This is a genomic window from Gemmatimonadaceae bacterium (assembly GCA_036273715.1).
Taxonomy (GTDB): domain Bacteria; phylum Gemmatimonadota; class Gemmatimonadetes; order Gemmatimonadales; family Gemmatimonadaceae; genus JADGGM01.
Genome location: DASUHB010000048.1, coordinates 1 through 57,671, shown reverse-complemented (window position 1 = coordinate 57,671; position 57,671 = coordinate 1). Strand labels below are relative to the sequence as shown.

Sequence of the window (57,671 nt, the reverse complement as noted above, 5' to 3'; positions counted from 1 at the left end):
GCGCGGCGATGGCTCCATCATGATCGTCGTCGCCACCGATGCACCGCTGTCGGATCGCAACCTCACACGACTCGCCGCGCGCGCCATGTCGGGACTCGCGCGCACGGGTTCCGACGAAGCGAACGGCTCCGGCGACTACGTGATCGCGTTCTCGACCGCCGAGCACGTGCGCCGGCACGTCAAGCTGCCCGAGGCCGGTGCCGCGCCCCAACCCCCGGCGCCGCGCCCAACGGAAGACCTCTCCAACGACGACATGTCGCCGCTCTTCGAAGCGGTGATCGAGGCAACCGAGGAAGCGATCTACGATTCCATGTTCATGGCCACCACGGTCACGAGCAACGGCCACACAGTGGACGCGATCCCGCTGGACAGCGTGCGCGCCATCCTCGTCAAGTACGGCGTCGCCCAACGCTGACCGCCTCCATCGCCACGAAAACGCCGCCGTTAGGACACTGGCCGCCGCCGCTTCGGCGCCGGAGCGACGACCATCCCCATCGGCTGTCCTGGTGCACCGCGCTCGAACAACCACTCGCGCGCCGAGAGATACGCCCGCCCACCGGCAGCCTTCACCGCTTTCTTGCCGTTCCACACCACCCACTGGCGTGCGCGCGGCGCGAGACGCACCGATGCAAGATCGGCGGCCTCCTCGGGCAGCGTCGCCCGGCGTATCGAGCAACGCCCCAGCACCAGACACCCCGCAACCGTACGCACGCTCGACACCGGTTCCGATGTGAACAGCGTGCGCAGACCTGCCTCGGCCGCCGTCATGGCAGCGATTCGGCGAAAATAGCCGCCGGGAACCGACGCAACCGTCACCGCGGCGCCGAGGATCTGCTCCAGCGCTTCGCGGCTGTCCGCCCATTCACGGAGCATGGATCGCCCGTCTAACGCAGAAAAGCGGAGCGGATGCGTGCACGAGTGGCTGCCGATCACGTGACCCGCCTCGTGCACGGCGCGGACTTGCGACGCGTCCAGAAATCCACGCGTACCGATCCGCGATGTGGTGATCAGGAAATGGCCCACCCAACCGAAATGCGCCAGGCACAGGCCCGTCGTCGAGAGCGCACTGGCGCCGCCGTCGTCGAACGTCAGGAACACGGGCGTCGTCCCCGCGGGCACCAGCGACAACGCGTCCGCCCGCGCCACATGGACGCGGCGCGAGGCGATCGCCCGCAGATGCGCCTCGAAACGTTGCACCGTCAGCTTGTAGCTCGCGGCCGCCGCGCCGGGGAAACCACTCGCGTCGAAGTCCCCGTCCGCAACGACGTCGTGATACTCCAGTCCGATGGCGCGCATTACGCCCTCCGCTGTTTCAAGCGTCGCTTGAGTTTCAGGTAGGCCGTGAGCCGCGGCTGTCCCCAGACAGCCGACGTTTTTCCGTTGGTCGGGATCGGCGTCGCGTCGCCCGTGACGATACGCCGGAGCAGATCCGTGATCTCCGCGAGGTTGTCCAGCAGCACGCGGCTCGAGATTTCGACGTACGACTCGCGGGCGGCGTCGAACGCGCAGCGGAAATAGCCGAAGATCGGACCGGTGTCGACGCCGCGATCGGCGCGCAATACCGTGAGGCCGACGCGGTCGAAATCGCCCGTCGCCATCGCCCAGAAGCAGCCATGGGCGTTGCGGTACTCGGGCGCGATCCCGTCATGGAAGATGAGCGTGCCGGCGTGCGGAATCTCGAAGATGCGCGGCTGCAGGATGTGCTTGCACAGTGCGACCACGGCGTCCGGCGCGCAGCGCCGGATGAACGCCTCGCACTCTGTTCCGTTAGGCCGCGAGGTGTCGAGGACGGGGATGTCGGCGGGCACCGCGGGCCATTCGCGCGTCAACGCATCCAGCGTCGCGCGCTCCCAGGCCGCATCGTGCGACGCCCGCTCGAGCCGGTAATAAACGCGGAAGGCGACGATGTCGAGCATCGCCATCGCGCCGCCGCGACGCCACTCGCGCTTGACGCGACGCCAGAACGTCCGCCGGGAATCGTGGACGCGGACGATGCCGCGCAGATCGCTGGTGGCGTGCAGCCACCGCGCGATGCCGACCGTATGCAGCGGCTCCTCCGCATGGCAGAGGAGGACCGTCGAGATGCGCTCGTCCACGATGCGCTCAGTACAATTGCTGGGGCTGGTGCCCAGCAAGTTGCATGCGCGCTGCTGGCTCCGCCAGACCGCCTAGCGTCCCGAGACGATCACCGCACCGTTCTTTGCGTCCAACGTCCACCGGGCCAAGCGCAGGTATCGTTGGACGTCGGGGTGGCCGATCGGAAACACCGTTTCGGTCTTCACCACGAACGTGCCCCGCTCCGTCACCAGCGTCGGGATGCGAAACCCGCCCGCATTTGGGGCGATGTCGCCGGAGCGGCGCAGGAGCATCCGTCCTGCCACCGGATCGAACGTCGGCGCCAGCGATGCGAGCACATCCAGACCGATCAGGGCGCCATCGCGGGCGTGCTGCAGCTCGAAGTGGACCGGCACGTTGGTCAGGGTAAACGCACCCAACCGGATAGCGAGCGCGACGCCCGCCACGTCATCGGCGCTTCGTGCGCCGCGCGAGGCGAACCGGCGCACCTCCCGGCGCTGCATCCACGACGGGTCGAGCACGAGGCCGTGCACACGGGCATCGATCGCCGCGAGCACCGAATCTGCGCCTAACCGAAGCACGACCTGACCGAGGAGGTGGCTGTCGCTCACGCGGTACGGCACCCACGCCGAATCGGGCCCCACTGCCGACGGCCGGTGATCACCCAACCACTCGGCCCGCGCGCGCTCGGCGTAGGGCAACGGCGATCCGGGCAGCGACGCGAGCGCCTGATAGTCGCCGAGCGCCTCGTACACCGGCGCGAGCGCGCGCGCGACCACGCCCGGGTCGCCGCCGAAGTACCGCGCCTCTTCCATCAACACCGCGCCGACACGCAGCGCGCCGCGCGCCGCCAGGTACTTGCCTAACGCAAGGCGCGCGGCCGGATCGTGCGAGTCCATCCGCACGGCGCGATAGTACAGCGATTCCGCCGAGAACACCCGGCCCGCAATGAGGAGCGTGTCGGCGTGCGCGATGAGCGCCGCCTCCTGCGCCGGCGCACGCCGTGCGCCCAACGAGAGGCACACCGCCGCCGCGATGCACGTGCCGATCCGGGAACGTCTCACGTACAGGGACGCGACGCTCGACGCTCCAGTAACGCCGTCAATGCCACACGCGATAGATCGCGTTCGCCAGGTCGTCGCTCACCAGCACCGAGCCATCCCGGTACACCATCACGTCCACCGGCCGACCCCAACGGCTGCCGTCAGCCCGCTGCCAGCCGGCGACGAAATCCTCGTACGATGCCGGCAGCCCGTTGGCGACGCGCACCCGCACGACTTTCGCGCCCGTCGGCACGTCCCGATCCCAGGACCCGTGGAACGCCACGAGCAGATCCCCGCGATACTCCGCCGGGAACTCGGTCGCTCCGGCGAGAAACGCCATGCCTAACGGCGCCGAGTGGGCCTGCATCTCGAGCGCGGCAGGAATCGTCGGCGCGCAGCGCGCCGCGTCGTTGTACTCCGGGTTGGGCACCGCCCGGCCGCTCTCCGAGTAGCAGTACGGCCATCCGTAGTCGCCGCCCGAGTGCAGGATGTTGATCTCCTCCGGCGGCAGGTTCTGATGGTCCGGCGGCAGATTGTCCCGCTCGTTCTGCGACACCCAGATGTCGTTGGTCACCGGATTCACCGCCATTCCCACCGCGTTGCGAAGACCGAACGCGAATCGCTGTCCGTGCTTGCCATCGGCGTCGAAGCGCATCACCGAGGCGCGCTCGGAGTCGGTCTCGACGCAGAGATTGCACGTCGAGCCGATCGAGACGTACATCATGCTGTCCGGTCCGAAGACGATCGTTCGCGTCCAGTGCCCGCCGCCACCCGAAATCCGCGCCAGCATTTCCGGCGCGTCTGTCGCGCGGCCGTCAGCGCCTAACCGAACCCGAACGATGCTGCCGGTGTTGGCGATGTAGAGGTATCCGCCGTGGAACGCGAGGCCGTGCGGACGGTCGAGGTCGCTCACCGCGGTCGCCACGCTGTCCGCGACCCCATCGCCGTTCACGTCCCACACGCGCACCACTTTCCCGGCGGCCGGCTCGCTCGCGTACACGGCGCCATCGGCGCCGGGCGCCATGAATCGCACGCCGGGCAGGTCGCGTGCGAAGTACCCGACCTGGAATCCCGCGGGGACCGTCAGCTGGCCCGCGAGCGCCTTGCTCGTGCTGTCCACCGGCGACGTCGGCGATGCCCCGCGCTCTTGCGTCGAACACGCCGTGACCGCCGCCAACACGATGCCAACGATGCACAGCCACCACCGCATGCTCCCTCCCGCACCGAGCTTCCGTTAGGACCCGCCCGCCGCGTACACGCCGTCGATCGCGCTCGACCCGGCCGGCATACGCTGGGCCCGGCTCTCCAATGCGTCCGCCTCGCCGCGCTCCACTTCTGCCGCCGCGTCGGCCGCGATCTCGGCGAGACGGGCGCGCGAGATACCCGAATCACACAAGTACTCCTCGTAGAGCGCGACCGGATCGCGCCTCCCCCACGACGAAAACAGCGAAGGCGGGAACGTGTGCCGCGCCTCCGCCTCGTCGTGGGTCGCGTGACCGCCCATCCGGAACGTCTCGGCCACGAGCAGCGCCGGCCCGTCGCCGTTCCGGCATCGCGACACGGCCAACGCCGCCGCCGCGTACGCGTCGAGCACGTTGTTCCCATCGAACACGCCGCCCCACATCCCGTACGCCCTGGGCCAATCGGCGAAGTTCCCGCGGCCCGCCGCGGCATGGTGCTGGTCGAGCCGCGTGCCTAACGCCACCTGGTTGTTCTGGATGATGAACACCACCGGCGCGCGCTGCACCGCCGCGAAGTTGAGCCCTTCGTGCGCGACACCCGCCTTGGTGCTGCCGTCGCCGATCCACGTCATCGCCACCGCATCCTGCCCGCGCAGCCGGAACGACAGCGCGATGCCCGTCACCACCGGCACGATGTCGCCCACGTGGCTGATCGGCGCCAGCACGCCCTTCGACAGATCACCGTAGTGCCCGTCGCGCCCGTGCGACGGTCCGTCCATCGTGCCCATGTACGCCCGCAGCGTGTCGGCGACCGACATGCCCAACTCCAGGCACGCGCCGCCATTCCGGATCATCGGCGCCGCCACGTCGCGTTGCGCGGCGCGCCCGGCATCGGCGCCGCGCCTGAGCGCGTGCACCGGGCCAATGGTCGCTGCCTCCTCACCGGTGCCTAACCACGCCTTGGAAATCACGCCCTGCCGCACCATCCGCTTGAGCGCGACATCCGTCAGCCGGTTGCGCACCAGTGCGCGATAGAGCGAGAGCCGGCTCTCTTCATCCAGCGCCGCCACCACTGCCGCGCGCGACGCGTCCCGCACAATGGTCTCGCGATACGCATCGACGTCCTCGTCGACGCGCGTCCACGCCGTGTACTCCGGCGGATCGAAGGCTGCAAAACGCTGCATATAATGAAGTTAGAGGCGGATGGCCGCGTCCGCCAACGGCCGAGGCAGCGTGGCGCCCAGCTCCGTCGAACCAGTCAGCCGTTTTCATGCCGCGCGACCATGTAGCCGGCGGCAATGCGCACTCGCCCGATAGTCAGCGCTCCCGAGCAGCCGACGCGAATGCCGAAGCGAACAGCGGCGCCGTCGCGTACCGGTCCCCCGGATCCCGGGCCAGGCTGCGCAGCAGGACCTTCTCCACGCCCGCCGAAAACCCGAGCTCGGGACGCATCGCCCGCAGCGGGGTAGGGTCGCCCTTGAGCCGCGCGATCATCATGTCCTGCTGCGTCTTGCCCGAGAACGGCAGCTGCCCCGTGAGCAGCTCGTACGTCATGAGACCGAGCGAGTAGATGTCGCTCCTCGCATCGAGGGCCTTGCCGCGCAATTGTTCGGGGCTCATGAACTCCGGCGTGCCCAATACGATCCCCGTCGCCGTCAGCTTGCGCACTTCGGCGCCCACGCGTCGTTCCTTGGCCAGCCCGAAATCCATCACGACCGCCCGCGTCGTCCCGTCGGGCCGCGGGCACAGCATCACGTTCTCCGGCTTCAGGTCCCGGTGCACGATGCCGAGCTCGTGGGCCACGTGCAGCCCCGCGGCAATCTCCGACACGAACTGGGTCACGACGCCTAACGCAAGCTGCCCTTCGCGGATCGCGCGGTCGCACAGCAGCTCGCCGTCCATGAACGGCATCACGACGTACACCATGCCGCCCGGGGCCCCGCCTAACCGAATGATGTGGCAGACGTTGGGGTGCGCCAGCTTGCCGCCCAGCTCGGCTTCGCGCCTGAGGCGCGCCATCGCGTTGTCGTCCCGGCTCAGCGCGGGCGACAACATCTTGATCGCCAGCCGGTCGCCGGTCTTCGTGTCCGTCGCCCGGTACACGAAGGACATCCCGCCCTCTCCCACCTTCTCCTCGATCCGGTACCGTCCGTCCAACGTCTGCCCAACGAGCGGCGCCGGTTCCGCCGCCGGCTCGCGAACGTCCGTCGCCGGCACCGCGCTCGCCGCCGAGGACGATCGCGATCGCCTGCTGTGGCGCGCCGCCCGCGCTTCCTCCGGATGCACCGGTTCGAAGACCCGCGCGTGCGACGGCGCCCGTCCCGGCGCCTCGGCCGGCTGCGCCGGCGGCGCGGGCGCCGCGGGCGGCGGCGAAATCGACACGCTTTCGAGGCGCGTTCCGTCGCGCGTGCAGAAGCGCGCCTCCTCCGGATAGGTCGCGCCGCACGTCGGACAGTACGTGCCCTGGCTCACGAGCACACCCGGTTGCGCCCTTGCGCCTTGGCGCGATACAACGCCTCGTCGGCGACGGCGATCAATTCTTCCGGCGAGTTCACGCGCGGCGATGGAACCGTCGCCACACCGATGCTCACGGTCACGCGCAACCAGCCGTACTCTCCTCCCGTCACCGGCGGCGTTTCTTCGACGCGCGCGCGAATGCGCTCGGCTAACGCAACGGCGCCCTCTTCGCCGGTCTCCGGCAGCACGACCACGAATTCCTCGCCGCCGAACCGCGCCACGACGTCCACCGCGCGCGCCTCCCGTTGCAGCACGCGTGACACACCGCGCAGCACCTCGTCGCCCACCACGTGGCCGTACGAATCGTTGATCGCCTTGAAGTGATCGAGGTCCACCATCAGCACCGAGAGATGCAACGCGTACCGGCGCGCGCGCTCGAGCTCCGACGTCAGGCGCTCCATGAGGGCGCGCCGGTTGTGCGTTTGCGTGAGCGGGTCGGTGAGCGCCAACACCTCGAAGCGCGCCTTGTCGGCGCGGGTGGACTCGATCATCTGCGCGCGGCGGATCGCCGCCACCGCCGCGCGCACCACGGTGTCGGCGAATTCGACGTCGGATGTCGCGAGCGGCGCTTCGTCCAACAACGTGCGCAGAAAGATCACACCCGCCTGCTCGCCATCCAGACGAAACGGCAAGGCGACCACCGACCGATACGGCACGAGCGTGCCGGCTGCGGCCCAGTCGAGGCGTACGTCGTTGTACAACGCGCTCGCATCCACATCTTCGATGAGCACCGGCTCGCCGGTCTCGAGCGCCGCGCGGATTTCCGGATACCGCTCGAGGCGGATCTCGAGGTGCGCCAGCCCGGGCGCCTCGTACGCCGCCGCCACGACGCCCACCTGGTCGCCCGGCCTGGCCAGCACCAGCGAGCAGTGCGAGATGTCCAACGCCCGCGCGACCCGCCTAACGAGAATGTGGTACAGCTCTTCCGACGAGAAGTCGCCGGTCACCTCGTGCAGGATGTCGACGATCTTGCGGCGGTTCTCCGCTTCGGCGCGCACGCGGTCCAGCTCGACTTCGGTGGACCGCAGCGCCGAGCGCGCGTGCAGCAGCTCTTGGCGCACGCGCAGCTGCATGCGGATGCGCGCGAGCAGCTCGCGCACGTGAAACGGCTTGCTCACGAAGTCCGTGGCGCCGAGGCTCAGCAGCCGCGCGGTGGCCTCATCGGTCGGCAGCGCCGAGACGACCAGCACCGGCATGTCGCGCCACCGCGGATCGGCGTTGATGCGGTGCAGGAGATCGTATCCATCCACGCCGCGCATCATGACGTCGAACATCATGAGGTCGGGCTCGTGCTCCGCGAGGGCCTCGAGGACGCGCTCACCGCCTAACGTAACGGTGACGTCGAATCCCTGCTCTTTGAGCAGCCACGAGATGGTGCGCGCGAGGACGTCGTCCTCGTCGGCGATCAGAATCCGCGGCCTATCCATCCGCCAGTAGCTCGCGGAGCCCCGACCACTCGATGTTGCCCCCGCTCAAGATGGCTACCGTCACGCCGCGCGCCTCCACGAGTCCCGCCTGTAGCGCCGCAACCGTGATCGCACCGCTCGGCTCCGCCACGATCTTGAGACGGTCGAGCAGGTAGCGCACCGCTTCGCGCATGGCCGCGTCGTCGACGAGCACCACGTCATCGATGAACGCCTGATGGTGCGCGAATGGAATCGCGCCGATCTCGACCGCCAGCAGGCCGTCCGCGAGGCCGGATGTCTTCGCGAGACGCACGGGCGCCCCGTGCTCGCGGGCCCGCGTGAGCTTCGGAGCCCCGCGGGGCTCGACGCCGATCACGCGGGCGCGCGGCGCCAGCGCCTTGATCGCCGTCGCGACGCCCGCGCTCAACCCGCCGCCGCCCACCGGCACGAGCACCGTCTCCACGTTAGGCACATCCTCGGCGATTTCGAGGCCGGTGGTGCCCTGGCCCGCGATGATGACGTGGTTGTCGTAAGGCGGCACCAGCGTCATCCCCTCCGCCGCCACGAGTTCCGCGGCGCGCGCCATGCGGTCCGCCGTCGTCGTGCCGGCCAGCTCGATCCGGGCGCCTAACCGTTGGGCGCCCGCGCGCTTCGCCGCCGTGACGGTGGTCGGCATCACCACCGTGGCCGGCACGCCGAACAGCCGCGCCGCCAACGCAACCGCCTGCGCGTGATTCCCTGAGGAGGGCGCGACCACGCCCCGCGCGCGCTGCTCTTCCGTAAGGCGGGACAGGAACGTGTACGCGCCGCGGAACTTGAACGCGCCGCCCCGCTGGAGCATCTCGGGCTTCACGAAGAGCTCGCCCGCTCCGAGCCCGATGGTCAGTGCCAGATCGTCGGCCGGCAACAACGGCGTTCGCACCGCCACGCCTCGCAGCACGCCCGCCGCGGCGCGAATGTCGGCGAGACTAACGAGACGCGTGCTGGTGGACGGCGCCGTCGACGTCATGATCGCACTCTCTATGAGAGACCCGGTCCCGCCGGAGGCACGAACGAGCCGCCTGTGCGGTGCGTGCTGCTACTGCTCTTCCTCCGGCGCGAGCGTCACCGGTTCATCGCCTTCATCGCCGCCGCCCTGCTCGTCGTCCTCGATCACCACACGCGCCACGTCGCACACCCGATCACCCTCGTCGAGGTTGACGAGCTTCACACCCTGCGTGTTGCGGCCGCTCACGCGAATACCCTTCACCGGCATTCGAATCACCACACCGTGCTTGGTGATCAGCATCAGTTCATCGTCCGGCAGCACTTCCTTGAGCGCAACCACGTCGCCGGTCTTGTCGGTGCGATTGAGCGTGATGATCCCTTTGCCGCCGCGCTTCTGCACGCGGTATTCGTCGATGGGCGAGCACTTGCCCATGCCCTTCTCGGTGACGACGAGCAGCGTTGCCTCGCGCTTGATCACCACCATCCCCTTCACGATGTCGCCCTCTCGCAACTCGACGCCTTTCACACCCGTCGTGTCACGGCCCATCTCGCGCACATCCTGTTCGTGGAACCGGATCGACAAGCCGTGCTGCGTGGCGAGCACGATGTCGTTGTTGCCGCTCGTCACCTGCACGTCGATCAACTGATCGTCGGGCTCGACCTTGATCGCCTTGATGCCCGTGGTCCGCGGATTCGCGTACTGCGACAGCGCCGTTTTCTTCACCGTCCCCTGCCGTGTCGCGAACAGCAGATACTGCGATTCGCTGAACTCTCGCACGGGTACCATGGCCGAGATCTTGGTGTCGGCCGAGACGTTGATCAGGTTGACCACCGCCTTGCCCTTCGCCGCACGGCCCGCCTGCGGGATCTCGTGCACCTTGAGCCAGTAGCAGCGCCCGTCGTCGGTGAAGAACAGGATGTAATCGTGCGTCGATGCGATGAAGAGATGCTCGATGAAGTCTTCGTCTTTGAGCGCCTGCCCGTTGTTCCCGCGTCCACCGCGCCGCTGCTTCTTGTACGTCGATACCGACGTGCGCTTGATGTAGCCGGAGTGCGACACGGTGACCACCATGTCCTCTTCGGCGATCAGGTCCTCGATCGTGAATTCGCCTTCGTCGCTCGTGATCTCGGTGCGCCGTTCGTCGCCGAATTTCGCGGCGATCTGTTGCAACTCGTCCGTGAGGATCTTCATGCGACGATCGCGCGACGCCAGAATGCCGCGGAACTCCTTGATCTGCGCGCGCACTTCGGTCAGCTCTTCCTCGAGCTTCTCGCGCTCCAGCCCGGTGAGCTTGGCGAGCCGCATGTTGAGGATCGCGTCCGCCTGCTTTTCCGACAGCTTGAACCGCCGCTGCAGCTGGCCGCTGGCCTGCGGAGTGTCCTCGGCCTTGCGAATGAGCTTGATCACCTCGTCGATGTTGTCGACGGCGATCTTGAGCCCCTCGAGGATGTGCTCCCGCTCGAGCGCCTTGTCGAGATCGTACTGCGTCCGCCTAACGATGACCTCGTGGCGGTGCGTGATGTAGTGCTCGAGCAGCTCCTTGAGCGGCATCACCTTCGGCACGAGCTGGCCAGTGTGCGCATCCGGCACGAGCGCCAGGTTGATGACGCCGAAGGTGGCCTGCATCTGCGAGTGCTTGTACAGCTGGTTGAGCACCACGCGCGGAATCGCATCGCGCTTGAGCTCGATCACGATGCGCATGCCGTCGCGGTCCGACTCGTCGCGCAGGTCGGACAAGCCCTCGACCTTCTTTTCGCTGTGCAGCGCCGCGATCTGCTCGACCAGCTTCGACTTGTTGACCTGATACGGAATTTCCGTGACTACGATTTGCGACTTGTTCGAGGACTCCTTCTCCTCGATCACCGCGCGCGCCCGCATCACGATCCGTCCGCGGCCCGTGTCCTGATAATCCCGGATGCCCTGGCGCCCGTAGATGTAGCCGCCCGTCGGAAAATCCGGGCCCTTGATCAGCTTGCGCACATCGCCCGGCGTCGCGTCCGGATTGTCGATCAGATGCACCACTGCGTTCACGACTTCCCGCAGGTTGTGCGGCGGAATGTTGGTCGCCATGCCGACCGCGATGCCCGACGACCCGTTCACCAACAAGTTGGGGAATCCGGCCGGCAGGACCTTCGGCTCCTGCAGCCGGTCGTCGAAGTTAGGCGCGAACTCGACCGTGTTCTTGTCGATATCCGACAGAAGGTCGGTCGCCAGCGGCATGAGGCGCGCTTCGGTGTACCGGTAGGCGGCCGCGCTGTCGCCGTCCACGGAGCCGAAATTCCCCTGGCCGTCTACCAGCGGATAGCGCAGGGAGAAGTCCTGCACCATGCGCACGAGCGCATCGTAGACGCTCACGTCGCCGTGCGGATGGTATTTGCCTAACACATCGCCGACCACCGTCGCCGATTTCTTGTACGGCCGCCCCGGCACGAGCCCCAGCTCGTTCATCGCGTACAACACCCGCCGGTGCACGGGCTTGAGTCCGTCGCGCACATCGGGCAGCGCGCGCGACACGATGACGCTCATCGAATAGTTGATGAACGACTCTTTGATCTCTTCGTCGATGAGCCGGGAAACGATGCGTTCGCGGTTGTTCGGGGCGGTCATGCGGGTACGGCGGAGGAGAACGATTGCGGGAAGGTCATGGCCCGAAATCTAATCCGCGCGGAGGCCGCGGACAACGGGCGACCGGCAATCTAAGCTCTTGCAGGTTCGCGGCTTACGAAGCAGGCTCATCCGCGATTCTACTGGACTAGCGTCGCGTCCGCTGCCGGCCGCCCTCGCCACCCATAACTTCGCGCACCGCGGCCGCGTCTTCCTCGCCTAACCCGGCCTCGACGGCGCGCGCGAACTGCTCCCGGATCACCGCCGTCGCCGGTAGAGCAAGCCCCTGCTCCGCCGCACTCGCCAACACCAGATCCAGATCCTTGAGCATGAGACGGGTGCTGAACTGCGCGTCGTACCGGCGCTCGAACAAGAGCGGCGATTTGTAGCCCACGAATGGAGACGCGAGCACGGAGCTCAGGAGCGTCTCGCGGAAGAGATCGAGTGGAAGACCCGACTTATCGGCCGCCGCGATCGCTTCGGCGAGCAGCTCGATCGTGCCGCCCACCAGCAGATTCATCACGAGTTTGAGCGCACTTGCCTGGCCGATCGCGCCGGCGCGGATAATCTGCTTGGCCATCACCAGCACGATGCCCGACACATCCGCCACCGCCGCCGCGTCCCCGCTCACGATGGCCACCAGCGTGCCCGATGTCGCCTGGCCGATGCTCCCCATGACCGGCGACTCGACGTACCGCGCGCCCGCCTTCCCGCACTGCTCGGCGAAGCGCACGGAGTCGGCCGGCCCAACGGTGGACGTATTGATGATCGTGCTGCCCTCGCGCGCGCCGGCCAACGCGCCGCGGCTTCCGCCTAACACAGCCGACACCGCCGCCGGGTCCGACACCATCACCACGATGACGCGCGCTCCCGCCGATGCGTCCCGCGGGCTGTCGGCCACGCGCGCGCCGCGCTTGATCAGCGCGTCCGCGCGACCCGGCGTGCGATTCCACGCCGTAACCAGATAGCCGGCATCGACGAGTCGGTGTGCCATGGGGTTGCCCATGGCGCCCAACCCGAGAAATGCGACCGGTGCCCCGGTATCCATGCCACCAACTTACCACGCCGCCGCCGGACAGCCAGGGAGCGTCCGTTAGTTGCGCGTCCCGCGCCGCACGTCGAAGATCGCGCTCCGCCGGCATCGGGGGCAGATGAGCCACTCGCGCCGCCGAGCATAACCGAGGCCGAACGACCCGCCGCCGATCGGCCGCTTGGTCATCGCCACGTGACAGCGCGGGCACAGTGGCGCGTCGCCCCGCACGAACGCATCGCGGATGCCGGCCTGTTCGGTCGCGTCGTACTGCGCCCGATCAGCCATCGTCAACGGGGAACGATGGCCGCGCTGCGCCATCCTCCTTCTGAGCCGAGTCATCCGGCGCCGACCGGAGCGGGCCCGATGTCGCCTCGATTTCTCCACGGGGTCCGGGATCGCGCTGAATCGCGGACTTGAGTCGCGACAATTCGAATCGCATGTGCATCGCCACCACCGCTCGCCCAACGGTGCCCCATGCAAGCGCGGCAAGGGGCGAACCGCCGTGCACCTCGTACGAACGCCGCACCAGCGTCTCCGCACCATCGGCGACGAAACTCCACCGCTCTTCGCCGCGCCACGGGCCATCGTAGGTGAACGCGACTTCGCGATCGCTCGTCGCCTCGATGACGTACTCGAAGCGCAGGCCGCCGAACAACTCGAGCGCGAAGTGATCGCCGGCGCCTAACACGGGACTCGACGTGTGCGGCACGAGACGGACGTCGGGCGCCATCCAGTCCTGCGCGCGCTTCACCGTGAGGAGCGCGCGCATCGCCTGCGCCGGCGTCGCCGGCACCACGACCAGCTCCTCGATGCGCGTCATATCGTGACCAGCAACGCGCGCACGGCATCCGGAATCGCAACGGTTCGGCGTGCGTCGTAATCGTACATCACCTGCACGGTGTGCCCCTCCGCGACGACGCGATTGTCGTCCGTCGCCCGAATCACGTACGACCACACCCAGGCCTTCGTTCGCACTTCACTCGTCGCGATCTCGATGTCGAGCGGTTGCCCGATCATCGCCTCGCTCACGTATCGGACCGTCGCTTCGGCCACGATGAACGGAAAATCCGCGTCGCCGTGCATCCGATCGACCCACGCGTGGTGCCGCGCCATCTCGAAGTATGTGAGATACACGGCGTTGTTGGCATGTCCTTTCGAATCGTAATCCGCGTATCGCGTTTCGAGCGGGAACCGCATGTCAATCGGCCCCGCCCACGCGCAGCACGATCTTGCCGAAATGGTCGGGCGACGCGAGCCGCTCGTACGCGGCGCGCCCATCCCCCAGGTCGAACACCGAGTCGATGACCGGCGACAGATGCCCGCGCTCGAACGCGCGCAGCATGGCGTCGAGCTCGCGATCGTTGCCCATCGTCGAGCCGAGGATGGACCACTGATTCCAGAAGAGCCGGCGGACATCGGTCTCGACCATCGGCCCGCTCGTCGCGCCGCAGGTGACGAGTCGCCCGCGCTTGCCTAACGCCATGAGCGACTGCGTCCACGTCGCCTCGCCCACCGTGTCCACGACGACGTCCGCGCCGCGCTTGTTCGTGCGCGCGCGCACTTCCCGCGCCACGTCCTGCGTGCGGTGGTTGAACGCGGCGTCAGCGCCTAACGCAAGCGCCTGCTCGAGCTTCGCGTCGCTGCTCGACGTGACCCACACGCGCGCACCGTGCAGCTTGGCAATCTGGAGCGCCGTGAGCGCCACGCCGCCGCCGATCCCCCAGATCAGCACGAGATCGCCCTCGTGCACGCCGGCGCGCGTCACCATCATTCGCCACGCCGTGAGCGCCGCCAACGGCAGCGCCGCCGCGACCTCCCACCGGACGCCGGACGCAATGCGCCGCACGTTGGGCGCCGGCACCACGAGATATTCCGCACACGTGCCCGGCACGTGCTCCCCCAGAATCTTGTACGACACGCACAACGACTGCTCGCCGTCGCGACAGTACTCGCACGTACGATCGCTGAGACCCGGCTGGATGAGCACCCGGTCGCCGACCACGACATCGTGCACGTCCGCGCCGACCGCATCCACGATCCCTGCACCGTCGGAGCCAACGACCCAGCCCGGCGTGATCGTGATGCCGGGCAGACCACCCAACACGAAGAGATCGAGCCGGTTGAGCGCCGCCGCGCGGATGCGTACGCGCACGTCGTTCTGCGTGCGCAACTCCGGTGTCGGAATCTCGCGCACTTCGAGACGGTCGAATCCCCCATGCGACGAGATGGTAAGTGCTCGCACGATGATGTCGTCGAGTTATATTTGGAGTTTGAATGCTACCGAGCGCTCGTGCGCGGAGCAACGCGCGGTACAATTCAGTTCTACCACACGTGTCAACGCTATGATTTCGATCAAGGTGCCGCCGCTCGGTGAATCGATCGTCGAAGCGACGGTCGCGCGCTGGGTCAAGCGCGAGGGCGACACGGTTGCGCAAGGTGATACCGTCGTCGAGCTCGAAACCGACAAAATCACCGTCGAAGTTCCGGCGCTCAAAGCCGGCACGCTCGTCAAGCGCCTCCACCAGGAAGGCGATGTCGTCAAAGTAGATGACGAGCTCGGCCAGATCGACGAGACGGCCACGGCATCAGCGCCGCGCGCCGGAGCAGCGTCGGCCGCAGTCGGTGCAGCATCGTCCGCGCCCGCTGCCACCGTAGCGCCGCCGGCGCCGCCACCACCGTCAGCGCCTGCGCCGACACGCGCCTCACCGGCCGCTCGTCGCGTCGCCGACAACGCCGGAATCGACCTGGCTGCCGTGTCGGGCAGCGGTCGCGGCGGCATGGTCACCAAGAGCGACGTGATCGAAGCACACGCCGACGGGGCACGCGCCCAACAGCCGCGCGCTGCAACCGCAGCTCCTGCGGCTCACGCGGCTCCGCCCGAGCCGGCACGGGCTCCGGCGCCGCGCCCAACGGCGTCGGCGCCCAGCGCCGAAGGCCGCGAGACGCGCGAACGCATGACGACGCGCCGCAAGCGCATCGCCGAAAATCTCGTGCAGGCACAGCACGCCACCGCACACCTCACGACCTTCAACGAAGTCGATATGTCGGGGGTCATGGGAGTCCGCGACCGCCTGAAGGAACGCATCGAGAAGCAGCACGGCGTCAAGCTGACGTTCATGCCGTTTTTCGCGCGCGCAGCGACGATGGCGCTCGCGGCCTATCCGGTTGTGAACGCGCAGATCGACGGCGACACCATCATCTACAGGCACTACGTGAACCTCGGCATCGCCGTCGCGTCGGATCAGGGACTCGTCGTCCCGGTGATCAAGGATGCCGATCGCATGGGGATGATCGAGTTCAGCCGCCAATTGTCGGCCGTTGCCGCGCGGGCGCGCGACGGTAAGCTCACCATGGATGACCTCACCGGCGGGACCTTCACGATTACTAACGGCGGCGTATTCGGCTCGCTGGTCTCGACGCCGATCCTGAACTATCCGCAGGTCGGCATCCTGGGCCTGCACAAAATTCAGGAACGCCCGGTCGCGGTGAACGGCGCCGTCGCGATCCGCCCGATGATGTACATCGCGCTGTCGTACGACCATCGCCTCGTCGATGGCCAGCAGGCCGTGCTCTTTCTCGTGCGCGTGAAGGAGCTGATGGAAGACCCGGCGGCCATGCTTGTCGATTAGGCGCGCGCGGCGCGCGGGAACATCGTCCGCGCGCTTCTCGTTTACTGGTTAGGCAATGGCAGATACGCTTTCTCCCGACGTCGTCGTCATCGGCGGCGGTCCAGGCGGCTACGTCGCCGCGATCCGCGCCGCGCAGCTCGGCCTGTCCACGGTGTGCGTCGAAATGGACGCCACTCTTGGCGGCACGTGCGTGAACGTCGGATGCATCCCGTCCAAGGCGCTCCTGCAATCGTCCGAGCACTTCGAGTTCACCCGCACGCATCTCGCAGACCACGGCGTGAAGGTCGGCGACGTGACGCTCGATCTTCCCACGATGCTCACGCGCAAGGATCGGGTCGTCTCCGCCAACACGCGCGGCATCGAGTATCTGTTCCGGAAAAACAACGTCACCTGGGCGAAGGGGCGCGGCGCGCTGCGCCCGGGAAACGTGGTCGAAGTGCGCGCGGCGGATGGCACGATCACGACCTATCGAGCGCGCGACGTCGTCATCGCGACGGGCAGCGTGCCCATCGCGCTGCCGTTTCTTCCGTTCGATGAAGACCGCGTGCTGTCGAACGTCGGGGCGCTGACGATGCCCGAGGTCCCGCGACATCTCATCGTGATCGGCGGCGGCGTGATCGGCCTCGAGCTCGGCTCGGTATGGCGCCGGTTAGGCGCAGAGGTCACGGTCATCGAGCTCTTGCCGTCGATTCTCGCCGGCACCGATGCCGACGTGGTGAAAGAAGCCGACAAGGTGTTTCGCGCGCAGGGACTCGCGATCCGCACCGGAACCAAGGTCACCGGCGCCACGCGCGACGGCGGCGCCATCCGCATCGAGATCGAATCCAACGGCGCCAGGGAAACGCTCACCGCAGACCGCGTGCTGGTCGCCGTTGGGCGCAAGCCATCGCTCACCGGGATCGACGCGGCAGCGCTCGGACTGGCCGTGGGCGCGCGCGGCGAGATCATCGTCGACAAGCAGATGCGCACGAACCTGCCGCACGTCTTTGCGATCGGCGACGTGGTGGGCGGCCTGCTGCTCGCGCACAAGGCGGAAGAGGAAGGCGTGGTGGCCGTGGAGACCATCGCCGGCCGGCGTACGGAGATGAACTATCGCCCGGTGCCGTCGATCGTGTACACGTGGCCGGAGATCGCGGCCATCGGCCTAACGGAACAGCAGGTGCAGGACAGCGGCCGCGAGTACTGCGTCGGCCGGTTCCCGTATTCGGCGAACGGACGCGCGCGCACGGCGGGCGAGACGACCGGGTTCGTCAAGCTGATCGCCGACGCGCGAACCGATCTGCTGCTCGGCGCGCACATGATCGGACCGACCGTGTCCGAGCTCGCCGCCGAGCTGGTGCTGGCCTTCGCCTACGATGCATCGGCCGAAGATGTCGCGACCACCATTCACGCGCATCCGACGCTGAGCGAAGCGACCAAGGAAGCCGCGTTAGGCGTCGAGGGTCACGCCATCCACATCTAGAGGCAGTTTGCTCGGTGCAGAAAAAAAAGGCGCACGCCCGAGAGCGTGCGCCTTTGTGTCGACCTTCGGTCGCGTCAGCGGCCTTTGGTCAACGCAGCCCCGATCGCCATGCCGACGGCCACGGCACCCGCCGTCGCCGCCATCGCCACCATCGGATTCACCGTCACTTGCTTTTTGTACCACGGAAGAGCGGCCGGCGCATTTTCCGGCAGCGCTTCCATGATCTGGCGGTACACGTGCACCGGCGTCTTCATCTCGCGCCGCACTTCGACTTCCTTCTCGATGCGCAGCCAGAACTCGACGTCGCGCGTGTTACCGTGGGCACGCGCCTCACTCTCCGGCACCTCGCCGTCGAGCCACTCGTTCAGGGTCGCAGTCCGGGTGTCGCCGGCTAACGGGACCTCGCGATCGGACAGCGGACGCGCCGCAGAAGTCTCACGCGTCTTTGGCGTGTCTTCGCTCCGGCGCTCTCGGGGATCAAGGTTATCAAGCATCAGGCGTATTTTTCCTCTAAAAGGACCTGGAGCGCCTCGCGTGCCCTGTGCACGCGCATCTTCAGTGCCCCGACAGTTGTTCCTAACAGATCCGCCATCTCTTCGTACGACCGGCCTTCGACGTGCTTCATGACGAACGCTTCGCGAAGCGACGGCGCCAATTGGGCCAATGCGCGATCCAGATCCGACCGCAGCTCGGTCCGGTCAAGGTCTTCTTCCGGCGTCGCAAACGCGGAGGGTTGATCATCCTCCTCGTAACTCAGATGCGTGCGGCGAATGTTCTTGAGCCAGTCCTTGCACCCGTTCGCCACGATCCGGAAAATCCAAGCATCGAAACGCCCATGCACCTCGGCCAGATGCTGGTACGCTTTTATGAATGACGCTTGAAGGATGTCTTCGGCGACATCCGGACTTCCCGTCATGCCGAGCGCGTGCCGATACAGCGGATCGCTGTAGCGTCTGATGAGCATTCCAAACGCGTTGCGATCACCAGCCAGCACGCGGCCGATCACTTCATGATCCGCTTCCTGCGAATCCGCGGCGCGAGGCGCTATCATCACTGAGGTCGTTTTCACGCCGCTAGTGTAACGCTTCATGCGCCCCCTGGACAGTCCTGACGAACCCGGGAGCGGTCGGACGAGGGTGGCCATGCTCACGGGACGAGCAGAATGGCCGAACGTAACGTCCCGAATGACTACCGAAGTCGCGCATGATAGAGAAGCTCCCGTAAGGCATCCACGCGGTAGCGTCGCTTCGCGTGATCGCTGTCGGCGCGGTACCGCCGGTATTCGCGCACGAACCGGCGGCTTCGCCCATCGATCGAGGCCGCATCCAGAATCCGCTGCACCGCGGCCTCACTGAGCAACCCTTCCGAGTTGTAGCTGAGCAGCACATGTCGGGCCCGCGTCGTCGCGAGCAAATCGCGCAGCGCGCGCTCGGCTCCTCTGGCCGAGCACCATGCGCTTCGTGTGGCGCCTGTTGCATCGCGCACCAGTCCCGTCTTACCGCGAACGACGGGCGCCTCTGAGAACCAGCCGCGCGCGATGATCTCTGGGATATGGTAGTAGCCGGCGTACTGGCGGCTGTTGTACGGCGGGTCGACGTAGAGCAGCTCGATCGGTCCGAGGCTCGATGCCACCGTCTGGGCGTCCTCCAGATGCGCAGTGGATCCGCGCGCACCTCGAAGCGGCAGTCGCGGCTCGAGATCCAGCGCTCGCTTCGCGTTGGGCTGCCACGACTTGATGTACGCCGCGTACACACCTGCGGTGTTGGCGACACGATCCGCCGCTTCGAGCAACGCGGCGAGGAGCATGTAGAAGGCGTCGTCGCCGATCAATCCTTCCTTATGCCACTCGTCCAGCCGCGCGCGAATCGCATCGATGCGCATCGCGTTTTCGTCGGTGAAATACATGCGGCCGCCCGCCGGCGCATAGTGCGCCGCAATGAATCCTCGTGCTGGCTCGAGCCACCGCGCGAGGTATTCGCACACGACCGGTACCGCACCGTGTCCCCGTCGCGTGACCGCCGCTCGAAACCGTTCCGAGCGCATGGCGCGACGAACGTCCGGATCGCCGGCGCGCAGCTCGGCAAAACTCGGCACCCGCTGCGACACGACGTACGCGCGCTGAAGGACGTACGAGTACGTCATGATGTCGCTCGACGCGACGCGCCAGCCGGCGGATTTGAGCGCGCGACCAACGACGGCTGTGCCCGCGCATGCATCGTGGGCCGCCCCCGGACCGATGCCGAGCGCGGCGACCGTCTCCAGGATGAACGGCAGGAGCCGCGTCTTGTTACCGATGTAGCGCACGATGCTCCGCGGAAGACGGCGCGTGCCCGAGCCGTGCGTTAGTCACTGGAACACGGCCCAACCGCGCGCGCGGATCTCGGCGCCGTGCTCATCCAGGCGCGGCGGAGGATAGCGGATGGTGCCCGGCACCGACGGGCCGACGCCGGTGAGGGGCGACGCCTGAGCCTCGCGCAGCGCCTCGAGCACGGTGAGCACCATGCCGCATGGCACACCGGCACGGTCGAGCGCGGCAGCCACGTCCGCGGCCGAGCGCTCCCTGACGCGTCCGGCCACGGCATCCACGACACGATCGCGCTGCTCGACGCGTCCGGCATTCGACGCGAGACTGGCATCGTTCGCCAGATCATCCAGTCCTAACGCACGGGCGCACGATCTCCACTGCGCGTCGTTGCCGACGGCGATCACGATGGGGCGGTCGCGGGCGTCGAAAAGCTCGTAGGGCACGAGATTCGGATGGGCATTGCCCCACCGCCCGGCGTCGTGCCCCGTCACCAGCGCGTTCTGCGCCACGTTCACGAGCGCCGCCGCTGCGCTCTGCGCGAGTGAGGTGATGACGTGCCGGCCCTCACCCGTACGCGCGACCGAGACTAACGCAGCCAGCGTAGAGATCGCCGCGTCTTTGCCGGCTATGACGTCGGCCAATGCGACGCCGACTTTCATCGGCCTCCCTCCGGGCTCGCCGGTAATGGCCATCCAGCCGCGCTCGGCTTGCACCACATAGTCGTAGCCTGGCCGGACACTGTCTGCACCGAATCCGGTAATGGTGCACCACACGAGTCGGGGGAACCGTGCGCGAATCGGTTCCGGATCGAGTCCGTATCGCCGGAGTGTGCCGGGGCGGAAGTTGTCGACCACGACGTCCGCGCCGGCAATGAGCTCTTCAATGAGTGCGCGATCGCGGTCGGTGCTCAAATCGGCCGCAATACTCTTCTTATTGCGATTGATGCTGAGGTAGTAGGCGCTCTCTCCGCGGTCGTCGAATGGCGGCCCCCACGTTCGAGTGTCGTCACCGACCTCGGGACGTTCGACCTTGATGACGTTTGCGCCGAGGTCGCCGAGCATCATTGTGCAAAGCGGGCCTGCGAGTACTCGGCTCAGGTCGAGGACGTTGGTATCGAGCAGTTGACGCGTTTCTGTCGCCATAAGAGCGCTATGCTGTGGTAGCGAAAATGCCTAGATGATCGTTCCGCATGGGGAACGCACGGCAACTGCGATCTTCCGAACCTGCGGTCAACGACTTGCGTAGCTACCGTGAAATCATATACTTACCGGCGCTTGACCAACGGTTGGGACGAGGATGTCGTAGCGCCCCTCATTGCGCCCGCGATCCGACCTTCGTTTGCCCGCGTCGTCACACACGCTGCGTCACTTACTGCCAGATAGGGAGCGCACTACTCGTATGGTGGACAAGCCGCCAGCCGCAGAAACGAAGGCCCCCGACCTCCCACCGGCAGCACCGCCGGCGCAGCCAGGTGTCCCGCGGCGAGCCCCCGGACACCGCAGCACCGACGCGCGCGACACTGTCGCCGAAATGGCGCTCAGGGCGCAAGAAATCAGTCAAGAGGCCGGCAGCAAGATCGCCCAGGCGATCAAGGATGTCATCAACGCTGCTGCCGGACTCGCCGGCTTCGCCATCGAAAGTGCGCGGGACATCGTGCAATACATGGTGCGGCGTGGCCAGATGACGCAGGAGGAGGCCGATCGGATCATCCGTGAGGTCGAGGAAGCGCACGGCAAGCGCAAGCCGGCCGCGAAGCAGGCCGCGTCGCCTCCTCCCATCGCGGCCGTGCCGGAGCCGCCGATCAAGAAAATCGCGCCGCCAGCGGCAGCCGAGAAAGCGCCCGTCGCGCCTCCGCCGGCTCCCAGGCCAGATCAGAAGGCGGCGAAGACTGCGCACGCAGCGCACACGGCAAGTCGGCCAGCCGGGAAAAAACACACGGCTGCGTCCCACCCGAAGACAAGCGCCAAAAAAGCGGCGAAGAAAAAGCGCTGAGTCATGACGCGCCGCGCGCAGAGATCCCGCGCGCGGTGGCAATCCAGTCGAGAAATCGCGCCATCGCGACTGTGTCGTCCAGCGAAAACTCGGCCGACGTATGCGTGTGAGCGTCGTGCCCCACCCGCACGGTGACCGCCGCAGGGATCTCCGCTCGCAGCCGCGCAAAGGCATCCTCGTCGGTGGCGTCGTCGCCGGCGTAGAGCACGGCGCCTGGACCGCCGCCGATGATCTCGTGCGTTAGGCTAATGGCGGCCGTGCCTTTGTTGATGTCGGCGTTGGGCCGGAGCTCCAGCACCTTCTTGCCCTCCAGCATGCGGAGTCCGTGGGCGTCAGCCGCCGCGCGCACGGCGTCGCGCAGCGGTGCGGCCACCGACGGCGCGGCGAGCCGAAAGTGCACGCTCACTGTCCACTGCTTGTCCTCCACGATCACGCCCGGCATCGACGCCACAACGGCCGCGATCGATTGCAGCGCCGCTTCGATCGCGCCGCGCGCGTCGCCTAACGCAGCGCCGGCCACCACGCGCCCATCGGGCCGCAGCACCTCGAACCCGTGGTTGCCGATGATCCACGCGCCGCGGACGCCGGCGATTCGCGTGACATCGGCCGCCGCGCGACCGGACACGAACGCGACGATCACATCCGGCTGCCCGGCCAACGCCGCGAGCAGTCGCCGCGTCTCGCCGGGCACGGCGGCATCCTGGGGACGCGGCGCGATCGGAGCCAGCGTGCCGTCTATGTCGAGCATGGACAGGAGCGGCGACCCGCTCAGCCGCGCGGCGACATCGGCGGCCACGGGAAGCAGCGGACGCGTCACGCCGCGCCGGTTTCCTGCGAACGCTCCGCGATGATGGCCTCCGTTCGGCTGAGCACGGCGGCCAGCCAATCGAAGATGGTTCGGCTGCGCAGTTGCGTTCGCATGCGGTGCATGCGGACGCGCCGCTCGCCATCGCCCATGTTCACGGCGCGGCGAATGCCTTCCACGAAGCCATCGATGTTGAACGGGTTGATGAGCACCGCGCCGTCGATCTCCTCGGCGGCCCCGGTGAATCGGCTCAGCACCAGCACGCCGCGCTCTTCGATCTGACAGGCCACGAATTCTTTCGCCACCAGGTTCATGCCGTCTTGCAGCGACGACACCAGGCACAAGTCCGCGGCGCGATACACACCGGCCAGCAGTTCGGCGCTCACGTTCTCGTGCACCAGCACGATCGGCGTCCACGTCCGCGTGCGGAAGCGCGCGTTGATCTCGAGCACGCCACGCACCATCTCCTCCTCGAGCGTGCGGTATGCCGAGATCTCCGACCGCGACGGCGTCGCCACGAGGAGGAACGTGAAGCGTTCTCGCATCTCGGGGTGTTGCTCCCAGAGCAGCCGCAGCGCGCGCAGACGCTCCGGTATGCCCTTGGTGTAGTCGACGCGGTCCACGCCCACGCCTAACCGGCAATCGTTCTTGGCGTATCGCGAGCGCAGCCGCTCGGCGAGCGCCGCATTCACCGGCGTGGCAGCCATTCGCTCGTAGCGGTCGACGTCGATGCTGATCGGATACACGCCGATCTCGACGTCACGCCCGTCGAATCGCACCGTGAACGTCTCGGCGTCGATCTCGGCCTCGGGGATGAACTCGGCCACGCAACCGAGGAAGTTGAGCGCATACCGCTCGGTGTGGAATTCGATCAGATCGTTGCCGAGCAGTCCGCGCAGGAGCGCTTCATCGACATCGACGGGCAGCAGGCGGAGAATGTCGGCTGGCGGAAACGGAATATGCCAGAACTGATGCAGCAGCTGCGGCTCGACGAGGTCGCGGATCATCGAAGCAGCGAGGCCGAAGTGATAGTCCTGGATCCAGACGACGGGCCTCTTGTCCGCGCGCCGAATTTCATCGGCCACGGCGTGCGCGAACTTCGCGTTCACGTGCTGATAGCGCTCCCAAAACTCGTCGCGATACGAGAAGTGCTGTACGAGCAGGTGACACAGTGGCCAGAGCGAGCTGTTGGCGAAGCCCAGGTAGAAGCCATCGACGTCGGCGGCGTCCAGGAAAACGCGGCGCAGCGTGTATGCGTTAGTCTGTGGGGGCACGCGCAAACGTCCGTGCGCATCGGCGGTATGTTCATCGGCGCTGCCGGAGCCCCATGCCACCCAGACGCCGTGGGTCGCTTGCATGGTTGGATCGAGCGCGGACACCAAGCCACCCGGCGGTTGCCGGACCTCGATCGCGCGTTCGCCGCTCGCGCCTTCGACGAACCGATGCTCGTACGGCTCCCGGTTCGAGAGCATGATGAGCGTCCGATCAACGAGGTATCGCGAGAGATCTGGCATCGGGCACCTGGCAGACGCACGAGAGGACAGGAAACTCTATCATGGCCATCATGCAACAGTCTGGCAATCGAGCGGCCAGGAACTAGTTTTCCATTTCCCACCGCCTCGAACCCCGCTACGTATGATGGAATATGCACTCGCTCCGACGGTTTAGCGCTCGTCGCTGTATGGGACGTCACGTTGCACGCCGGCTTTCGAGCTGAACCGTGCGTGAGGTGACAGCGCGCGCGCCGGTGCGCATCGACTTGGGTGGCGGTTGGACGGACGTCCCGCCGTACCCGCAAGAGGAAGGCGGCTGCGTCTGCAATCTCGCGATCGCGCGTTATGCGACCGCGCGCCTCGCGGATCGCGGCGTTGGGCTGCACGTGAATGCGCACGAGGAAGACCAGGCCTTACCGCTCGCGGCGCTGGAGCGGGCCGGCGTTTCACACGTGTCGCTCGATCTCCGTAACGATTTCCCGCGCGGCGCGGGGTTGGGTGGGTCGTCGGCGGCCGGGGTCGCGATTCAAGCCGCGCTCTCGTCGTGGCGCGGCGAGTCGCCCGAGGCAACCGCGCTCGCCGAGCGCAGCCGTGCGGTCGAGACGGAAGGGCTGCACGTGCCCGGCGGGAGCCAGGACCACTACGCTGCTGCGTTAGGCGGCGCGCTCGAGTTGCGTTTCGGCGCGGCAGTCGAGGCGCGGCGGATCGCGCTGCCGGCCGCGCGCCGGGCGGAAATCGAGCGGCGGTGCATCGTGGGGTTCACCGGCGAGTCGCGGCTCTCGGGGCGCACAATCACCGCGGTAATCGAGGCGTATCGCGCACGCGAGCCGCGCGTGACCGCGGCCCTGGCGCGGATGAAGGCGCTCGCCGCGCGGATGGCGCAGTCGCTGGAGCACGGGTCGATCGATGAGCTGTCGATGCTGGTCGACGAACACTGGCATTTTCAGCGCAGCCTGCACGCGCGCATTTCCACGCCGGGCATCGAGCGCGTCCTCGATGTGGCGCGCCGTGCGGGTGCCACCGGCGGCAAAGCGTTAGGCGCGTCGGGCGGCGGCAGCGTCCTGGTGATCGCTCCCGAAGCCGCGGTCGACGCGGTCCGCGCCGCCGTGGCATCTGTGGCCGTGCCGCTCCCGTTCACGATCGACCTGGACGGCGCGCGGCTCGTCGACATCGCGGTGCCCGCATGACGGTCGCGCCCGGCGACGCGGTGGCGCTCGCGAAGACGCTCGTGCGCGTCGATTCGCGCAACCCATCGCTCGTACCCGGCGCGCCGGGCGAAGGACCCGTCGCGCGCGCCCTCGCCGAAGTGTTACGCTCGTGGGGCATCGCCGCCGACGTCGTCGACGCCGGGCCTAACCGTCCGAACGTCGTTGCGCGCGTCGGGCGGGCCGGCGGACGCACGCTCATGTTCAACGGCCACCTCGATGTCGTCGGAACGGACGGCATGACGCACGAGCCGTTCGCGGCGAACGAACGCGATGGCTCCATCTGGGGCCGCGGATCGTCCGACATGAAGGGCGGCGTGGCCGCGATGTGCGCCGCGGCGGCGCGCGCCGCAGCGAACGGACTGGATTGCGAGATCGTTCTCACGGCCGTCGCCGATGAGGAGTTCGGCAGCTTCGGCACGCGTGCCCTGATCGCCGGCGGCGTGCGGGCCGATGCGGCGATCGTCACCGAGCCGACGCGCCTGGCCATCGCGCCGGCGCATCGCGGCTTCGTATGGACCACGGTCACGGTGCGCGGTCGGGCGGCGCACGGCAGCCGCTACGACGTGGGCATCGATGCGATTCGTCACGCGGGGCTGCTATTGGCCGAGCTCGATGCGCTCGAGTCGAGCGAGCTCGTGCGTCGTACCCACCCGCTGCTCGGCCGCGCATCGTGGCACGCGTCGACGATCGATGGCGGGTTAGGCATGTCGACGTATCCGGACCGCTGCACGCTGCGCATCGAACGGCGCACGCTGCCCGGGGAGACGCCGGAGCAGGCGGTGGAGGAAGTGCGTGACGCGTGCGCACGCGTGCGTGCGACGCATCCGTCGTTCGACGCCGTCGTTGCGTTAGACCTGGCACAGAATCCGAGCGACGTCGCCGTCGATGCGCCCGTCGTGCGGCGGCTCGGCCGCGCGCTGACGTCGATCGGCGAGCCAACGCGCGTCGAGGGACTGAGCGCCTGGACCGACGCGGCGTTGCTGAACGAGGCGGGCATCCCCGCCATTTGCTTCGGGCCGGGCGACATCGCTCGAGCGCATGCGGCCGCCGAGTGGATCGAGATCGACGAGATCGAGCGAGCGACGCGTGTGCTCACCACCCTCGCCGGCGCCTGGGCCCGCGACGAAGATGCGGTATGGCGTACTTGACGCCGGCGGACTACGATGCCCTCGAGCGCGCGATCGCAGACGCGACGCGTGTCGTGGTCATGCGGCGCGGCACCGAGTACGTGATCGTCCCGCGTCGGCTGCGCACCGAAGGCCGGCGCGAGGTGATCGAAGCGACCAATCCAACCACCGGCGAAGCGCTCGCATTTTCGCTGGACGACATCGACACGATCAACGTCGTTCGTTAGGACGGCGCCATCCGGATTTCACACCGAGGCTGCAATCTGTGCTCATCGCGATTTACGCGGACGAATCCTGCCTCGGGAACGGCCGCGAAGGCGACAACCCCGGCGGCGCCGGCGGGCTCATTGAGATGCCGTCGGCCGATGGCGGGGGACGCCAGCCAATCCGTCGCGACTACTGGCTGGCCGAGCCCGCGACGACCAACAACAGGATGGCGCTGCGGTCGGCGATCGAAGGCCTCAGACTCGTCGGGCTCGACGGGTCGGCACAGCACGTGGTTTTCACCAGCGACTCTCGCTACCTCGTCGACGGGATGACGTCGTGGGTCTACGACTGGGCCCGGCGCGGGTGGCGTCGAAAGACGGGAGCGATCGAAAATGTCGCGTTGTGGCGCGAGCTCGTGGACACGGCTCGCCGGCACCGCATCGAGTGGCGGTGGGTGCGCGGCCACGCCGGACATCCGCAGAACGAGTACGCGAACGTCCTCGCGACGCGCGCCGCGGCGCGCCAGCTGGGCTCGAACGGCATGATCGACTCGGAGTTCGACACGTGGCTCGCGTCGGAGCGGGAGCGAGGCCGGGTGACGATCGCGCCAGATCCGATGCCCGATCCCGCGACGTTCAAGCCGGCGCGACCGTTACCGGCCATCGAAACGGAAAGTCTCTTCTGAGGTCCATTCTCAGAGGAGACCCCAGTGCGGAAGGTCATGATATTATTGGTTCTTGGTGTCGCGTTGGGCTATTGGTGGGGATGGACGGACGCGCAAGTGAACCAGGACGATGTCGTCACGCGGCTGGTGAACCGTGCGGGCGGGAAGACGCGCTCATCCATCACGTCGAACGCGGACAAGACGATGGACAGTCTCGAACGACATTGACCCTTCCCACACCGTGTGACGGCGCCCGATGACCGCTCCGCGCTTCTCGTTACTCAGTGTATTGGTTCCCTGCTACAACGAAGAAGCAACCATCGAACGAACCGTCGACGCGGTGCTCGCCCAACGCAGGCGGCTCGAGTCGTTGGGCCTGGCCCTGCAGGTTGTGGCCGTGGATGATGCATCGGACGACGCGACGTACGACCGGTTGACGCGCAAGAGCGAAGTCGAAGGGGAACGGCTCGTCGTGGCCCGGCACGCCGAGAACCGGGGCAAAGGCGCCGCGATCCGCACCGCCCGACAGAACGCGACCGGCGACATCGCCATCATTCAGGACGCCGACCTCGAGTACGACCCGAGCGACATCCCGGCGATGATCAAGCCGATTCTCGATGGCCAGGCCGACGCGGTCGTCGGCACGCGGTTCGGCGGCGGCGGCGCGCACCGCGTGCTCTATTTCTGGCACCGGGTCGGCAACCAGGGCCTAACGCTACTGTCCAACATGTTCACGAACCTGAACCTGACGGACATGGAAGTCGGGTACAAGGCATTCACGATGGAAGCGTTCCGCCGGATGCATCTGACGAACTCGCGGTTCGGCATCGAGCCGGAAATCGTCGCCCGCCTGTCGCAGATGGGAGCGCGCGTGTACGAAGTCCCGATCAGCTACTACGGGCGCACGTACGCCGAAGGGAAGAAGATCACGTGGAAGGACGGTGTGGCCGCGCTCAACCACATCGCGCGCGCGCACCTCTCGTCGCGCGCACAGGAACGGCTGCCCGGCGTCCGCGCCTGAACGCGCCGCGCGGCGCGCTCTTCCGTTAGTACCGCACGAACGCCGGGCTAGTGTCTGCCGGCGACCGGCGCGGGCGATAGCGATACCAGGTGCGGTCGCCGAACCGCGCGCGCAGCTCGTCGTTGCGCACACCCAGATCGCGAACGAACACGACGTCGCCGCCGACGCGACCATCGGGTCCGACGTGATTCAAGGTGAGAAACGGCGGGTAGAGGCTCATGCCCACCGAGTCCGCCTGCGCTTGGGCGACGCACGGCGCCGGCAGCGCGGTTGCGCCGACGAAGCGGAGCGTCACGTCCGGCGTGACGTCGGCCCGCAGGCGCAGCTCCTGGCGCGCCGCGCGAGGCGTCGCCACCGCGAGGCGCGCCGCGAGGCCAACGGTGTCTGCCGGCGGGTGTCGCTCTTCCGCTTCGGTCGCCAGCTCGAGCGCACACGCGTCGGACGTGGCAAGCAGGTGCTCCGCATCGGCGCGCGACACGCCGATCGCCCACATGCGCGCCATGAGCCGCGCGCCCCATCCTTCGTGCACGAAGACTAACGCACGGCCGAGGTGGGCGTCGCGTGTCTGCGCCGCGAGATCGGCCTTCAGCTCCCACTGGCCATCGCGATACTCGGCGAGCCGCGCCGGAATCCCGACGGGACCGGCGAGCCCTGTGAGCGCCACGATCACGGCCAGGGGCATCACCGCGTAGGCCATCGTCCGCCCAACGGAGCCGGTACGCGCCGCGATCGCGCCGGGCGCGCGCGCCGCCAGCAGCACGAACGCGGGTACCGCCGTGTAGAGGAATCGCGGGCCGAGAAAATGTCCGTTGTGCCAATAGAGAGCGTACGCGATGAGCACGGTCAGGATGATGGCGGCGAGCAATGCATCCCAGGACGTCGGCCGGCGCAGCCACGCGAGCGCAACAATCGGTGCGAGCAGCGCAGGGATAGGCCACTCGAACAGGTACATGTCGAGCTTCATCAGATAGAGGGACGCGAGCACGAGCGCGCGGCGCGGGGTGTGTGCGTCGCCGAACGGACTCGCATGGAACCCGAGCCCGTGATTCGCGCCCCACATCACCGCGTAGCCGAATCGGAGCGGGGCGCCCGTGGTATGCGCGTTCGCCCACAGGAGCAGCGCCACGGGCACGATGCCGGCCACGCACTGCACGGCGATTTCCGGCCACCGCTGCTTCGCGCGGAAGAGCACACTCAATTGGTAGAGCCCGCACGCCACGGCCACCGCCAGCGCGTCGAGCGGGCGCACCGTCGCCATCGCGCCTAACGCAGCACCGATGATCGCCGCCTGGACGCAGGCCGCGCGGCGCGACGCCGCGCTCGCCCACGCCGGGAGCGCCGCCAGCGCCAGCGTGGCCATCGCCAGCGCCGGCACGTGATTCTGCTCGCTCGCGCCCATGAACAGGAAAAACGGCGCCGCCAGCAGCAGCAGCGTCGCGCCGCGGGCAAACGATTCGCCGTACGCGCGTTGGGCAAAGCGGTAGACGTTCCGGATCGTTAGCGCGATCAGCAGCGGATTCACCAGCCAGACAGCGCCTAACGCAAGACCGGCCGCCAGCACGAGCGGACCGCCGATGGGAAACTGCGAATACCATCGGCCGCCGGCATCGATCACGTTCATCGCCGAGAAGAACGCCGGGTCCGCCTCGGTGGGGATCGACAGGTGGCCCGCCAGCAGCATCCGCGCGTGCCAGAGCTGCGCCATCTCGTCGATCGACTGCGGCTGGCGGTTGAAGCAGTACCACGCCGCGCCGGCGGCCAGAAGAAAGCCGGCCACGCACACAAGCGACAGAAACACACGCGACGACGGCGCCATCACGATTGCGCACACGCGCGCACCGATGCGCTCGGCACCTTCGCCCAGCACCCGCGCGATCACGTAGGCCGCAACGAACACGCAGGCTCCGGCGAACGTCCAGAGCCACACCACGTCCGACCACCACGGCAGCGAGCCGGCCGCGAGCAAATTCGCGACCGGCACCAAGCCGAACAGCACGAGAATCGACGCGGTGGTGCGCGCGATCAGGCGCGGAAGAGATGATGTAAACTGCAGTGCGGTGGCTCCGGCGTCAGAACCGCGCCCTTGCGCGAGCGCGGGCCGTCCCGCCTATAATTGGCAGGACGGTGCGTCCCACTTCTTCATGGAATCGGGCATGGATGATCTCGACCGGCTCTTTCGACGTCTCGTGGAGAACATACGTAACGGCTATCCGGCCTACCTCACGCACCACTTCGAGGTGTCGGAGCTCTACCAGAACTTGATTCCGTATCGTCACAACCGGCGCGAGACGGGAATTGAAACCAACCAGGACTACGAGGTGGCGCTCTGTCGCTTGCTGTCCGGCGAGCGCGGCTACCTCGCAGTTGACGACGCGATGGCCGGTGCGATACGGGCCGAGCTCGCGACCATGAATCCGAATACCGCGATTTTTCGGGAGTTCGCGGCGTCGCGCATCGCCCTGCTCGCCGGTGCGCAGCAACGCGCCGATGAAATGATGGTGGACGAGAGCGGACTCCCGGACGCCGCGTCGGGCAGCGCGGGATCTCGGACAACGGCTTCGTCCTCCCCCGCGTCGCCGATGTCGTGGGCGACGCGAGGATCGAGCACCGGTGTGGCCACGACGATTCAACCCACCGCGAGCGCGGCGGCCTCGTCGTCGACGAGGTCGCGTGACGATGCCAACTGCCGATACTGCGGCGGGAATCTGCCCGATGGGCGCCGCGTCGCCTTCTGTCCACATTGCGGACAGAATCTCACCATCCAACGGTGTCCCGCGTGTGGAACGGAGCTCGAGATCAGTTGGAAGTTCTGCATCACGTGCGGGCGCGGCATCGCCACGGCATAATGCGGCACGTCGCCGCGTGCGCGGTGGTGCTCTGGACGGCGCTCGCCGCGTGTCACGGTGAAAGCAAAGGTGGGCGCGTACCGATCGATACCGCGGCCGCGATGCCTCTCGCCGGCACCGCGAGCGCCGAGAGCACGGTTGCCGCGCCGGTACCCCTCGAGAGCGCGAACGTGGCTCCCGCGGCTCCCGTGGTAATCGAACCCGCAGATTCCGCGGCTGGCTACGCACTTTATCATGGACGCGGCAGGTGCTTCACGTGCCACGGCGGCTTGGGACGCGGCACGGCAAAGTTAGGCCCCGACCTCACGGACACGACGTGGCTGAACGGTGACAGTTCCTTCGCCGGCATTCGCGGCGTGATCGCCGCGGGCGTCGCCACGCCACGACAATTCTCGGTCGCCATGCCGGCGTATTCAGGAATGCTCAGCGACTCCGATCTCACGAAGCTCGCGGCGTACGTGTACACGCTCTCGCACCCATCGGCGGTGAGCCACGCTCCGCTGCACCCCGATACCGGCGCGGCGCGCGCCGATTCGAGCTCCCGGTTAGGCAAGCCGCGCGGCGACACGACTCGCCCGAACAGCCGGTGACCCGCCGCCTCGCGGTCATCGCCGGCGACGGCATCGGCCCCGAAGTGGTCGGCGAAGCGCTCAAAACGCTCGCCGCGGTCGAGGACGTCTTCCATCCCGGCATCGACGTCGAGCGTCTGCCCTACAGCGCCGACCACTATCTCGCCACGGGCGTGACCATCGCGCCGGCCGACATGAAGCGCCTCGGTACCGATTTCGACGCCATTCTGTTAGGCGCGCTCGGCGACCCGCGGGTGCCCGGCAACGAGCACGCCCGCGACATCCTGCTCGGCATGCGGTTCCAACTCGACCTCTACGTCAACGAACGCCCCGCGCGGCTCATCGACGAGCGACTCACTCCCCTCAAGGGCAAGACGACGCGCGACCTGGACCTCGTCGTATTTCGCGAAAACACCGAAGGGCTGTACGTGTCCGTCGGCGGCACCTTCAAGCAAGGGACGCCGGATGAAATCGCCATCGCCGAAGAACTGAACACGCGCAAAGGGGTCGAGCGCATCGTGCGGTACGCGTTCAAGTGGGCCGCGGACCACGGCAAGACGCGCGTCACCATGGCCGACAAGGCCAACGCGATTCAGGCCCACCATCTCTGGCGACGCGTCTTCGAAGAAATCGGACGCGAGTATCCCGGTATGCAGCGCGACACGCGCTACATCGACGCCATGGCGATGGATCTCATTCGCACGCCCGAGTCTTTCCAGGTGATCGTCACGGGCAACCTCTTCGGCGATATCCTCTCCGACCTCGCGTCGATGCTCGTCGGCGGACTCGGCCTCGCGCCGAGCGCGAATCGCCACCCTGGCGGCGTCACCATGTACGAACCGGTGCACGGGAGCGCGCCGCCCCTCGCAGGCAAGAACGTGGCGAATCCCATGGCTGCCATCCTTACGGTCGCGATGATGCTCAGCGACTTCGGCGCGGACGATGCGTCTCGAGCGGTCGAGCAGGCAGTACATGCAGCGATCGCGCATGGCGTCGGTACGGCTGACGTCGGCGGGAACATCGGCACGCGCGAGGTCGGCGAGTGGATAGCAAGCCGTGTACGCGACGCTCGGAGCCGCTAGCCCGACTGTCGGACGGCGCCCGAAGCAGTTCCCACTGTCTCCGCGACGGGCCATCTTTCAGTCACAGCATTCGCCATTGGAGAACCCGTGAAAACGCAGGGTCAAGCCCGTGATGTCGTGTTCCTGTCCGCCGTCCGGACGCCGTTCGGCACCTTCGGCGGGACACTGAAAGACTTCAGCGCCATCGATCTCACCGTTCATGCCGCGACGGCGGCCATGGAGCGCGCGGCGGTCGAACCGGGCGCCATCCAGCATTCGATCTTCGGCAACGTGATGCAGACGACGTCCGACACGATCTACTTCGCGCGGCACGTCGCCTTACGCTCCGGTTGTCCCAACGAGACGCCGGGGCTCACGGTCAACCGCCTGTGCGGATCAGGATTTCAGGCGGTGGTCAACGGCGCCGAAGAAATTCTGTTAGGCGAGGCGGACGTCTGCCTCGTGGGCGGGGGCGAGTCAATGTCGCAGGCACCGCATATCGCGCGCGGCCTGCGCTGGGGACTGCCGCTCGGCAAGATGCCGCCGCTCGAGGATTCACTGTGGGAAGGACTCAAGGACCCGGTTGCCGGACTCGCCATGGCAGAGACGGCTGAGAAGCTCGCCGTGCAGTACAAGCTCGATCGCGGCTGCGTCGACGAATACGCATTGCGCTCGCAGCAGACGGCTCGTGCGGCGTGGGAATCCGGCGTGTTCGATGAGGAAGTGATCGCCATTCCGGTGAAGAACCCAAAGACGCGCCAGATCGAACAGTTCCGGCGCGATGAGCACATGCGTCCCGACACCACACTCGAGGGACTTGCCCGTCTGAAGCCGGTGTTCAAAGCGGATGGTGTCGTCACCGCCGGAAACGCTTCGGGTATCGGAGACGGCGCCGGCGCACTCGTGGTGAGCAGCGCGGAATGGGCGGCGAAGAACGGTAAGAAGCCACTTGCGCGACTCGTCTCGTGGGGCGTCGCCGGAGTCGATCCTACTATTATGGGGATCGGTCCGGTCCCGTCATCGCGCATCGCGCTGCGTAAGGCAGGCATGTCGCTCGATGACATGGACTTGATCGAAGTCAACGAGGCGTTTGCGCCGCAGGTGTGCGCGGTAGAACGGGAACTCCAGATTCCGCGCGAGAAGTTCAACGTGCACGGCGGAGCCATCGCGATGAGCCATCCGCTGGCCGCATCGGGCGCGCGGATCACGGCGCACCTCATTCACGCGCTGCGTGCGTCCGGCAAGCGGTTTGGGCTGGGTTCCGCCTGCATCGGCGGCGGACAGGGAATCGCTGTGATCATCGAGGCCTTTGTCTGATGCGCGCTCCAATGGCGCGTCACGCCACTCTAGCACTGGATCCATCCCCGTGAGCCGAATCTCAGCGTCGTCCATCGCCCGTGCCGTGGTGCTGTGGTCGTTGACGGCCGTCGCCGTTGCATGCGCTTCGTCCTCGAACAATCCACAGAGCACCGCTGAACCGCTTGCGGCGCGTCCCGATCTGACGTGGCGGATCAGCACCCGTTACCAAGTCGACCTCTGGCTGCACGGCTATGCGTTGCTGCAGAAAGACACGACGCTCGTCCCGTACTTCAAGCCGGGATACCGCGATTCGATCATCGCGTTCAAGAGGAGAGGCAACATCACGACGGCGCTCGACACCGACAAGGATTCGCTCGAGACGCAGCTCAACTCCGACTCGAAGTTGGTCGGCGGACAGTTTCTTGGACTCTATTTCCGCAACTGGGAAAGCACGCAGAAGGCGATCGACGCGTACTTGAAGAGCTCGTCCAGCGAGGAGTCGGCGCGCCGCATGAACATGCGACAGATGGTCGACCCTGATCAGCGGGCCGTGTACGGAATCATTCAAGCGTCCTATTCGACGCCGGCCGAGCGTCAGTGGTTGCGCAAGTTCTCTGCGGCGATGCAGGACGAGAACACCAAGTATTACGCCAGCTGGTGGAGGACGCAGCAATCGCAGCGGGCCCCCATCTTCGCGGCGGTCGATTCGCTGTGGACGCAAACGTACTTCGCCAAGTTCAGACCGTTCCTCACCAAGTCCGGACAGTCGCGCGGCGAGATTCTATTGTCGCTGCCGCTCGACGGCGAAGGCCGCACGTTAGGCGAACCCGGTCGCGGCCCAACGATCACGATCACGTTCCCGGACAGCGTCAGCCGCGCCGTCGATGCGATGTACGTGCTCGCGCACGAAGCGGTTTCGCCGGTGTCGAACGCCGCCGTGAACGACAACACGACGCCCGCCGAAAAGAAGGAAGGCGTCGCCGATCGATACACCAGTCCGGCGGCAGTGCGCGGCGGACTGCAGCTCTTGCAGAAGATCGCGCCGGAGCTGGCGATAGGGTACGCGCGCTACTACCTCGACGCAGCGCACATCTCGTACACGCCCGGGGCCGAGGTCGCGGCCATCGAAAAAGCATTTCCGCTTCGACAGACCATTGCCGAGCAGCTCACCAACCAACTCAACACGGATACGAGCGGCAGCTGAGTGATGCATGGCGGATGAGAGCGGGCTGCCCGCACGACGTCAGCCGCTCGATCGCGCGGCGATGGAGCGGGTCCTGGCGCGCGCGGCCGAGTTGCAGGCGGCCGACGCCGATCCGACGGACACTGCGCTCAACGAAGATCAACTGATCGAAGTCGCGCGCGAGGTCGGTCTCTCGGCCGAGCATCTCAAGCAGGCGCTCGCCGAAGAGCGAAGTCGCGCCCAGGTTCCGGACGAGAGCGGATTGACAGCGCGACTGTTCGGTGCTGCTCACGTCCACGCATCGCGCACGATCAAAGCGACAGCGGCGGCGACGCTGGACCGACTGGACATGTGGTTGCAACGCGAAGAGTCTATGCAGGTGAAGCGTCGTCTCCCGGATCGCATGCTCTGGGAGCCACGCCCCGGCCTGTTCAGCGAGATGCGACGGCTGCTCAACGTGAGCGGCCGCGGCTATTACTTGCGGCCGACGCGCGAAGTCGGGGCGACCGTCGTGCCCGTCGACGCCGATCGCGTCCTCGTGCGGCTCGAGGCCGACCTGACCAACGTGCGGACAGAGCGCGCGGCCTCCGGCGCCGTGCTCGCGGGCGGCGGCGTGTTGGGCACGGGCGCGCTCGTCGCACTCGGATTTTTCGTTCCGGTCGCGATCATTCCCGCGGCGGCGGCGGCCGTCGGTGGCTACTTCGTCGCCCGGAGCCACGCGCCGATCGTTGCGCGCGCCCAACTGGCGTTGGAACAGTTGCTCGACCGTCTGGAGCGCGGCGACAGTCCACCGCGTCCGAACGTGATATCGGCGCTCGACGTATGGCGCTGACTGTGCGCATGCGCGCGAACCGCCCGTCCTAACGGGCCCCGTTTCCACCTCAATCGATCGTCCTCATGACAACCATCAAGACCGTCGGCGTGCTCGGCGCCGGACTCATGGGCTCCGGCATTGCGCAAGTATGCGCCCAGGGCGGATTCAGGACCAAGGTGCGCGAAGTGTCCGATGCGCTGTGCCAGCGCGGCAAAGCGAGCATCGAAAAATCGTTTGCCCGCGCCATCGAGAAGAGCAAAGGCAAGGTCACCGAAGCCGATCGCGACGCCGCCTTGTCGCGACTGTCCTTCACGACGAACCTGCGCGACCTCGCGGATTGCGACATCGTGATCGAAGCCGTGGTCGAAGACATCGAAGTGAAAAACGCAATGTGGAAGGAACTGGACGGTCTCTGCCCGCCGCATACGATCTTCGCGTCCAACACGTCGAGCCTGACGATCGCGGCGATGGCCGCGGCAACGACGCGACCTGGCCAGATGGTCGGTTTGCACTTCTTCAATCCCGTGCCGGTCATGAAGCTGGTCGAAGTGGTGCGCACCGTCACGACGAGCACGGCCACCTTCGACACCGCGTACGCCTTCGCCCGTCAGTTAGGCAAGGAACCGATCGCCGCCAAGGATAATTCGGGGTTCGTCGTCAACCTGCTGCTCGTGCCCTATCTCGTGGACGCGATCAACCAGCTCGAACACGGCGTGGCGACCGTCGAAGACATCGACAAGGGCATGATGCTCGGCACCGGCTATCCGATGGGACCGTTCACACTGCTCGACTTCGTCGGGCTCGACACCACGTACAAGATCGCCGAGATCATGTTCGACGAGTATCGCGAGAAGCGGTACGCGCCGCCGCCGCTGCTCAAGCGCATGGTCCTGGCCGGGATGTACGGCCGGAAATCGGGCAAGGGTTTTTACGACTACACGGTCGATCCGCCGCGCGTGAACGACCTCGGCCTCTAGCCGCGGGCGCCGGGCAGTGCCGCACCTGGTCCGGGACCTCGTCTCGCGCGCTGCCTACAGCGAAGGTGCCGGCATCGCGCGCGCCGTGCCACAAGCGATCGCCATCCCGCGCACGCCCGACGAGGTCGTCGCGCTCGTCCGTTGGGCAGCCGGAACGCGCGCGGCGCTGATCCCGCGCGGGTCCGGCAGCGGAATGGCGGGCGGCGCAGTCGGCGACGAGATCATCGTCGATCTGAGCCGTCAGCGCGAGGTTCACGCCGTCAACCCGGGATCGCGCACGATTGCCGTCGGACCGGGCGCGATTCGCGACGCCGTCGACGCGTCCGCCCAACGCGCCGGGCTTCGCCTTCCGGTCGATCCATCGAGCGGCGCCTTCTGTACGATCGGCGGCATGGTCGCGACTAACGCAGCCGGACCGCACACCCTCCGATACGGACCGATGCGCCGCTGGGTGCGCGCGCTGGACTGCGTGTTCGCCGACGGGCAGCACGCTTCCATTCGCCGCGGCGCGCCGCCCCCGCGAGACGTCCCCGCGGTCCGGCGTTTCCTCGACGACGTGCAGCCGACGCTCGCGACACTCAGGCGCGAGATCGACGCCGCCCATGCAGGCGTGATCAAGGATTCGTCGGGCTACGCGCTCCGACCGTTCCTCGAGAGCGGCGATCTCATCGATCTGCTCGTCGGCAGCGAGGGCACGCTCGCCATGTTCGTCGGCATCGAGTTGGCGCTCGCGCCGGCGCCCGGCGCAACGTCGAGCCTGCTCGCGACGTTCACGACGCTCGAAGGAGCCGTCACCGCCGCCGTGCGCGCCAGAAACTTCGGCGCATCGGCCTGCGAGCTGCTCGACAAGACATTCCTCGATGTCGTCGCCGAGGGCGGCTCCATTCGCTTCGACCACGAAGTCGAAGCTGTGCTGCTCGCCGAAGTCGAGGGCGAGACGGCCGAATCCGCGGAGACGAACGCACATTTGCTCCAACACGCGTTCGCCCAGTCCGGCGCATCGAGTGTGCGGTTGGCGCTCGATCACGACACCGAACACGAGCTCTGGTCGCTGCGCCACGCAGCGAGCCCGATTCTCAACCGTCTCGATCCCTCGCTCAAGTCGATGCAGTTCATCGAGGACGGTGCCGTCCCACCCGAGCGACTTCCCGAATACGTGCGGGGCGTCCGTCGAGCGCTGGAGCAAGTTGGAATTCGCGGCGTCATTTTCGGTCACGCGGGCGATGCGCACGTGCACGTGAATCCCCTCGTCGATGTGCGCCAACCGGACTGGCGCGACCGCATCGAGCATCTGCTCGACGCGATCGTCACGCTCACGGCGTCACTCGGCGGCACTCTCGCCGGCGAACACGGCGATGGCCGTCTCCGCACGCCGCTGCTCTCGCGCGTGTGGCCCGCGTCGCTGCTCGAGGTTTTCGCCCAACTCAAGAACGCGTTCGACCCGGACGGCATGTTGAATCCAGGCGTGAAAGTGCCGCTGGCCGGCCAACGGGCACTCGGCGACATCAAGTACGATCCATCGCTCGCCCCGCTGCCGGCGCTCGCCCGCGCGGCGCTCGACAACGTCGAGCGCGACAGAGCGTACGCGTCCTCGCGTCTCGACCTCGTCGGGAGCGGACGAACGCAAGGCTGATGGCGCATCGCCGGCGCGGCCGCACGACGGTTTCGGCGATTCACCTTGCCGACTAAATTCCCTGCGCTCTCGCCGTCCCGGCCGCATCTCCCCCACGTCGCTTCCGACATGCCCGTCTACATTCACGAGCCGACCATCTCGCTGCTCGCGCGTCCATCGTTCGCCGAGCCGTCGCACCTGCCCGTGAATTGGTTCGGAGAGTCGACCGATGGCGAACGGCTTTCCGAATTCGCTGGACGTCTCTGCTACATGAGCCAGCGCAATCCGGCGAGCAGATCGACTCGCGAGTACATCGAGAACATCAAGCGGCAAGGACACGGAAGCGTTCTCGAGCACGCCACGTATTCTCTTCTCCTCGAGGGAGTGAGCCGCTCACTCACGCACGAGCTGGTGCGTCACCGAGCCGGATTCGCGTACTCGCAGCTGTCGCAGCGCTACGTCGACGAGTCGGAGGCGAACTTCGTCGTCCCGCCGGCCATCATTGGCGACGAGCGACTCGAGACTGCCTGGCGCGAGCAGATCGAATCGGCACAGCGGAGTTACGTGATGCTCGTCGAGGAGCTGATGAAGCGTTACGCCTGGGTCGCGGACAAAGTCCACCGCCGGAAAATGGCTCGCGAGGGAGCGCGCGGCGTCCTTCCAAACTCGACAGAGACAAAAATCGTGGTGACGGCCAACGCGCGCGCGTGGCGAACGATGCTGGAGCTTCGGTCGAGCGAAGGCGCAGAATTAGAAATTCGTCGCGCGGCGGTCGCGGTGCTTCGTCTTCTCTCGAGAGAAGCACCGGCACTCTTTTCCGATTTCGAGATCTACGAAGCAGACGACCGTCGTGAGGCAGCGCGCGTCGCCTACCACAAGGTGTGAGGCTCGCGCCTCGCGATCGCGCGCGACTCGCAGAAACGCATTGCGCGATGATTTCGCTGTTCTTATTTTGCGCGCAATCGTATTGCGATGTCCGGCGACGTGAGTGGAGCGAATGACGCGTATCGGATTCGCCTACAATCAGAAACCAGATGATGACGCGCGGAGCGGCGATGACGAGCCCCGCGCAGATGACGAGCCTCCCAGTTCGTCTCGGCTTCTGTGGTCGCGAGTCGAGCCTTCCTCTCGAGTTGCGGGCGTCATTCAACCGTCGCTCGATGAGCCGGGTCGAAGCAGCACCGACGACGAGTTCGCCGAGTGGGACAGCACCGAGACCATCGCCGCGGTCGAGCAGGCACTCTCTGGCTTAGGCGAAGTCATTCGGCTCGAAGCAAACGCGGAATTTCCGGAGCGGCTCCAGATTGAGCGGCCGGACATCGTGTTCAACATGGCGGAAGGTCTGCGGGGCGTGAACCGCGAATCGCACGTCCCGGCCATGTGTGAGTTTTTCGGGATCCCCTACTCGGGATCAGATCCGTTCACGCTGTCGTTGTGTCTGGACAAGGCGCGCACCAAGGAATGCCTGACGTACCACGGGATTCCGACGGCGCCGTTTCAGGTGGCGAACGACGCGAGCAGTTTCTCCGGCGCGCTCGGCTTCCCGGTGTTCGTCAAGCCGGTGCACGAAGGCTCGTCGAAAGGAATTACCGAACGGAACTACTGCCGGACGCCAACAGAGCTGAGCGAGCAGGTCGCATTCTTGCTCGATCGCTATCGGCAGCCGGTGTTGATTGAGGAATTCTTAGCGGGTGACGAATTCACCTGCGCGGTGTTGGGCAATGGCGGCGAGGCTCGCGTGTTGCCCATCGTCGGAATGAACTTTGATGTATTGCCAAGCGGATCGCTTCCAGTCTACGGCTTCGAAGCGAAGTGGCTATGGGATCGGCCTGAGCGACCGCTCGAGATTTTTGAATGCCCTGCGCGGATCGATGAAGCGCTGCGAGATACGATCGAACGAGTCGTGCTCGCCGCCTACCACGCGCTCGGCTGTCGCGATTGGTCGCGGATCGACGTGCGACTCGATGCGGCAGGCGTGCCCAACGTGGTCGAGGTGAACCCGCTTCCCGGGATTCTTCCCGATCCCGCAGACAACTCGTGCTTTCCCAAAGCTGCGCGCGCAGCCGGAATGAGTTACGACGAACTCATTCAGACATGCGTGCGACATGCTGCGGAGCGGCAGGGCGTGGCCCTGCCACACAACGCTGCACGCCGACGCCGGTCCAGCGTCGCACGTGCGGCGGCCTCGAGCTGAGGTCGCATGCGAGGTCGCGCCGTTTGCGGAGCTCGCGCGTCATATCGACGCGCCTGTTCCAGTGCATCTCGCCGACAGAGGCTCATCACGAGTTGGAGGAGCGCATGAAGATCGCCCTGCTATTCGATGGAGCATCGGCGCTCGGTAAGTCGGCGGACCTCGCGATACTCGAGACACTCGAGTCGATCGAGGCCGTGCTCGTCGCCGACGGCCATCAGGTCACGCGATTCCCTGCCCAACCGGACGGACGTTGGGTCGAACGCATGCGGCGTGGCAAGTTCGACCTCGTGTTCAACATGTGCGAAGGACTCGACGGCGTCGCCGCACTCGAGCCGGCCGTCATCTCGGCGCTCGAAGTGTTGGCCGTGCCGTTCACCGGTTGCTCGTCGTGGACCGCCAGCCTGTGTCTGCGTAAGCACGTCGTCAACGCGTTCCTCGAGCGGGCCGGATTGCCCGTGCCTGCGTTCGCCGTGGTGCATCGCGGCGCGCCCGTCCCCGCTGTCGGGTTTCCAGCCATCTGCAAGCCCGCCGCAGAAGACGCATCGGTCGGCGTCGAGCAGCGCTCGGTCGTTCGCACCAATCGTGCGCTCGCCGCGCGCGTCGAGGCGATGCACGAAGGCTGGGACGAAGTGCTCGTCCAACGGTACATCGACGGTCGCGAAGTCAACGTCGGCATCGTCGGCAATACCGTGCTTCCGCTCTCCGAGATCCGCTTCGACGGACTGCCGAAGCGGATGTGGCGGATCGTTTCGTATCGATCGAAGTGGGTCGCCGGCAGCGATGAAGATGTCGGCGCCGTGCCCACCTGTCCGGCGGATCTCTCGGAAGCGATCAGCGACAAGGTCAAGGAGGTCGCGCTCGATGCGTGGCGACTTGTCGGCGGCACCGGCTACGGCCGCGTCGACATGCGCATCGATCACGAGGGACAGCCGTGGATTCTCGAAGTGAACGCGAATCCCGACATCGCGGCCGATGCCGGACTCGCGCGCATGGCGGCCGCCGCCGGCCTCGACTACGCCGCGCTCATCCGCACAGTCTGCGACGACGCGATGACGCGCCACGTGTTGAACGGCGACGATCGTTGGGCATTGGCCCAACGCTTGTCCGGCGTGATGCCGGAGGTCAGCGACGCCGCGGCGCTGCAGCTCGTCGCCGTTGGTCAACGCTGATCCATGGACGTTCCCCGAGGTAGATGGGACTCGATGCACGCGGCTCGGCGTCATTCGCCAGTCGCGCATCAGGCATCGAGTCCTCTCCCCTCACGACTCGCTCCTCGGCGCCTTCACCCCGGAGTCCGAGTCGCCAACATTCCCACAGCGCCGTCGCCCGTCCCGGCTGCCCGTCGCAGGTGCGACGCCCCGAGCCATCGTCCGGTCCCGACGCGTCCTCCCTCCCCGAGGTCGATCGAAGGCTTCACCCAGCGTGCGCCAGCAGGTCCCGTCTTTCATCGACCCCGACGTAACACCACGATCATCACACGCTCGCCTATCAGGCGGGGAGCCCAATCACCATGAGTGAGTGGCAACGCATCCTGAAGGAAGACAGCATCGCCACCCTGGAGCATTTGGCCGACCGGTTCGGTCGTGACGTCATTGACGTAGAGGCGCTCAAACCGGCCTTCGACAACTTCCAGATGCGCATCACGCCGGCCGCGCTCGAGCAGATCACTGCCGTCGGCGATCCGATGTGGAACCAGTACGTTCCGACGGTGCAGGAGCTCGAGGTCCACGATGGCATTATCGATTCGCTCGACGAAGATGCCGATTCGCCGGTGCCTAACATTACGCACCGCTATCCCGATCGCGTCCTCTTCCTCGTCAGTCCGGTGTGTGCGTCGTACTGCCGGTTCTGCACGCGCCGCCGCAAGGTCGGCGACCCGGAAAAGATTCCGCTCAATCAGTACGAGTCGGCGTTCGCGTACATCCGGGCGCATCCCGAGATTCGCGACATCGTGATGAGCGGCGGCGATCCGATGATGCTCTCGGACCGCCGGCTCGAATACCTGATGCAGAATCTCCGCGCCATTCCGCACGTGGAGATCATCCGCATCGGGAGCCGCGTCACGTCGCACCTGCCGGAGCGCATCACGCCGGAATTCTGCGAGATGGTGAAGAAGTACCACCCGGTTTACATGAACACGCACTTCAACCACCCGCGTGAATTGACGCCGAAGGTGGTCGAGGCCCTGGGCCGCCTGGCGGACGCCGGCGTTCCGTTAGGCTGCCAGACCGTGCTGCTGCGCGGCGTGAACGATGATGTGGCCGTGATGAAAGAGCTGATGCAGCGCCTGCTCAAGGCGCGCGTGCGGCCGTACTACATCTACATGGCCGATCAGGTGGCGGGCGGCGAACATTTCCGCACGACCGTGCAGAAAGGACTGGAGATCGTGCGCGCCCTGCGCGGATGGACGTCCGGGTTGGCGGTGCCGCACTTCGTGATCGACTCGCCCGGCGGCGGCGGCAAAGTGCCGCTGCTCCCCGAATACGTCGAAGAGATCACGGACGACGAAGTCGTATTCCGGAATTACGAGGGCAAGCGGTTCGTGTACAAGCAGCCGCATCTTCCGGTTCCGGCGGCCGCGTGCGCGTCGGACGCCGATTCGCCCGACATCGTACCGATCGAGATCGGCAAAACGCCGCGCCGGAAGCAGGCGGCGCGTCGCAGGAAGTCTGCCAACGGATGACCCATTGCGTAAGGCGCGGCTGCCGCGCCTTACGCTTCCACCAGCTCCTCCGGCTTGGCGGCGTCGGCAATGACCTTCTGCGCCGCCTCGCCCGGAACCTCCTCGTAGCCGCGGAAGCGACGGGTGAACGTCGCATAGCCGTGCGTCATCGAGTTGAGGTGTGTCGCGTAGAGATGCATTTCGGCCTGCGGCACCACCGCCTTCACGATCGTGCCTAACCCGTCCGGCGCCGGCTGCGAGCCGAGGATCTGGCCGCGGCGCGCCGACACATCGCCCATCACGTCGCCCAGGTACTTGTCCGGCGTACGGATTTCGAGCTCGTCCAGCGGCTCGAGCAACACCGGCTTGCACTTCGGCGCAACGACGCGAAACGCGAGAATGCCCGCCATCTTGAACGACATTTCGTTCGAATCGACCGAATGGTACGACCCGTCGAAGCATTCCACCTTGAAGTCGACCATCGGATAACCGGCGAGCACCCCGCGCGCGGCAGCCTCCTGAATGCCTTTGTCGACGGCCGGAATGAATTTGGACGGAATGGCGCCGCCGACGATCTGGTCATCGAACACGTAGCCTTCGCCGCGCGGCAGCGGCATGAGACGCACCCAGCAGTCTCCGAATTGGCCGCGCCCGCCCGTCTGCTTCTTGTGCCGCCCCTGCCCTTCGCCTTTCCCCTTCAGCGTCTCGCGATATGCGATGCGCGGCTTGGTAAGCTCGGCGGTGACGCCGAACTTCCGCTTGAGCTTCGCCATGGACACTTCGAGGTGGCGTTCGCCCACGCCGGAGACGATCGTTTCGTGCGTCTCCGGATCGTAGTGGGTGGCGAATGTCGGGTCTTCATCGTGCAGGCGATGGAGACCTTGCTGCACCTTCTCTTCGTCGCCGCGCGTGCTCGCGTGCACGGCGAACGTGACTAACGGTTCGGGAATCCGGATGTCGGGCAAGCGGATCGGCTGCTCGCGTGTCGACAACGTGTCGTTCGTGTGCGTGTTCTTGAGCTTGGCCACGCACCCGATGTCTCCGGCGTGCAGACGCGGCACCTCCGTCCGGTCCTTGCCCTGCGAGACGCTCAGGTGTCCGAGCTTCTCCGAGATGTTGCGGCTCGCGTTGTAGACTTCCTGGCCGTTCGCGACCATCCCCGAGAAGATGCGGAAAAACGACACATCGCCCACATGCGGCTCGGTGAGCGTCTTGAAAACCGTTGCTGTGAAGGGCTGGTCGTCGCGGGCGTGAATCTCCATCGTGCGATCGCCCACCGCTCCCGTGAACGCGTGCAGCTCTTCCATCTCGTAGGCTGACGGCATGAGCTCGACGACTTTGGTGAGCAGCGCGCGAGTTCCGTAGGTCAGCTCGGCGGAGACGCAGAACAGGGGAAACAGCTCGCCCTGTTTCATCCCTTCCTTCATCGCAGCGATCGCTTCGTCGCGGGTGATCTCCGTGCCCTCGAGATACCGCTCGAGCATCGAGTCGTCCGTGGCCGCGATCGTCTCGATCAAATCCTGGTAGTAGCGGTCGAACTGGGCGCGATGGTCTTCCGGCACGTCCATCTCGTCGTACTCGCCGGACTTCGTGCCCTTTTTGTAGCTGTGCAGCTTGCGCGAGAACAGATTGATGATGCCGTTGAAGCCCGGACCTTCACCGACCGGGATCTCGACGGGAATCACTTTGTTCGTTAGGCGCGTCTTGATCGCGTCGTACACGCGGTCGAAGCTGGCGTTCTCCTTGTCGAGCAGCGAGACGACGAACAAGATCGGATCTTTGCGTTGAACCGCCTCACGGAACATTTTTTCCGTGCCGACCTCGACGCCTGCCGTTGCGCTCACCACCACCAGCGCGCCGTCCGCCGCGGCGAGCGCCGAGATCGCATCGCCCTGAAAATCCAGGTAACCCGGCGCATCGATCAGGTTGACCTTGGCGTCCATCCACTCGGCGTACGCACAGCCCAGGTTGATCGAATATTTTCGCTCGATCTCTTCGGGAGCGAAATCCGTGAGCGCCGTACCATCCCGCACCGATCCGTGACGCTTGGTGGATCCAGAAACAAAAGCGAGCGCGTCGACCAACGTGGTCTTCCCGCTCGCTCCGTGCCCAACGACCGCCACATTGCGGATCTCCGAGCTGCTGTACTCCCGCATGGTAGGCTCCCTCCGCTGTCGGTCTCCTCACCGCACCGGCGACGCCGGCCACGGCCTTGGTTCTGCGCGCCGGGTCACCCGGTCGCGATCCCTCCTCTTCGCTATGCTAGCCCACGGTCCGGGGGCGGAGCAAGGGAGCCCGACGTTTCGTAGAAGTACAGTTTGGTCCGGTATCGCGCTGAGGACTCATTGGTCGCAACCCGGGCAATGTGAGGCACCCTGCGACTCGTCCGTGGTCGGCTTTCTCGCTTTGGTAATACGGATTGAACGGAGAACAGCACGCAGAACCGCATTGGCCGCGCGTCGGGGAAGTTGCTAGAGAACCCCGATGCGAGGGGCCCGACTGAGAAGAGCGCGGAGCTCGTCGACGGTCGCGTCGACGAGGTGAAAGTCGGCTGGAGAGGCGATGGCGCGCGGCGACTCTCGGGAGTTCCCGATGCAGGTGAACTGCACCGCCTCGCCGCCCTGCGGCGTGAAGGTGCGGCCGGCGCTCCACAGCCGGCCGGCATCATCCTCGAAGAGACGCTCGACCCCGGATGAACGGCGGGCGGGCCGGCGCCCCGGTGAACTCGTCATGGTTCGCCTCCAGCCCTACCCTGCCGCGCGCGACGTCTCTCGTCAAGAGAATAGGAGCTCAGGCCGTGATCCAACCCGAAAATACGACGGGGTCGTCCATGCACTGGACGACCCCGCGCCGCACACGGCGGCAGTTTGGTCTGACAGGAAACGGTGCGTTAGTCGCCCTCGTACTCGTAGGTTAGTCCATCCGACTCGCGGAACACATCGAGCAGCTCGTCAATCTTGTTCAGCGCGCCTCGCGCCGGCTCGGCGACCGGTTCGAGCGTGATACTGATCGCGCGCCACGCTCCTTCAGGCCAATCCGGCATGGACAGTCCGGCGACGAGACGCTGCAGCGCCGATCCGCATTGCCCCAGCACCTGGTGCGCAATGCCACGCAGCACATCGAGCGGAATGTTCAGATCTCGCGTGACGAGCTCGCCGGTCGTCTCATCGCGCCATGCTGTGTCTCCCACAGCACCACGCTCGGGCCACACCCCGAGGTGGCGGAACGCTCCCGAATCATCGTCTGTCGTCCGACGACTCTCCATCGCCGCCGCGATTGCGAGCGCAAGCGATTCCGTGCGCGGGGTGCCATATAACGTCACCACATCGCGCTGCCGGCGCTCTGGCGTCATTTGCGCCGGCACTGAATCCACTCGCGCCAACACGGCCGTCGAGTCGGAGCATTCCTCGAGCATCACGAGGAAGTCCATCGTCCCTCCAGTGAGCGCGAGACCCTGAGTGGATGCGCCAACGCACCGATACACCCGCATCTCGACGACTCGGTAACTACGGTAAAGCAAGAGCGGGGCCGTTCTTCAGACGACCCTTGTCCTACGATCCAACACAGTGCGCGTACGAAAGTTCCGAGGGAGAAACGCACTCTCACGTAACGTGCACCCAACGATCCTTTGTTTCGATCGAACGACATCGGTGTTGCGGATCGCGACGGATGCGGCGGAACGCGAACGCAAACTCGCGACTTGTCCCGCTCGGTGATGTGCGGCACGTCACACCCGCGCGGCCAGAAGAATAGTCGACGGACCTCGCCGTTCAAGCTTGGCTTTGGGTTGGCGCGAAGCTATATGTAAGCACTATGGCAGAGCACACGGATGGAGCTCCGTCGGTTCTCGTCGTCGAGGACGATCGCGACCTGCTATCGGTACTCCAACGCATCCTGAGTGGCGAAGGATTCCAGGTTCGGAGCGCGCAAGACGGCGAGGCCGGGTTGCTCGAAGCCTTGGACCATTCGCCGGATCTGGTGATTCTCGACATCGGGCTCCCTCGCAAGAACGGCGTTGAGGTTGCGCGGGAGTTGAGAGCGAGAGGTTTCCGCGCTCCCATGCTCATGCTCACCGCGCGGACATCAGTCTCCGACAAAGTGAGCGGTTTGGACGCCGGCGCCGACGACTATCTGCCCAAACCGTTCGAGTTCGCCGAGCTCCTCGCACGCGTCAAAGCACTGCTGCGCCGTTCGAGCCTCACCGCGGGAAGCGCCGTCATGCGCGTGCGAGATCTGTCGCTCGACCCGATCTCGCGTCGCGTCGAACGCGGCGGCAAGGAGATCGAGCTCACGCAGAAGGAGTACGCGCTCCTCGAGTACCTCATGCGCAACATGGGCCGCACGGTTTCGCGCCAGATGATCAGCGAGCACGTGTGGCGTCAGCAGGTCGACCCGCTGACCAACGTCGTCGACGTCTACATCAACTACCTGCGAAAGAAGCTCGAAGAGAATCGCGAGCACCCACTCATTCATACCGTTCGCGGGTCCGGCTACGTACTGCGCGATGACTCCGCGCCCGGCCCGACGACAGGAGTAGCGACGCTCGCCCAATGATGGAATGGACGTCGCGGTACGAGACCGCGCTTACCTTCGAGCAGTACGTAGCGACCGCGCAGAAAAACCAGGATCTCTGGCGGGATGTTTACCGCTTAGCCACCGTCGCGCCGGCTATCATCGACCGCATCAACGCGATCCGCTGCCGCCGCCACCTGGTGATCCTGGTCGAGGACTGGTGCGGCGACGCGGTCAATGTCGTCCCGCCGATCGTCCGCCTGGCGGAAAGCGCCGAGCGACTGGATGTTCGCCTGTTAGGCCGCGACGCCAATCCCGACATCATGAACGCGCACCTGACCAACGGCTCGCGCTCGATACCCGTGGTGATCGTCCTCGATGAACAGCTCGTCGAGTGCGGCTGGTGGGGACCGCGCCCAACGGAGCTCCAGCGATGGGTGATCGACGTCGGGCTCGCCATGCCGTCGGCGGAGCGCTACCGCCACGTCCGCGCCTGGTACGCACGCGATCACGCCCGCACGACGCTGGACGAAGTGGTGACGCTCATCGAGCAATGCACCACGTCGTCGATCAGCTCATGACGCCGCCGCCTCGAGGCTGACCACGAGCGATTTGGACGCCGGCTGGTTGCTCTTGTCCGCCACGCTCCGGATCGGCACCAGCACGTTGGTCTCCGGGAAATACGCGGCCGCACAGCGCAACGGAATCTGATACGGCACGACCTTGAAGCGCGCTGCCCGGCGCGTCTCCGACTCGAAGTGGCTCACGATGTCGACCCACTGGTCGCGCTCGAGACCCAAACGGTCCATGTCTGCCTGATTGAGAAACACGACGCGCCGGCCGCTCGAGATGCCGCGATACCGATCGTTCTCCGCATACACCGTCGTGTTGAACTGATCGTGGCTGCGGATGGTCATCAGCAACAACTGGTCGGGCGCGAGATCGTGGTGCGGAATCGGCTGCACCGTGAATCCCGCGCGGCGCGACGGCGTGTTGAACTTCCCCTGGTACGGCGCGTTCGGCAGATAGAAGCCGCCCGGCTGGCGCACGCGGGTATTGTATTGCGTGAAGCCCGGCACCACGTGCTCGATGTGCTCGCGAATCCGGTCGTAGTTGTCGGTCAGAGCGTCCCAATCGACTGTCGTGCGGTCGCCTAACGTCGCCTTGGCCATGCCGGCGATGATCGCCGGCTCGCTCAACAGATACTCCGACGCCGGCTCGAGCACGCCGCGCGACATGTGGACCACGCCGGTCGTGTCTTCCACCGTCACGAACTGCGGACCATCACGACGAATGTCGATCTCCGAGCGGCCCAAACACGGGAGAATGAGTGCCTGCTCGCCGGTCACCAGGTGGCCGCGATTGAGCTTCGTCGAAATCTGCACCGTGAGCCCGCAGCGCTGAATTGCTTCCGACGTGTAGTTCGTGTCGGGCGTCGCCGCGAGGAAGTTGCCGCCGAGACCGACGAACACCTTGACCTGGCCCTGGTGCATCGCTTCGATCGCACAGACGGTGTCGAAACCCTGCTTCTCCGGCGGCTGGAAATGGAACTCGCTCGCCAGGCAGGCCAGATACTCGGGGCTCATCTTCTCCCAGATACCCACGGTGCGATCGCCCTGCACGTTGCTGTGACCGCGAATTGGAGCAACACCGGCGCCTCGCCGGCCGATGTTGCCGCGCAGCAGCGCGAAGTTCACGATCGTTTGCACGTTGGCGACGCCGTTCTTGTGCTGGGTGATGCCCATCGCCCAGGAACAGATCATACGCTCCGACGAAATCGCGACGTCGGCCGCCTGACGGATCATCTCGCGCGAGACACCGCTCTCCTCAACGATCCGATCCCACGACTCGCTGCGAATGTTGGCCGCAAACGCCTCGAAGCCTTCGGTATGGTGTTCGATGAAGTCGTGCGCGAGAACGCCGCCGCCGGTGCGCTCGTCCGCTTCCAGCATTTCCTTCATGATTCCTTTCAGCACCGCGACATCGCCGTTGATGCGCACGGGGACGAAGAGACACGCCAAGTGCGTCCCCTTACCGAGCAGATCGAGCGGCTTCTGGGGATTCTCGAAGCGCATGAGGCCGGACTCCATGAGCGGATTGATGCTCACGATCCGGCATCCGTTCTGCACGGCCTTCTGCAGCTCGGTCAGCATGCGCGGGTGGCACGTGCCGGGATTCTGGCCGATGATGAAAATCGCGTCGGCGGCCGAGAAATCATCGATGCGAACGGTTGCCTTGCCGAATCCGATGACTTCCGTTAGGCCCGTGCCGCTCGACTCGTGGCACATGTTCGAGCAATCCGGCAGGTTGTTCGTGCCGAACTGGCGCGCAAACAACCCGTAGAGGAACGCCGCTTCGTTGCTCGCGCGTCCGGACGTGTAGAACACGGCTTCGTTAGGCGACGCGAGGGACCGCAGCTCGTTGCCGATGAGCGCGAAGGCGTCGCTCCAGCCGATCGGCACGTAGTGATCCGCCCCGCGCCGGCGGACCATCGGGTGCGTGATGCGGCCCAACGCGTCGAGCTCCACGTCGCGGCACGCGAGCAGGGACGAGATGCTGTGCTCCGCGAACAGCGCGGAGCTCAATCGCGCCTTCGTTGCTTCCGCCGCCACGGCCTTGGCGCCGTTCTCGCAAAACTCGGCGCGCTTGCGATGACCATCGGGATCGGGCCACGCACAGCTCGGACAGTCGAAGCCGTCCTTCTGATTCAATGCGAGCAGCGCGCGCGTCGCCCGGCGCGGGCCCATCTCCTTGACGCCGAAATGGAACGTCTCGTAGATGGATCGGATGCCGGCGGCCGTCGTATCGCGGCGCCCGTCGTGCGCGCCCTTCTTTTCTAACGGAGGCTCCGCACCGTCCACGCCGCGCGCCAGATGGGCGTCGAGGTCCGTCGGCTTGATGGTGTCGGCCTGATTCGGCGCGCTGTTTTCGTCGTGCTCGTGGCGATGCATGTCCCAGACCGGTGCGCAAGAACACTGCCTGACACGCCCCGAGCACGCACGGACTTCACAGCGCCCTGCTCATTGGTAGCCGGCAGCTTGCAGGCGGAACAGTTCCGAGTACGGGCCGCCTCGCGCAACGAGCTCGGCGTGTGAGCCCTCTTCAGCGATTTGACCGTGCTGAAAGACGATGATGCGATCCGCCATCCGCACCGTCGAAAAGCGATGGGAGATGAGCACCGCCATGCGACCCGCGACGAGCTCGGAGAATCGCACGAACACTTCGTACTCCGCGCGCGCGTCCAGCGCGGCCGTCGGCTCGTCGAGAATGAGAACTTTCGCATCGCGCATGTACGCGCGGGCGAGCGCCACCTTCTGCCACTCGCCGCCCGAGAGATCAACGCCGCCGTCGAACCGGCGGCCAAGCATCTGACGATACCCGTCGCTGAACCGCGGCAACAAGACAGACGCCAGTGATTGTTCCGCCGCAGTCGACAACACTTCCGGTACCGGCTCGGTGTGCCCGTTGCTCTGCTGCGGTCGCAGCGATGCCGGGCTGGAATCGAACGACCACTCCGGCGGCACCGACTCGATGGCCACGTCGTTCGCCCCGACGCGGTCGAGGTACTCGCGCACACGATCGATGTGTCCAACGCCGATGTTCTCGTCGAAGCGCATGTCGAAGCGCACGAAATCCTGGAAGATCACCCCGATCGCGCGCCGCACCGACGACAGGTCGTATTCCTTCAGATCGATGCCGTCGAGAAGGATCCGTCCTTCCGTGGGATCGTAGAGGCGCGCCATCAGCTTCGTCACCGTCGTTTTCCCCGCGCCGTTCTCGCCGACGAACGCGAGGCGCTCGCCCGGCCGGAGCGAAAAACTCACATGCCTAACGGCCCACCGGTCGCTGCCCGGGTACTGAAAGCCCACATCCTCGAAGACGAAACCGTCGCGAATCGGATCCGGCACCTGCGGCGCCCCCGGCCGCGAGACGATGTTCGGACGCATGTCGAAGAAGTCGAACATGTCCTTCAGGTACAGGCTCTGTTCGTAAATGTCACTCGCGGAAATGAGGAGCCGCTGGATGATGTCGCGGCTCCGACCGAACGATCCGGCGAGAAACGTCAGCGTGCCGATCGAGATGACGCCGCCCACCGCGCGCACCAGAATGATCACGTACGCGCCGTAATAGCCGAGCATACCGAGCACCGACAACGCCGTGCTCACGATGCCTTTGCGAATCGAGAGCTGCTTGTTCTCCTCGTAGAACCGGTCGGCGAGCACCCGGTAGCGATCGATGAGCCACTGCGCGAGACCGAACATCTGCACTTCTTTGGCATTCACGTCGCTCGCCGCCAGATAGCGCAGGTAGTCCAGCTGACGGCGCTCGGGCGTCCAGCGATAGAGCAGCGAGTACTCCAGCGACGCATAGTGCGTCTCGCCGATGAACGACGGCAACACCGCAGCCGCCAGCAGCAGCACCAACCACGGACTGAACACCAGCAGTGCCGTGCCTAACGACGCCAGCGTGAGCGTGTCCTGCGACATCGAGAGCAGCTCGGCCAGCAGCCCGATCCGCCCGACGGTCTGGCGGCGGGCCCGCTCGAGCTGGTCGTAGAACGCCGGGTCCTCGAACTGCTGCAGGTCGAGCGTCGCCGCGTGCTCCATCAAACGCACGCTCGTGTGATTCGAGAACAGATCGCCCAACAAACTCTCGACCAGCGCCGATGCGCGAGCGAGAACCTCGCCTGCCACGACGATGGCGATCTCGATCGCCACCAGCTTCCAGAGCGCAGCGAGATGGGACTGGTCGCGCCGGAGCGCGATCACGGCATCAATGATGAGCTTGCCGATCCACAGCGTCGCGACCGGAATGAACGCCCGCGCAACGCGCAGCACCGCCATTGTGGCCGTGAACCCGCGATGGGTGGTCCACACCATGCGCAGGAGCGGCGGCACGTACCGTAGCGCGGCCACGCGCTGCCCCCACGTCGGGTTGGTGCTTCGTTCCGGAGGAAGACGACGAGCTGAACCTGCCATGGGCTGAAAGCTAACCCGCCTCGAACGGGCAGCATCGCGCCCGAGACCGGCGTCACCTCATCGCCGTGCGTCGGCCGGGCGCGGCGCTCGGCCCGAGCCGACGGCGGTCAGTAGTGGAGAATCTCGCGGATGGCGCCGATGATGCGGGCGCCTAACGACGGGCCGCCGTGCTCCGGGCAGTACATCGTCGGCTCCGTGCCCAACCGGAACCACTCGAGCTGCGTATGGGGGCACCAGGGCGTCGCCAGAGCGCCGTTGTCGGCGTCGATGACCCGCGATACCAGGCCGGGCGGCGGGCGCCACCCTGCCTCGCGCGCTCCCTGCGGCCATCCGCGTTCGTAGAACTCGGCCCACGCCGGCGCGGCCAAGCGGCCGCCCGTCGCCGCGTCGCCTAACGATCGCGGCGTGTCGAAGCCGAACCAGACGCCGGCGACCAACGACGGCGTGTAGCCGACGAACCAGACGTCGGTGCCGTTGTTCGTCGTCCCCGTCTTGCCCGCAATCGGTCCGCGCGCGCCGAGCATGCGGACCTCGCGTCCGGTGCCGTCATTGACCACCGATTGCAGCATGGAGGTCAATTGAAACGCATCGCGAGGGTCCAGCGCGGGCACGGGCGGTGTCGGATCGTGCGACCACAGCACCTTGCCGCCCGGTCCATCGATGCGCCGCACCAATCGAGGCACGACCCGGTTGCCGCCGTTGGCGAAGGGCGCATACGCCGTGACCAGCTCGAGCGGCGTCACCGCGAGTGCGCCTAACGATATCGACGGCACCGGGTCCAGGCGGCTCGCGATCCCGCTCGCCCGCGCCAGCGAGACGATTCGCGCCTCGCCCACCGAGTGGCCGAATCGGACCGCCGCCGCGTTGGACGAATGCTCGAGCGCGCGGCGCATCGTGATGCGGCCCTCGTACTCGTCGCCGAAGTTGGCCGGGGTCCAGTCCTGGCCATCCTGCTCGACCTCGACCGGCTCATCGTCGACCAGCGTGGCCGGCGTGTACCCGGCGCCTAACGCAGCAGCATAGACGAACGGCTTGAACGCCGATCCCGGCTGCCGGTGCGCGTAGAGCGCACGGTCGAAGGCGCCGGTTTGATATCGCCGGCCGCCGACGAGCGCCCGGATATCGCCGGTCCGCGGGTCGATGGCGACCAATGCGCCTTCGACCGGGTCGCGGCCGTCGTCCCCCGCCTCGTCGGCGATCGAGGCCGCGTGATCCCGCACCGCGCGCTCGGCGGCGCGTTGGGCACGGGCATCGATCGTGGTGTAAATCGTCACGTCGCCGTGCGCCTCGGCGCCACGGCCTAACACCGAATCGAGCACGGCCCGGGCCGCACCGACGACCCAGGAGCCCGTGTCCTCGGGCCGCCACTCGGTTTCGGCGAGCTCGATCGGCTCACGCGCCGCCGCCTCGGCGTGGCCCGCGCTCACGTAGCCCTCTCGCACCATCAGCGACAGCACCAGGTCGCGTCGCGCGCGCGCACGGTCCGGGTCGTGTCGCGGTGTGTACACCGACGGTCCCTTCGGCAGCGCGGCCAGCAGGGCGCCCTCGGCCAGCGTCAGACGCGAGACGCTCTTGCCGAAGAGGTCGCGGCTCGTCGCCTCCACGCCGTAGGTGCCGTTGCCGAGATAAATGACGTTGAGGTACAGCGCCAAAATCTGATCTTTGGTCAGATTGCGCTCGAGCAGGCGCGCCATGCGCAGCTCGAGCAACTTCCGTCGAAGCGTGCGGCCGGCGCCGACGGATGGAAAGCTGTTGCGCGCGACCTGCATCGTGATCGTGCTGAACCCTTCCCGGACGCCTAACGCAGCCGCGTCGCGCACCGCCGCACGGAGGAACGCGTGCCAGTCCAGCCCGTTGTGGTGATAGAAGCGGCGATCCTCCGTCGCGATGAACGCGTCGCGCACGAATCGCGGAATCCGCGTGAGCGGGACGTCGATCCGGCGCACATCCTCGAGGCGGCCGAGCAGGCGGCCCGATCGATCGAGCACGCGACTGCCTTGCGGCGGCTCGTACGCACGAATCTGCGCGCTCGACGGGCAGCCGTCGAAGCCGCACGTGAACAGCCACGTGTCACCGCACAGGATGACCAGCGCTGCCGCGTTGACCGCCGCAAACGCAAACCAGTGGCGGCGCAGGAACGACGAACGGTCGGAGCCTTCGCCAGAAGGCGTGCGAGAGAATGCGGCACGCCACAGTTGCTTCATACGGGACTCGATCTTCATACCAAGCAGCACCGACAGGCGGGCCTGGCCCGCGTTCATTTTTCACTACGACAGCCAAGGTCTGCGGTTTCCAGTCCACACGCCGGACCGTAGACTTCTTTGACGGCAGCGAATATCCTTCGCGCCCCCACGGATCAGTCCTCCCATGTATTCGGTATTGCGCCTCGCGCTCGTCGTCGTTTCGGCTCTCGCCGGCGGAACGGGTCCAGGCAAGCACCCACACGTCACGCCCCCGCGCCCAGCCAACGAGCTCGGCCGGATCCCGATTCTCGAGTATCACGTCATCGGCGACGCAGATGCCCGGTGGACGGTCGAACGTGAACACTTCAAGCGACAACTCGAGCTTCTGTATGAGAGGGGCTATCGCCCCATTACGGTTGCCGAGTTGATCGACAAGAAAATCGCGCTGGCCGCCGGTATGTCACCGGTCGTCTTCACCTTCGACGACGCCTCGCCCTCGCAATTCCGCTACATCGATCACAACGGAACGCTGGAGATCGATCCGAACAGCGCTGTCGGCATCTGGCTCGAGTTTCATCGGACGCATCCCGATTGGGCGAACAAGGCCACGTTTTGCATGCTGCCGGGTGCGGCAGCGGGACACGCGTTTTTTGGAGAGCGCGGTATTGAAGGCCAGCAGACAGCTTGGCGCCAACGGAAGGTGCGCTTTCTCGCCGATCAAGGTTTCGAGCTGTGCGACCACACGCTCTGGCACGCGAACCTGTCGAAGTACACGGATCAAGTCGTGCAAGAGCAGATCGCGCGCGGGGCGATGGCGATCGACTCTGCTGTCCCGGGCTACCGCGTGCGCACCTTCGCATTGCCGCTCGGCATCTGGCCAAAGAACAAGGAGTTGGCGCACGCAGGATCCTGGCGCGATCCGCGGAGCGGTCGCGTGATTGCCTATCGCTTCGACGCGATACTCGAGGTGACTGGCGGGCCCGCGCGCAGTCCGTTCGATCCCAAGTTCGATCCGCTTCGGCTGCCGCGAGTCGAGGTGTTTGGCGATGCATTGGAACGGCTGCTGGACCAACTCGATCGAAGCGGAAGCCGTTACGTCGCGTCAGGTCGGCCGGCGGTCGACAGCGCAGCGACGGTTGGCCGAAGCGCGGGCGGGTCGAGTCCTGGGGGGCGCTGAGTCGTCCAGCTTTATGGATGGCGAGGGAGAAACAGCGCGCGTTTCTTCGAGGAACGACGCGCTGTCGTTTTTTTGTACAGTGTCACAAAAGCTGTCCGTTTTCGAGTTGATCGTGGCTAACGCTCAGAAATTTGTCCTAAAATGACCCCTCCGTGTCCTAAAACTGTGCTTGCTTCAGCCGATACTCGGAAGCAAGTTGGGCCCTGCACTTGGCAGAACGACCGACGGATTGGAGGACGGTGAATGGGACGCTCACAAGTGAAGCTCCCTCATTACGCATTCTTCGAAGCGCTGGCGCGCTGCGAGAACGAGTCGTGTGCGGAATGGCGCACGACGAGCGCCGGGCTTTTGACGCTGCGTTTGTTCGACGACTGGGTGATGGAAGGTGGGAGTGCGGTGTCGTTGGACTCGTGGGGTCTGCGTTGCGTGCGTGAGTCGATTTCGGCGATCGATTCGGGGAGCAGTGTACGGGCGCTGCTCACGAGTCTGGTGGACTCGATGCAGCTGGCTCGTCACGCGCGTGTGGCGGTCGTCGCGCCGCGCCTCATGGCGTATGCGCGCGCGTTGCAGTTTGATGCCAAGTGGGCGTTGGCGGCTGACGTGTACCGTGCTGTGCTGCAGAACGCGGAGCCGGCGGCGGACACGGACGTGGTGATCGCGGCCAACATGCAGTTAGGCGCGTGCATGCGCGTGCTGGCGCAATGGAGTGAGGCGCGGGGTGCCTACGCGGCGGCGGCGGAAGTGGCGGCGTTCACGGGCGACGTGGCGAGCGTGCTCAAGGCGCGAATCGCGGAAGCGAACGTGATGATGGCGCGGGGTAATTTGCCGGCGGCGGAGAAGAT

Annotated in this window: 53 protein-coding genes (1 of these 53 running past the window's edge); 26 read left to right on the top strand and 27 right to left on the bottom strand. The window is 66.3% G+C overall.

Features of this window, described 5'->3' with window-relative positions; all coding sequences use genetic code 11:
- Positions 1-415 carry the final stretch of a P1 family peptidase gene (locus VFW04_10675; protein ID HEX5179786.1) on the top strand. The gene continues 680 nt to the left of window position 1, outside the view, so the window shows 415 of its 1,095 coding nt (coding positions 681-1,095); its start codon lies beyond the left edge, outside the window; it ends in the stop codon at positions 413-415.
- Positions 416-444: 29 nt separating this feature from the next.
- Here VFW04_10675 and VFW04_10670 read toward each other — a convergent pair whose 3' ends face one another.
- The 14 genes from VFW04_10670 to VFW04_10605 all read right to left on the bottom strand — a co-directional run bounded on the left by VFW04_10670 (position 445) and on the right by VFW04_10605 (position 15,090).
- Complete coding sequence (locus tag VFW04_10670; GenBank protein ID HEX5179785.1) at positions 445-1,296, bottom strand: polysaccharide deacetylase family protein; 852 nt, start codon at positions 1,294-1,296, stop codon at positions 445-447.
- On the bottom strand, positions 1,296-2,096 hold the full coding sequence (locus VFW04_10665) for a formyltransferase family protein (GenBank protein HEX5179784.1): 801 nt from the start codon (positions 2,094-2,096) through the stop codon (positions 1,296-1,298). Before VFW04_10665 ends, VFW04_10670 begins: the two co-directional genes overlap by 1 nt.
- Positions 2,097-2,168: 72 nt before the next feature.
- Positions 2,169-3,140: a hypothetical protein gene (locus VFW04_10660; protein HEX5179783.1), complete on the bottom strand. Its 972-nt coding sequence runs from the start codon at positions 3,138-3,140 to the stop codon at positions 2,169-2,171.
- A 37-nt stretch (positions 3,141-3,177) separates the two neighbouring features.
- Positions 3,178-4,329 carry a PQQ-dependent sugar dehydrogenase gene (locus VFW04_10655; GenBank protein HEX5179782.1) on the bottom strand — a complete coding sequence of 384 codons (1,152 nt, stop codon included), beginning with the start codon at positions 4,327-4,329 and terminating at the stop codon, positions 3,178-3,180.
- A gap of 24 nt (positions 4,330-4,353) precedes the next feature.
- Entirely contained in the window at positions 4,354-5,484 is a 1,131-nt protein-coding gene (locus VFW04_10650) for a thiamine pyrophosphate-dependent enzyme (protein HEX5179781.1), read from the bottom strand.
- A 133-nt stretch (positions 5,485-5,617) separates the two neighbouring features.
- Positions 5,618-6,772 (bottom strand): serine/threonine-protein kinase, encoded by a 1,155-nt coding sequence (locus VFW04_10645; protein ID HEX5179780.1) that lies wholly within the window; start codon positions 6,770-6,772, stop codon positions 5,618-5,620.
- A complete protein-coding gene (locus tag VFW04_10640; protein HEX5179779.1) occupies positions 6,769-8,244 on the bottom strand; it encodes a diguanylate cyclase in 1,476 nt (491 codons plus the stop codon). Before VFW04_10640 ends, VFW04_10645 begins: the two co-directional genes overlap by 4 nt.
- Positions 8,237-9,232 carry a threonine/serine dehydratase gene (locus VFW04_10635; protein ID HEX5179778.1) on the bottom strand — a complete coding sequence of 332 codons (996 nt, stop codon included), beginning with the start codon at positions 9,230-9,232 and terminating at the stop codon, positions 8,237-8,239. Before VFW04_10635 ends, VFW04_10640 begins: the two co-directional genes overlap by 8 nt.
- A gap of 69 nt (positions 9,233-9,301) precedes the next feature.
- The gene (gene gyrA, locus VFW04_10630) at positions 9,302-11,818 is read right to left on the bottom strand and encodes a DNA gyrase subunit A (protein HEX5179777.1); all 2,517 of its coding nucleotides are present in this window, start codon (positions 11,816-11,818) and stop codon (positions 9,302-9,304) included.
- Positions 11,819-11,963: 145 nt separating this feature from the next.
- A complete protein-coding gene (locus VFW04_10625; GenBank protein ID HEX5179776.1) occupies positions 11,964-12,863 on the bottom strand; it encodes an NAD(P)-dependent oxidoreductase in 900 nt (299 codons plus the stop codon).
- Positions 12,864-12,908: 45 nt separating this feature from the next.
- Entirely contained in the window at positions 12,909-13,133 is a 225-nt protein-coding gene (locus VFW04_10620; protein ID HEX5179775.1) for a hypothetical protein, read from the bottom strand.
- Positions 13,126-13,668 carry an SRPBCC family protein gene (locus tag VFW04_10615; protein ID HEX5179774.1) on the bottom strand — a complete coding sequence of 181 codons (543 nt, stop codon included), beginning with the start codon at positions 13,666-13,668 and terminating at the stop codon, positions 13,126-13,128. Before VFW04_10615 ends, VFW04_10620 begins: the two co-directional genes overlap by 8 nt.
- Positions 13,665-14,045, bottom strand: a complete 381-nt coding sequence (locus VFW04_10610) for a thioesterase family protein (protein HEX5179773.1) — start codon at positions 14,043-14,045, stop codon at positions 13,665-13,667. The genes VFW04_10615 and VFW04_10610 overlap by 4 nt, the downstream gene beginning before the upstream one ends.
- Before the next feature lies 1 nt (position 14,046).
- A complete protein-coding gene (locus tag VFW04_10605; GenBank protein ID HEX5179772.1) occupies positions 14,047-15,090 on the bottom strand; it encodes a zinc-binding dehydrogenase in 1,044 nt (347 codons plus the stop codon).
- 100 nt (positions 15,091-15,190) lie between these two features.
- Here VFW04_10605 and odhB point away from each other — a divergent pair, with 100 nt between their 5' ends.
- Both odhB and lpdA read left to right on the top strand, forming a co-directional pair.
- Entirely contained in the window at positions 15,191-16,477 is a 1,287-nt protein-coding gene (odhB, locus tag VFW04_10600) for a 2-oxoglutarate dehydrogenase complex dihydrolipoyllysine-residue succinyltransferase (protein HEX5179771.1), read from the top strand.
- A gap of 55 nt (positions 16,478-16,532) precedes the next feature.
- Entirely contained in the window at positions 16,533-17,939 is a 1,407-nt protein-coding gene (gene lpdA, locus VFW04_10595; GenBank protein ID HEX5179770.1) for a dihydrolipoyl dehydrogenase, read from the top strand.
- A 74-nt stretch (positions 17,940-18,013) separates the two neighbouring features.
- Here the strand turns inward: lpdA and VFW04_10590 are convergent, their stop codons facing one another.
- The 4 genes from VFW04_10590 to VFW04_10575 form a co-directional block, all read right to left on the bottom strand.
- The gene (locus tag VFW04_10590; protein HEX5179769.1) at positions 18,014-18,433 is read right to left on the bottom strand and encodes a hypothetical protein; all 420 of its coding nucleotides are present in this window, start codon (positions 18,431-18,433) and stop codon (positions 18,014-18,016) included.
- The gene (locus VFW04_10585) at positions 18,433-19,029 is read right to left on the bottom strand and encodes a sigma-70 family RNA polymerase sigma factor (protein HEX5179768.1); all 597 of its coding nucleotides are present in this window, start codon (positions 19,027-19,029) and stop codon (positions 18,433-18,435) included. Before VFW04_10585 ends, VFW04_10590 begins: the two co-directional genes overlap by 1 nt.
- A gap of 98 nt (positions 19,030-19,127) precedes the next feature.
- Positions 19,128-20,243 (bottom strand): DNA adenine methylase, encoded by a 1,116-nt coding sequence (locus tag VFW04_10580; protein ID HEX5179767.1) that lies wholly within the window; start codon positions 20,241-20,243, stop codon positions 19,128-19,130.
- A 42-nt stretch (positions 20,244-20,285) separates the two neighbouring features.
- Positions 20,286-21,386 (bottom strand): CoA transferase, encoded by a 1,101-nt coding sequence (locus VFW04_10575; GenBank protein HEX5179766.1) that lies wholly within the window; start codon positions 21,384-21,386, stop codon positions 20,286-20,288.
- Positions 21,387-21,642: 256 nt separating this feature from the next.
- On the opposite strand from VFW04_10575, the gene VFW04_10570 reads away from it, so the two are divergent.
- The gene (locus VFW04_10570; GenBank protein HEX5179765.1) at positions 21,643-22,236 is read left to right on the top strand and encodes a hypothetical protein; all 594 of its coding nucleotides are present in this window, start codon (positions 21,643-21,645) and stop codon (positions 22,234-22,236) included.
- 1 nt (position 22,237) lies between these two features.
- Here VFW04_10570 and otsB read toward each other — a convergent pair whose 3' ends face one another.
- Positions 22,238-23,053 carry a trehalose-phosphatase gene (gene otsB, locus VFW04_10565; GenBank protein ID HEX5179764.1) on the bottom strand — a complete coding sequence of 272 codons (816 nt, stop codon included), beginning with the start codon at positions 23,051-23,053 and terminating at the stop codon, positions 22,238-22,240.
- Positions 23,050-24,513, bottom strand: coding sequence for a trehalose-6-phosphate synthase (locus VFW04_10560; GenBank protein HEX5179763.1), 1,464 nt, complete (start codon positions 24,511-24,513; stop codon positions 23,050-23,052). The genes otsB and VFW04_10560 overlap by 4 nt, the downstream gene beginning before the upstream one ends.
- 248 nt (positions 24,514-24,761) lie before the next feature.
- Between VFW04_10560 and VFW04_10555 the strand changes: the two genes are divergently transcribed.
- Genes VFW04_10555 through VFW04_10530 form a run of 6 tightly spaced genes read left to right on the top strand, consistent with a single transcriptional unit; the run spans position 24,762 to position 28,761 of the window.
- Positions 24,762-25,721: a hypothetical protein gene (locus VFW04_10555; protein HEX5179762.1), complete on the top strand. Its 960-nt coding sequence runs from the start codon at positions 24,762-24,764 to the stop codon at positions 25,719-25,721.
- Positions 25,718-26,890, top strand: a complete 1,173-nt coding sequence (locus VFW04_10550) for an ArgE/DapE family deacylase (GenBank protein HEX5179761.1) — start codon at positions 25,718-25,720, stop codon at positions 26,888-26,890. The genes VFW04_10555 and VFW04_10550 overlap by 4 nt, the downstream gene beginning before the upstream one ends.
- A complete protein-coding gene (locus VFW04_10545) occupies positions 26,878-27,096 on the top strand; it encodes a hypothetical protein (protein HEX5179760.1) in 219 nt (72 codons plus the stop codon). Before VFW04_10550 ends, VFW04_10545 begins: the two co-directional genes overlap by 13 nt.
- Positions 27,097-27,134: 38 nt before the next feature.
- Positions 27,135-27,761 carry a ribonuclease H gene (locus VFW04_10540; protein ID HEX5179759.1) on the top strand — a complete coding sequence of 209 codons (627 nt, stop codon included), beginning with the start codon at positions 27,135-27,137 and terminating at the stop codon, positions 27,759-27,761.
- Between the two features lie 36 nt (positions 27,762-27,797).
- Entirely contained in the window at positions 27,798-27,968 is a 171-nt protein-coding gene (locus tag VFW04_10535; protein HEX5179758.1) for a hypothetical protein, read from the top strand.
- Positions 27,969-27,996: 28 nt separating this feature from the next.
- Positions 27,997-28,761 carry a glycosyltransferase family 2 protein gene (locus tag VFW04_10530; protein HEX5179757.1) on the top strand — a complete coding sequence of 255 codons (765 nt, stop codon included), beginning with the start codon at positions 27,997-27,999 and terminating at the stop codon, positions 28,759-28,761.
- A 25-nt stretch (positions 28,762-28,786) separates the two neighbouring features.
- On the opposite strand, the gene VFW04_10525 is transcribed toward VFW04_10530, so the two are convergent.
- Complete coding sequence (locus VFW04_10525) at positions 28,787-30,757, bottom strand: hypothetical protein (GenBank protein ID HEX5179756.1); 1,971 nt, start codon at positions 30,755-30,757, stop codon at positions 28,787-28,789.
- Positions 30,758-30,914: 157 nt separating this feature from the next.
- Between VFW04_10525 and VFW04_10520 the strand changes: the two genes are divergently transcribed.
- From VFW04_10520 to VFW04_10465, 12 genes are all read left to right on the top strand, one after another.
- Entirely contained in the window at positions 30,915-31,607 is a 693-nt protein-coding gene (locus VFW04_10520; GenBank protein HEX5179755.1) for a zinc ribbon domain-containing protein, read from the top strand.
- Entirely contained in the window at positions 31,607-32,197 is a 591-nt protein-coding gene (locus VFW04_10515; protein ID HEX5179754.1) for a c-type cytochrome, read from the top strand. The genes VFW04_10520 and VFW04_10515 overlap by 1 nt, the downstream gene beginning before the upstream one ends.
- Positions 32,194-33,258 carry an isocitrate/isopropylmalate dehydrogenase family protein gene (locus VFW04_10510; protein HEX5179753.1) on the top strand — a complete coding sequence of 355 codons (1,065 nt, stop codon included), beginning with the start codon at positions 32,194-32,196 and terminating at the stop codon, positions 33,256-33,258. The genes VFW04_10515 and VFW04_10510 overlap by 4 nt, the downstream gene beginning before the upstream one ends.
- Before the next feature lie 87 nt (positions 33,259-33,345).
- A complete protein-coding gene (locus tag VFW04_10505; GenBank protein HEX5179752.1) occupies positions 33,346-34,554 on the top strand; it encodes an acetyl-CoA C-acyltransferase in 1,209 nt (402 codons plus the stop codon).
- 49 nt (positions 34,555-34,603) lie between these two features.
- A complete protein-coding gene (locus tag VFW04_10500; GenBank protein HEX5179751.1) occupies positions 34,604-35,740 on the top strand; it encodes a hypothetical protein in 1,137 nt (378 codons plus the stop codon).
- Between the two features lie 7 nt (positions 35,741-35,747).
- Complete coding sequence (locus tag VFW04_10495) at positions 35,748-36,551, top strand: hypothetical protein (GenBank protein ID HEX5179750.1); 804 nt, start codon at positions 35,748-35,750, stop codon at positions 36,549-36,551.
- Positions 36,552-36,616: 65 nt separating this feature from the next.
- Positions 36,617-37,510, top strand: a complete 894-nt coding sequence (locus tag VFW04_10490) for a 3-hydroxybutyryl-CoA dehydrogenase (protein ID HEX5179749.1) — start codon at positions 36,617-36,619, stop codon at positions 37,508-37,510.
- A gap of 16 nt (positions 37,511-37,526) precedes the next feature.
- Complete coding sequence (locus VFW04_10485) at positions 37,527-39,143, top strand: FAD-binding oxidoreductase (protein ID HEX5179748.1); 1,617 nt, start codon at positions 37,527-37,529, stop codon at positions 39,141-39,143.
- A 108-nt stretch (positions 39,144-39,251) separates the two neighbouring features.
- Positions 39,252-40,007, top strand: coding sequence for an FAD-dependent thymidylate synthase (thyX, locus tag VFW04_10480; GenBank protein HEX5179747.1), 756 nt, complete (start codon positions 39,252-39,254; stop codon positions 40,005-40,007).
- A gap of 112 nt (positions 40,008-40,119) precedes the next feature.
- A complete protein-coding gene (locus VFW04_10475; GenBank protein ID HEX5179746.1) occupies positions 40,120-41,316 on the top strand; it encodes a hypothetical protein in 1,197 nt (398 codons plus the stop codon).
- Positions 41,317-41,420: 104 nt separating this feature from the next.
- Complete coding sequence (locus tag VFW04_10470) at positions 41,421-42,485, top strand: hypothetical protein (protein ID HEX5179745.1); 1,065 nt, start codon at positions 41,421-41,423, stop codon at positions 42,483-42,485.
- Positions 42,486-42,826: 341 nt separating this feature from the next.
- The gene (locus VFW04_10465; protein ID HEX5179744.1) at positions 42,827-43,999 is read left to right on the top strand and encodes a KamA family radical SAM protein; all 1,173 of its coding nucleotides are present in this window, start codon (positions 42,827-42,829) and stop codon (positions 43,997-43,999) included.
- A 29-nt stretch (positions 44,000-44,028) separates the two neighbouring features.
- Here VFW04_10465 and fusA read toward each other — a convergent pair whose 3' ends face one another.
- The 3 genes from fusA to VFW04_10450 all read right to left on the bottom strand — a co-directional run bounded on the left by fusA (position 44,029) and on the right by VFW04_10450 (position 47,408).
- A complete protein-coding gene (gene fusA / locus VFW04_10460) occupies positions 44,029-46,134 on the bottom strand; it encodes an elongation factor G (protein HEX5179743.1) in 2,106 nt (701 codons plus the stop codon).
- Positions 46,135-46,449: 315 nt separating this feature from the next.
- Positions 46,450-46,710 carry a hypothetical protein gene (locus tag VFW04_10455; GenBank protein HEX5179742.1) on the bottom strand — a complete coding sequence of 87 codons (261 nt, stop codon included), beginning with the start codon at positions 46,708-46,710 and terminating at the stop codon, positions 46,450-46,452.
- A 158-nt stretch (positions 46,711-46,868) separates the two neighbouring features.
- Positions 46,869-47,408: a hypothetical protein gene (locus VFW04_10450; GenBank protein HEX5179741.1), complete on the bottom strand. Its 540-nt coding sequence runs from the start codon at positions 47,406-47,408 to the stop codon at positions 46,869-46,871.
- 383 nt (positions 47,409-47,791) lie between these two features.
- Here VFW04_10450 and VFW04_10445 point away from each other — a divergent pair, with 383 nt between their 5' ends.
- Together VFW04_10445 and VFW04_10440 are read left to right on the top strand one after the other, a co-directional pair.
- Positions 47,792-48,532, top strand: a complete 741-nt coding sequence (locus VFW04_10445; protein HEX5179740.1) for a response regulator transcription factor — start codon at positions 47,792-47,794, stop codon at positions 48,530-48,532.
- Complete coding sequence (locus VFW04_10440; protein ID HEX5179739.1) at positions 48,529-49,071, top strand: thioredoxin family protein; 543 nt, start codon at positions 48,529-48,531, stop codon at positions 49,069-49,071. The genes VFW04_10445 and VFW04_10440 overlap by 4 nt, the downstream gene beginning before the upstream one ends.
- Here VFW04_10440 and VFW04_10435 read toward each other — a convergent pair.
- The 3 genes from VFW04_10435 to VFW04_10425 form a co-directional block, all read right to left on the bottom strand.
- Positions 49,066-51,441, bottom strand: a complete 2,376-nt coding sequence (locus VFW04_10435) for an FdhF/YdeP family oxidoreductase (protein ID HEX5179738.1) — start codon at positions 51,439-51,441, stop codon at positions 49,066-49,068. The genes VFW04_10440 and VFW04_10435 overlap by 6 nt on opposite strands.
- A 69-nt stretch (positions 51,442-51,510) precedes the next feature.
- The gene (locus VFW04_10430) at positions 51,511-53,469 is read right to left on the bottom strand and encodes an ABC transporter ATP-binding protein (protein ID HEX5179737.1); all 1,959 of its coding nucleotides are present in this window, start codon (positions 53,467-53,469) and stop codon (positions 51,511-51,513) included.
- Between the two features lie 107 nt (positions 53,470-53,576).
- Entirely contained in the window at positions 53,577-55,673 is a 2,097-nt protein-coding gene (locus VFW04_10425) for a PBP1A family penicillin-binding protein (GenBank protein ID HEX5179736.1), read from the bottom strand.
- 163 nt (positions 55,674-55,836) lie between these two features.
- On the opposite strand from VFW04_10425, the gene VFW04_10420 reads away from it, so the two are divergent.
- Complete coding sequence (locus VFW04_10420; GenBank protein HEX5179735.1) at positions 55,837-56,829, top strand: polysaccharide deacetylase family protein; 993 nt, start codon at positions 55,837-55,839, stop codon at positions 56,827-56,829.
- Positions 56,830-57,087: 258 nt separating this feature from the next.
- A partial coding sequence (locus VFW04_10415) for a hypothetical protein (protein HEX5179734.1) occupies positions 57,088-57,671 on the top strand: 584 nt, incomplete at its 3' end.

Bases quoted from the DNA above. Each gene is read 5' to 3' on its own strand.
- VFW04_10490 (HEX5179749.1), top strand. From the start codon at position 36,617: ATGACAACCATCAAGACCGTCGGCGTGCTCGGCGCCGGACTCATGGGC.
- VFW04_10550 (HEX5179761.1), top strand. From the start codon at position 25,718: ATGACGGTCGCGCCCGGCGACGCGGTGGCGCTCGCGAAGACGCTCGTG.
- gyrA (HEX5179777.1), bottom strand. From the start codon at position 11,818: ATGACCGCCCCGAACAACCGCGAACGCATCGTTTCCCGGCTCATCGAC.
- VFW04_10560 (HEX5179763.1), bottom strand. From the start codon at position 24,513: ATGCTCTCGAACCGGGAGCCGTACGAGCATCGGTTCGTCGAAGGCGCG.
- VFW04_10450 (HEX5179741.1), bottom strand. From the start codon at position 47,408: ATGGACTTCCTCGTGATGCTCGAGGAATGCTCCGACTCGACGGCCGTG.
- VFW04_10625 (HEX5179776.1), bottom strand. From the start codon at position 12,863: ATGGATACCGGGGCACCGGTCGCATTTCTCGGGTTGGGCGCCATGGGC.
- VFW04_10520 (HEX5179755.1), top strand. From the start codon at position 30,915: ATGGATGATCTCGACCGGCTCTTTCGACGTCTCGTGGAGAACATACGT.
- fusA (HEX5179743.1), bottom strand. From the start codon at position 46,134: ATGCGGGAGTACAGCAGCTCGGAGATCCGCAATGTGGCGGTCGTTGGG.
- VFW04_10615 (HEX5179774.1), bottom strand. From the start codon at position 13,668: ATGACGCGCATCGAGGAGCTGGTCGTGGTGCCGGCGACGCCGGCGCAG.
- VFW04_10445 (HEX5179740.1), top strand. From the start codon at position 47,792: ATGGCAGAGCACACGGATGGAGCTCCGTCGGTTCTCGTCGTCGAGGAC.
- VFW04_10585 (HEX5179768.1), bottom strand. From the start codon at position 19,029: ATGAAGCGTTACACTAGCGGCGTGAAAACGACCTCAGTGATGATAGCG.
- VFW04_10430 (HEX5179737.1), bottom strand. From the start codon at position 53,469: ATGGCAGGTTCAGCTCGTCGTCTTCCTCCGGAACGAAGCACCAACCCG.
- VFW04_10590 (HEX5179769.1), bottom strand. From the start codon at position 18,433: ATGCTTGATAACCTTGATCCCCGAGAGCGCCGGAGCGAAGACACGCCA.
- VFW04_10530 (HEX5179757.1), top strand. From the start codon at position 27,997: ATGACCGCTCCGCGCTTCTCGTTACTCAGTGTATTGGTTCCCTGCTAC.
- VFW04_10455 (HEX5179742.1), bottom strand. From the start codon at position 46,710: ATGACGAGTTCACCGGGGCGCCGGCCCGCCCGCCGTTCATCCGGGGTC.
- VFW04_10515 (HEX5179754.1), top strand. From the start codon at position 31,607: ATGCGGCACGTCGCCGCGTGCGCGGTGGTGCTCTGGACGGCGCTCGCC.
- VFW04_10635 (HEX5179778.1), bottom strand. From the start codon at position 9,232: ATGACGTCGACGGCGCCGTCCACCAGCACGCGTCTCGTTAGTCTCGCC.
- VFW04_10470 (HEX5179745.1), top strand. From the start codon at position 41,421: ATGAAGATCGCCCTGCTATTCGATGGAGCATCGGCGCTCGGTAAGTCG.
- VFW04_10420 (HEX5179735.1), top strand. From the start codon at position 55,837: ATGTATTCGGTATTGCGCCTCGCGCTCGTCGTCGTTTCGGCTCTCGCC.
- VFW04_10640 (HEX5179779.1), bottom strand. From the start codon at position 8,244: ATGGATAGGCCGCGGATTCTGATCGCCGACGAGGACGACGTCCTCGCG.
- thyX (HEX5179747.1), top strand. From the start codon at position 39,252: ATGCCCGTCTACATTCACGAGCCGACCATCTCGCTGCTCGCGCGTCCA.
- VFW04_10425 (HEX5179736.1), bottom strand. From the start codon at position 55,673: ATGAAGCAACTGTGGCGTGCCGCATTCTCTCGCACGCCTTCTGGCGAA.
- VFW04_10465 (HEX5179744.1), top strand. From the start codon at position 42,827: ATGAGTGAGTGGCAACGCATCCTGAAGGAAGACAGCATCGCCACCCTG.
- VFW04_10440 (HEX5179739.1), top strand. From the start codon at position 48,529: ATGATGGAATGGACGTCGCGGTACGAGACCGCGCTTACCTTCGAGCAG.
- VFW04_10655 (HEX5179782.1), bottom strand. From the start codon at position 4,329: ATGCGGTGGTGGCTGTGCATCGTTGGCATCGTGTTGGCGGCGGTCACG.
- VFW04_10620 (HEX5179775.1), bottom strand. From the start codon at position 13,133: ATGGCTGATCGGGCGCAGTACGACGCGACCGAACAGGCCGGCATCCGC.
- VFW04_10610 (HEX5179773.1), bottom strand. From the start codon at position 14,045: ATGCGGTTCCCGCTCGAAACGCGATACGCGGATTACGATTCGAAAGGA.
- lpdA (HEX5179770.1), top strand. From the start codon at position 16,533: ATGGCAGATACGCTTTCTCCCGACGTCGTCGTCATCGGCGGCGGTCCA.
- VFW04_10475 (HEX5179746.1), top strand. From the start codon at position 40,120: ATGACGCGTATCGGATTCGCCTACAATCAGAAACCAGATGATGACGCG.
- VFW04_10545 (HEX5179760.1), top strand. From the start codon at position 26,878: ATGGCGTACTTGACGCCGGCGGACTACGATGCCCTCGAGCGCGCGATC.
- VFW04_10650 (HEX5179781.1), bottom strand. From the start codon at position 5,484: ATGCAGCGTTTTGCAGCCTTCGATCCGCCGGAGTACACGGCGTGGACG.
- VFW04_10575 (HEX5179766.1), bottom strand. From the start codon at position 21,386: ATGGCGACAGAAACGCGTCAACTGCTCGATACCAACGTCCTCGACCTG.
- VFW04_10535 (HEX5179758.1), top strand. From the start codon at position 27,798: ATGATATTATTGGTTCTTGGTGTCGCGTTGGGCTATTGGTGGGGATGG.
- odhB (HEX5179771.1), top strand. From the start codon at position 15,191: ATGATTTCGATCAAGGTGCCGCCGCTCGGTGAATCGATCGTCGAAGCG.
- VFW04_10570 (HEX5179765.1), top strand. From the start codon at position 21,643: ATGGTGGACAAGCCGCCAGCCGCAGAAACGAAGGCCCCCGACCTCCCA.
- VFW04_10435 (HEX5179738.1), bottom strand. From the start codon at position 51,441: ATGCATCGCCACGAGCACGACGAAAACAGCGCGCCGAATCAGGCCGAC.
- VFW04_10670 (HEX5179785.1), bottom strand. From the start codon at position 1,296: ATGCGCGCCATCGGACTGGAGTATCACGACGTCGTTGCGGACGGGGAC.
- VFW04_10495 (HEX5179750.1), top strand. From the start codon at position 35,748: ATGGCGGATGAGAGCGGGCTGCCCGCACGACGTCAGCCGCTCGATCGC.